This window comes from Paenibacillus sp. NPDC056579 (genome assembly GCF_042793215.1).
GTDB lineage: Bacteria > Bacillota > Bacilli > Paenibacillales > NBRC-103111 > Paenibacillus_S.
The window spans coordinates 519,043-576,713 of record NZ_JBHTVD010000004.1; the positions used below are offsets into that span (position 1 = coordinate 519,043).

A 57,671-nucleotide genomic window follows, 5' to 3' on the forward strand; every position below is an offset into this window, starting at 1 on the left:
GGAAGGTCATCGCCTTTCAGTGCGGCCCGGATCAGCACAACCGGAACATCTGGCTTATCGACGGTGATGGCAGCAGCCTTCGCCCGCTGGAGCTGCCCTATGGTAACGGGCATTGGATGTGGATAGGCGGAACCAAACGGATCATGTCCAATCTGGAGAAAGAGCTGCAGGGCATCGCCGTGATGTCCGAGGGGGACGCCGCTCCCGAGATGTATGTTCATGGCGAGCATTATTGGCACGCCTCCAGCAGCATGGACGGACAATGGATGGTATCCGATACGAACTGGCCCGATCACGGCATCCATCTGCTGAATGTCGCAACGAAGAAGCATAAAGTCTTATGCTATCCCAACAGCTCGTCGTGTCATCCCCAATGGACCCATCCGCACCCTTCTTTTAGCCCGGATGGCAAAATGGTCGTTTACAACTCGGATGTAACCGGAATTCCGCATATTTATCTGGCGGCTATTCCGGACGAAATGCTGGAGGAGCTTGCGCGTTAATTGGCAGCAGACTTGAAGTCTTAGTGCGGGATCTTGTTCCATGAGCTGGAGGTGAACCATGAAGAACGGCCGTTTTACTTACTTTAAACGATTATTTTTGTTCTGTATTTTGATAGGCTTGATTCCCGTCATGGCATTGGGTTATTTTTCCTACGCAAAATCATCCCAGCTCTTACTGGAAAAGGCGTACCGCAGCGACAGGGAGAGCGTTGAGCAAACGCAGCTTCGATTCGAGCAAAAGCTCAAAATGGTCGATAACGCTCAAGGCCAAATTACCAACTCGCCGTTGGTCCTCGACTCTATGGAGCAAGAGCTCGGCCGCGAAGACTATCAGTCGTACGACAAATTAATGCAATCGCTATACCGGCTCCAGCTTTATGAATACGGATTGTCGGATGTTTATTTGGTGAATTTCAACAAAAATTGGATTCTCAGCAGCGCAGGGAAAGAGTCCTTGAAGGAGAGCGGACTGAACTCTACTTTCGCTGATTATGCCAACAGCGGGAGGCTGTTTTTCTGGACCGTTTTTCGTCCGCCCCATGTAGAGAATGCAGCCGCTCCCTTGTGGAGTATGGCTACCGTCAAAACGGTCCCGATCAATTCATTAAATCCGCTTGGGATTCTCGTTGCGGTTCTGCCCAGTCAGGAATTAAATAAAATGATTCCCTCAGACAGCGAGTCCAGTGAAATGTTCGTGCTAAATGAACAATATCAGATTATCGCGGCTAGTAATCAGGATTGGGTTGGCAAAGATCTGTCGGGCGAGCCGTATATGGAGACGTTAAAGCAAGTAAGTACGGAGGCCGGTCAGTTTCAATCCAACCAAGACAACTACGGCATTACTTACCGCAAGTCGAATTACAATGGATGGATCTACGTTTCCAAAACGAACCTGAGCGAGATTACCAAAGAATCCAAAGCGATCGGCTGGGTCACGCTTTCCATCTGCTTGGCTGTGCTGTTATTGGTTCTTGCCGCTTCCTTTGTCGGAACGCGCAGACTCTACAGCCCCGTTCGCAAGCTGTATGATCTCGTAACCGATTCGTCCGATATGCGAGGCAGCACCGTCGAAAGCGACGAATTTTATTGGATCGAAAAAAACATGCACATGCTCATGGGAAAGGAAAGCCGCATGAGACAGCAGGTTCAGGACTTCTGGGTGCATAAATTGCTGCAGGATGCAGTCCGCTCCCAGGAAATAACGGATCGCATCGCAGGCGGCGAGCTGGCGGACTGGAAGCGGCTCCAGGTTCTGTGCGTCCGCATCGATACTCTGGACGGCACCAATTACACGGACCGGGACCGCGATCTGCTCATCTTTGCCGTCAATAACATGGCAGGTGAGATCATTCCTCACAAGCTCCGGTTGAATCCGGTTGTTATAAGCGACTTCCAAGTGACTCTGCTGGGGAGTCATTTGGAGCAATCGGAAGAATGGAAGCAGGATGTTTACGGATGGGCTAAAGAGCTCCAGAGCGCTGTGGCGGTGTATTTACATCTGAAAATCAGTGTTGGCATCAGCCCTCTGATTACGGAATGGCTGGATGCGCCCAAAGCGTTCCGGGAGGCGAAAGAAGCTCTGTCCTGCGGGATGCGGCTGGATCAGCAGTCCATTGTGTTCCTTGAGGACATTCAGTTCGAAGCCGTCGACTCTCCCGTTACTTATCCGCAGCAAATCGTTCATGAGCTCTTCGATCATATCAAGCTGTTGGAGGAAGACCGGTGCCGTCAGCTGCTGGAGGAATTTATGGCCTTCATTACCCGTAAAGCGATCAGCCAGCAGGAGTTTCAGCTGCTCTTGATCAGGCTGGTGGCGGATTTGATGCGCTTCGTTCAGGAACAGGGAGCCCATTTGAACGATATCGTTCCTCAAGACAAAGCCGTAGTGAATGAGATTCTATCTCTCAAATCGAACAAAGAAATTACCGTCTGGCTGCAAACGACGATGCTTCAGCCGCTTATGGACTATATCGAAGCTCGTCGAGAGCTGCTTCAGACGAAAATTTCCGATCAAATGCTGGCGCTCATTCATCAAGAATACGATTCACCGCTGACATTGGAATCCTGCGCGGCCAGGCTGAATTACCACCCTGAATATATCAGCCGCGTGTTCCGCAAGGAAACCGGATTCGTCTTTAGTGATTATTTATCCAGGCACAGACTGCATATGGCCAAGAAGCTGCTGGTCGAAACCAGCATGACCGTTACCGATATATCGGAGAAGCTTATGTATAATATGCCACAAAATTTCATCCGCTATTTCCGGAAAATGGAAGGGATAACTCCCAAACAATACCGGGATTTAAGTCAAACGAAAAGCGAGAGGGAAGCAACCGTTCAAAAGGCGTCAGGCGGGAGCCCTTAAGCTATCGAAAGCAAGTGGATTAGGAGGGATCACACAGCATGGATAACCAAGTGGCTGCGTCCGGCCGGCAGCTGCACATGATCGGAAACGCCCATCTCGATCCTGTGTGGCTGTGGAGATGGCAGGAGGGCTTTGCCGAGATTAAGGCGACGTTCCGTTCGGCGCTGGACCGGATGAAGGAATTTCCGGAATTCATATTCACTTGCGCCGGAGCCGCTTACTATCGGTGGATCGAAGAAAATGCGCCGGAGATGTTCGCCGAAATGCGCCAAAGGGTAGCGGAAGGGCGATGGGTCATCGTTGGGGGCTGGTGGATTCAGCCCGACTGCAACCTGCCTTCGGGAGAATCGTTCGCGCGCCATTCTCTGTACAGCCAAAGGTACTTCCTTCAGAAGTTCGGGGTCATGGCCAAGGTAGGCTACAATGTCGATTCGTTCGGCCATCACGGCATGCTGCCGCAAATCCTGAAGCTAAGCGGCATGGATTACTATGTATTCATGCGGCCGGAGGATCATGAGAAGGCGATGAAGTCGAACCTGTTCTGGTGGGAAAGCCAGGACGGCAGCAGAGTTCTGACTTACCGCATTCCTAACGGCTATACAACCCGCCTGCAAGATGGCATAACGGAGAAAATCGAAGCGCTATGCGAGCTCATGCAAGTGCAACGGATCGAGCAAATGTGCTTTTACGGCGTAGGCAATCACGGAGGCGGGCCAACTATCGCGAACTTGCATGAAATCCGCTCCGCGCGGGAGAAGCTGGGGGCAGAGGCGATTGTGCACAGCTCGCCGAATGCATATTTCGAACGTCTCACTGGTAGCGTTAATGCAGCGGCGGAGCTTCAGCGGCTGCCGCTTGTCCAAGAGGATCTCCAGCATCATGCCAGCGGCTGCTACTCGGCACATTCCGAGACGAAAGCAAGCAACAGAGAAGCGGAGCACCGGCTGATTACGGCGGAAAAGTGGGCAGCTGCGGCACATCAGTTGCTCCAGCTGCCATATGATGCTAAGCGGCTGCAAGAAGCATGGGAATGCGTCATGTTCAACCAGTTCCACGACATCCTGGGCGGATGCAGCATCAAGGAGGCGTATCAGGACTCCAGAGAAAGCTACGGTCACGCGCTCCATATCGCCGCTGAAACCATGAATGCGGCCATGCAAAAAATATCGTGGTCCATCGGCACCATGCGCCCCGGCATTGTCTCGCTGACAAGGGATAAAGACAGGACGCTGTGGGAGCAGAATAATATGGGCGTTCCGTTTGTCGTCTTTAACCCGCACTCCTGGGAGGTGACGGCTCCGGTTCAAATTCCCCAGCAAGTGAAAGGGGTCACGGACGAAGCGGATGTTCCGCAACAGATCCAGCAGGTACGTGCTTCACGGACGAACGGAGGAGATAAACACGATACGTTATTCCTCGCTCAGGTGCCGGCGATGGGCTACCGGGTGTATTGGATCTACAGGGAGCAGCCGAAGCTGCAAAACGACGCCGATCAGGATTACGCAGAATTATCCGCTACACCGACTACTCTCGAGAACGGGTTCATCCGTCTGGAGCTCGAGCCGCATACCGGATACGTGAAGCGGCTGTTCGACAAGCGGCACGGTATCGATGTACTGGCTGGACCGGCAGCCGTCCCAATAGTAATCGACGAGCATGAGTGCGACACCTGGGCGCACGGAACATTCGCTTTTCGCAACGAAATAGGCCGGTTTGCCGATGCAGAGGTCAAGGTCATCGAAGCTGGGCCGATCCGGGCCTGGCTGAGGGTGACGAGCCGGTACGGCAAATCGGTGCTGCGGCAGGATTTCATGCTGCACCAAGACCGCCCGGATGTTCTGGTTAGAGTCAAGCTGGATTGGCAGGAGCGGCACAAAATGCTCAAGCTGTCGTTTCCCGTACGAGTCCATAACCCGGTGGCAGCCTACGAAATCCCGTTCGGCACCATCGAAAGGCCGGTCAATGGCGAAGAGGAGGCGGGCCAGCAATGGCTGGATGTCACGGGAACCACGCCGAACCAGGAACAATCCTACGGATTGGCGCTGCTGAACAACGGCAAATACAGCTTCGATGTCAAAGACAACGACATGCGGATGACGGTTGCGCGCGGCGCGATTTATGCCGACCATTACGGACAGCGCGACGAGCTATGCGAGTATATGGATCAAGGGGTACAGGAATTTGCTTATTCGCTGGTTCCTCACAAAGGCTCTTGGCAGGCTGCCGGAATATTCAGGAAAGCCTTTGAGCTGAACGTCCCGTTGTCTTCCGTAATCGAAACGTATCACGAAGGAGCTTTGCCGCAGCGTTATGAAGGAATTCGAGTGACTTCGAAGCGGGTTATAGTATCTGCGTTCAAAAAAGCCGAAGCCGGTGAAGGATTTATTCTGCGCTGCTATGAAACGAGCGGGCAAGAGGCTACAACTACGATAGAGCTTCCCTTGTTGGGACGCAAATGGACGGCATCGTTCGGCAAATGCGAGATCAAGACGTTCTTCCTCCCACTGGATCCGGAGCAAGAGATTGTAGAGACTAATTTATTGGAATTATGATCGAGGCCATTCATTTTTATATTAGCTTAATGAATAAGATAAATCAGGAGACATTGACTTAATTGGAGGCGTTCGAATGCTGTTAACCTACGAAAAACTCAGTCGAAGACTGCGCGAATTCGAGAAGTACCGCTATAGCCACTCGAGGATCATCCCCAAGTTCCAATTTTGGTTGGACGATCAGGCAGATATTGGAGCCTTACCGCCGGAAGATGCCGAATGGCGCGAGGTATCGATCGGTGAGCGATGGGGAGGATGGGACGTTACCGCATGGCTTAAGGCAGAAGTTACGCTTCCTGCCGAGTGGCAGGGGAAGCCGGTGGTCGGTCTGTTCGATTTCGGCAAAACCGGCTCCGGGCACAATTCCGGCTTTGAGTCTCTGCTTTATTTGAACGGGTCCCCGTTTCAGGGCGTGGGAACCTATCATCAGGAGGTATTTTTCCCCGAAGAGCTGATTGGTCAGAAAGTCGAGCTGCTGTTTAAAGTATGGAGCGGCTTAAGCGGCGGTCAGGGACGGGTGGAGCAATGGCATCAATTGCAAAAGTCCGAGCTGGCATTGCTGGAAACCGAAGCGGACGACCTGTATTACACGGCGACGGCGGCATTGCAAACGGTCAAAGTGCTTCATGAAAACCGCTGGGAGCGCCAGGCCATTCTCAAAGCGCTGGATCGATCTTTCTTGCTCATCCAATACCGGTATCCGGCAAGCGATTCGTTCTATTCCAGCGTAGGTGAGGCCAACAGCAAGCTCAAGGAAGAGCTGGCGAGCATACCGAAGCTCAATGAAGTCACCGTGCGCTGCATCGGTCATACGCATATCGATGTTGCTTGGCTGTGGCGGCTTAGGCATACGAGGGAGAAGGCGGCCCGCTCTTTCTCTACCGTTCTGCGCTTAATGGAGCAGTTTCCCGAATACACGTTTATACAAACCCAACCGCAGCTCTACGATTATATCGAGCACGATTACCCCGAGCTCTTCGCCCGAATTAAAGAAAGAGTGAAGGAAGGCCGGTGGGAAGCCTCCGGGGCGATGTGGCTGGAGTCGGATTGCAACATCCCTTCGGGGGAATCGCTGGTGCGCCAGCTGCTGTACGGCATGCGCTACTATGAGCGAACGTTCGGCGTGCAATGCGAATATTTATGGCTGCCGGACGTGTTCGGCTACAGCTGGGCTTTACCGCAAATTTTGAAGAAAAGCGGATTGCGCTATTTTATGACGACCAAAATCAGCTGGAACGTATACAACCGTTTTCCGCACGATACGTTCTACTGGAGAGGCATCGACGGAAGCGAAATCCTGACACATTACATTACAACGCCGGACCCCGGGATGAAAGAGGATGCCTTTCCCAAATCGTATACTTATAACGGCCAAGTGCTGCCGGAGACGGTAAACGGGATTTGGAACAATTATCGTGACAAAGAAGTGAACGACGAGCTGCTGCTTTCCTTCGGATGGGGAGATGGCGGCGGCGGGCCGACGAGAACGATGCTGGAAATGCGCCGTAGACTGGAGCAAATGCCGGGTCTTCCTAAGGTGACGATGGGACGCGCGGATACCTTCTTCCAGGCTTTAGAGCAGAAGGTGAAAAACACGGACCGCTATGTCCACCGTTGGGACGGCGAGCTGTATCTGGAGCTGCACAGAGGGACCTATACTTCCCAGGCTTATGTCAAAAAAATGAATCGGCATATGGAAAACAAGCTGCGCGATGCGGAAGTTGTCTCGACCTTTTGGGGCTCGGTGAGCGATTTTGCCTCTTACCCGAAACAACAGCTGGATGAAAGCTGGAAAATAGTCTTGCGCAATCAGTTCCACGATATATTGCCCGGCTCCTCGATTCCCGAAGTGTACGAGGATTGCCGCATCGAATACGCAGAGGCGGAGCAGCTAGCCGAACGCTCGCTCCAAGACAGCTTGCTCGGCTTGTCTGCTAGCGTGCAGACGGGAGGACAGCCCGGCTGGCTGGTTGTCAACACGCTGCCCTGGAGCCGTGACGAGCTGATCGAGCTGCCGTGGGACGATAGCTTCACCGGCAAGCGGTGGCGCGACGCGTCCGGAAGACTGCTCTCTGCCGAGCTGGTGCACCGCCCGAATGGAGACACGCTGCAGCTTTACGTCAAGAGCATTCCTGCACTGGGATATACCTCGATTCATATGGAGGACGCCGCACAGGGAGGGCCGGTCACTGGAGAATTTGCAGGAGCGGCTGATGTTGGCACCGGCATTCTGGAAAGTACAGCGAGTCAAATCACCTTGGACATCTCGGGAAAGCGGATGGAGACGCCTTTCTATGAAATTGAATGGAATGCGGCTGGCCAACTGACCAAGCTGTTTGACAAACGCATGATGCGGAACCTGATAGCGGATGGCGAGGTCGCGAACCGCTTCGATGTGCACGAAGACAAACCGACGGCCCATGATAACTGGGAGATCGATATTTTTTATTACGAGAAGACCTATGCCGTGACAGACCTAAGATCCATAGAGCTCATTGACCACAACGCACAGAGGGCCGTGCTCCGATTCGTATGGCATTACGGTGAGACCGTGCTGAAGCAGGACATGATCGTATACGTTGATAATCCAAGGATCGACTTCTCCACCTGGGTCGATTGGAGAGAACGCGAGCAGCTTCTTAAGGTCGCGTTCCCGGTCCGCGTTCGGGCAGCGTCGGCAACGCACGAAATCCAGTTCGGTAACGTGCAGCGCCCGACGCACTGGAACACGAGCTGGGACTTCGCTCGGTTCGAGACGTGCGCGCACCGCTGGATCGACTTGTCCGAACGCGGCTGCGGCATCAGCTTGTTGAACGATTGCAAATACGGACATGACGTACGGGATCATGTCATGAGGCTGACGCTGATCAAATCGTCCAATATGCCGGATCCGACCTGCGATTTGGGCGAGCATACGTTTACTTATGCGATTTTGCCGCATGAAGGGGATTGGTTCGCGGCAGGTACGGTACAGCAGGCGCATCGGCTGAATATTCCCGTAACCGTCGTCTCGCTGCCCGAACCGGGGACTGAGGCTGCAGCAAAGCCGCTTCCGGCTGAGCTGAGCTTTCTCAGCGCCAGCGGCGAACATGTCGTCATCGATACCGTGAAGCGGGCGGAAGATTCGAACGACTGGATCGTACGCTGCTACGAATTTGCAGGGAAGCGCGGGGAGGTTCAGTTTACAACACATTTTGCCATCGAACAGGTTGAAGAGGTGAACCTGCTTGAGCGGGAAGGTGAAGACATCCTGCATGAGCCGCATCAATTCCGTGCATTCTTCTCGCCGTATGAGCTGAAGACGTTCCGCATCCGATTAGTGTGAGCTAAGCGGTATGAGCTTAACGGTATGAGCTTAGGCGGGGAGAGCATTACAAGCTGAGAGCAGGAAAGGAACGGGAACAGGTATGGTACACAACGATGAGAACCGGAACGGACAATGCTCCGTTCCGGTATATGAAGGGCTTAGCCGAGAGCGGGTGGCTGATCTTCTGCAACGAATATCGAAGCTGAGAGTAGGCGTCATCGGCGACGGCTGCCTGGATATGTATTTACATGCGGACATGACGTTAAGCGAGCTGTCGCGCGAAACGCCGCATTTTAATTTGCCCGTCGTAAGAGAGCGCTTCTCACCAGGAGCTGCAGGCAATGTTGCCGTGAATCTTAAAGCTTTGGGATGCTCCGAAGTGCTTTTTTGCTCGGTGATCGGCCGTGACTGGCGAGGCCAGCTGTTAACCAGCTCCCTTCAGTCCAACGGTATCGACACTTCTCTTGTATGGGAGGAGCGCAGCTGGACGACTCCGGCGTATTGCAAGACGATCCGCCATGGGCTGCAAAATTCGCAGCAGGAAGATCCGCGTATCGATTACACCAACTACGCCCCACTCGGCGATATTGCTGTAGAGAGGCTGCTTGAGAACCTGGATCGTATGGCTGCACGGGTTGATGTGATCGGCGTGACCGATCAGCTTAGATTTGGCGTCATCGGTCCAATGATTCGTGCCAGGCTGCAGTATTGGGCCAAGCAAGGAAAGCTTGTCGTTGCGGATAGTCGCGACCATATCGGACTGTATGACGGAATTCTCGTGAAGCCAAACGAGGTGGAGGCGCTGCAGTGGCATTCCCGATCGAGGGAGGAGCGAGTTCCCGAACGGCTGAGGCATCAGCGCTCCGTTGGGAACAAGGCAGAATATGTTATCGATTCGGATGTTCTTGAAGCTGGGAAAGCGCTGGCGCAGAGCATTCAGGCACCTTGCTGCCTAACTATGGGAGAGCAAGGTGCCCTATGGCTGGATACCGGCAGCTGCATGTATGTGCCGACAGAAAAAGTACCGCCGCCTATTGATTTCGTCGGCGCCGGGGACTGCTTCTCGGCTTCGCTGATGTCGGCGCTCGGTGTAGGCGCCATCGGTCCGGAAGCGGCTGCGTTCGCTCATTTGGGAGCAGCGGTTGCGGTTAGCAAAATTGGCGAGACCGGATCCGCTTCTCCTGAAGAAATAAAAGACCGTTATGACAGGAAGAGGGTGTAATCTGAATGAACGAGTCTAATTTGGAGCTATCGAGTGCTTTTGGCGCCGTGTTCGCGCTGCTGCTCACTCCTTTTACGCAGACAGGAGCGATTGATTGGAACGTGTACGACAGGTACGTCGATTGGCAGCTTTCCAAGCGCCCGCACGGATTGTTTGCCTCATGCGGCAGCAGCGAAATGGCGTTTTTGACGGCGGATGAACGCTTGGAATTGACGCGCCGAGCGGTGAGAAGAGCTGCAGGCACGCCTGTCATCGCTACGGCCAATGTAGGCACTAATATAGAAGAGCATGAGCAGGAGCTGCTTCGTATGTCGGAAACCGGGGCAACAGGCCTTGTACTCGTGGCGCCGCCGGGATTGGGAACGGTTCCGAGCCAGCTTGGCGAATACTTGGCCAGGATGGCAGAGGTGTCACCGATTCCGGTGCTTTTATACGAGTTTCCCCTGTTTAAGCCTCACTTCATTGATCCGGCTATTTATGGGCAATTGGTCAGACAGCACCGTGTTGCAGGCATCAAGGACACCACTTGCACGCTGGAAGGAATAGAGGCCAAAATCGCTCAAGGCGGCATCGTGTACCAGGCGAACACCGCGTTCATGCTGGATTCAATCCGTCAGGGAGCAGGCGGGATTATGGCCATCACTTCCACCGCTGCGTCAGACATTGTTCTGGATTTATGGAATAATGCGGTGCTGCAGGGCGATACAGCCGAGAAAGCCGCCGTAAAGGCTCATCAACAGCTTATGTTTTTGGACGGCGTGCTCTGCATGGGGTTCACGGCAACGGCCAAACATCTTGTATGCCGGCATGGTATAACAATGAGCTCCAAAACTCGCAGTGGTGCCGTTCTGAGCGCTCAAGCGGCGAAAGCGATAGATATTTGGTACGAATCCGTTTATTTAACTTAATAATTAAGAAAATGGGTGATGATGCTATGGGGAAGATCCGAGCCGTGTTGTTTGATTTTGACGGAACGATCTCGACTCTTCGCGCCGGCTGGGAATGTATCATGGCGCCGTTCATGAAAGAGGAGATTGCCGGCAGCCACTCTCTTAGTGCAGAGGAGGAAGAACGGCTGGACCGCGACATCGCGGCATATATCGATCAGTCGACCGGGATTCAGACGATTTACCAAATGCAGTGGCTGGCGGATAAGGTTCGTTCCGCCGGATGGAATGAGACGGTCAAAGACGAGTGGGCGTACAAAGCGGTTTATAATTCAAGGCTGCTGGAACAGGTCATGAAGCGAGTTGACCAGTTAGCTTTGGGCCAATCCGCAGCGGACGATTATTTGATAAAAGGGGCGGCGGACTTCATACGGACGCTCCACAGCCGCGGTTTGGAGCTCTATGTTGCCAGCGGAACCGATCATCCGGACGTAGTGCGTGAAGCGGAGGTATTGGGAGTTGCAAAATATTTCCGTGCGATTGCAGGCGCGCCGGTCGGCAAAGCCGATTGCTCCAAGGAAAAGGTGCTGCGGGAGCTTATGCACGACAAGGGACTGGCCGGGCATGAGCTCGCCGTCATCGGGGATGGCAAGGTGGAGATACGGCTTGCCAAAGAAGCAGGGAGCTTGGCTCTCGGACTGGCGAGCGACGAGGAAGCTCGGACCGGCATCCATCCAGTAAAGAAGCATAGGCTTATGGCGGCAGGAGCGGATTGGATTGCCGGTGATTTTGTTAATACGGAGGAATGGCTGAAGCGGCTGGGATTGTAAGCATGCAAACTTTCTAATAGGGTTCTGTCTGGCTTTAGTCCCGCTTTTCAACAAGACGAAGGAGGAATTGGTGCAATGAAACGGCACGAGAGATTAGCCTTCCAAGGAATCAAGACAAACTCCGTGTACAGCCGCACGAATCTGGTTACGATCCGCAACATGGCCAGACCTATGGCTGACGTCGTGGAAGATTGGCCCCTTAAAGATAGAGATGTTGATCGTTTTGACAGGTTGGTCGATCTGATTGTGCGGACCAGAGCAGCAGGCAAGCCTGTAATATGGTCCATGGGCGCGCATGTGATCAAAAACGGCATGTCCCGATACGTCATCGAAATGGTACGCAGCGGGATCCTGACACATGTGTCGGGAAACGGGGCTACGAGCATCCACGACTTCGAGCTGGCCTTTCTGGGCGAGACCTCGGAGGATGTCGCGCGCGCCATCGAAGACGGATCGTTCGGCATGTGGGAAGAAACCGGCAGTTACATGAACGAGGCGATCCGGCAGGGAGCGGCGCTTAACCTAGGATATGGCGAAAGCCTGTATTGGTATCTGGACCGGTACCCGGAGCGGTTCCCGCATTATGACGACTGCGTGTTCGTGCAGTGCCAGCGCTCCGGTGTACCCTATACGTGCCATATCTCCATCGGCACCGACATCATTCATCAGCATCCCTCTGCCGATTTCCAATCGCTTGGGGTGGCGAGCGGGCAAGATTTTGAAACGATGTGCCAATCGGTAGCCAAGATGGCCGAGGGCGGTGTGTTCCTGAATTTCGGCTCGGCCATTTCCGGACCGGAGATTTTTCTAAAAGCTCTCAGTCTTTGCCGAAATCAAGGCCTTCACATGGCACCTATTACCGCGGCCAACTTTGATATCGTCCCTGTCAGTGATGCTGTGAGCCCTTCGGAGCAGGAAGCGGAGTTTTATTATAGGCCAAGACGTAATTTCATGGATCGTCTGGAGCAAATCGGCGGAACGGGATATTTGTTCCACGGTCTTCATCAAGCTACAATCCCGCAGCTGTACAAGCGCGTGCTGGAGCGCAAGCGGGAAACTGGGGCCGTGTTTCCGGAGTATAAGCGCACAGAGCGACTGTCAAAACAGAGTCGCGTTCTATACCCCATTTCCGAACGAAAAAGCAGGCTGCATGCGGATTCGCTGCAAGCGCCAAGGAAGATTGGTGGCGGTGAAATTGACCAATTGAACCACTGGGAGGCGGCAGATACGCCTGGCTTTAAAGCGTTTGTGGAGGCCGTTCGCACTGCAAAAACACAGAACAAGGAGGTCCTGGTCTCGCTTGGCGGTAACGTCATTGGCAGCGGGGTATCTCCGGTGCTTGTAGAGCTGATTCGTGACGGATACATCACGCATTTGGCATTGAATGGAGCCGGCGCTTTTCAGGATATCGAATTGGCCGCCTTCGGCCATACCGAAGAAGACGATAATCAGGCGCTGACTCGCGGGAGCTTCGGCATGTGGCAAGAACCGGGAGCATTGCTGCACGGTGCTCTTAGTGAAGGGTATGCGCTGGGGCTCGGCTACGGGGAAAGTCTTATGCATCATATGACCCGGCATGAACAGCTGTATCCATATCGTGAATGGAGCCTGCTGCAAGCTTGCTCGGATAAGGGGATTCCTTGCACCGTCCATGTTACGATCGGAACCGACGCGGTTCAGCAGCACCCGGAAACCGATTTTGCCGTGCAAGGCGGGGCGAGCGGAAGAGACTTCCAAATATATGCCCGCACGGTATCCCGATTGGACGGAGGCGTATTCGCCAACTTCGGTTCTACGGTGACCGGACCGGAGGTGTTCCTCAAAGCGTTGTCCATTGCTCGCAACTTAGGCTACGACGTAAGCCGAATAACGACAGCTAATTTCGATATTGTAAAACTTGGTGATTACAATAGCAAAGTGGGCTATGAGGATTGGGACTATTATTATCGTCCCCGCAAAAATATCATTCATCGGCCCACAAGCCTCGGTGGGGTGGGCTATCATTTTGAAGGGCTGCATCAGCAAACGATTCCTGCATTATGGCAGGCTCTGATTCATGGTAAAAGAAACAAGTGACGAAAGGAATGATCACCCGCATGAGCATGTACAACCCGGAAGCGACCCGTACCGTGCTGCACCAGCTTATTGTCAAGTACCCGGATGTTGCAGGCTGCCGGCAGCAGATCGAAAAAGCGGTCGAATTGATAGCTGACAGCTTTCGGCAGGGAGGCAAGCTGCTTGTATGCGGCAATGGAGGGAGCGCCTCGGACAGCGAGCATATAGTTGGGGAATTGATGAAGGGTTTTATGTCCAAAAGACCTCTATCCGGAGAGCAGCGGGAGGGCTTCCTTACCGCTTTTCCCGCAGAGGGGAGTTACTTGGCCGACCATTTGCAGGGGGCTTTACCGGCTATCTCGCTAGTCAGTCAATCGGCATTTCTCTCCGCCTATGCCAATGATGTAGCGCCGGATATGGCTTTTGCCCAGCAAGTCTATGGTTATGCTAAACCAGGGGATGTGCTTCTCGGTATAAGCACATCCGGCCACTCCGCCAACGTCCTGCGGGCTGTTCAAGTTGCCCGTGCTCTAGGTGTCAGCACGATCGGCTTGACGGGCCAGACCGGCGGCAAGCTTGCGGAACTGAGCGATGTCACCATCTGCGTGCCGTATCAATCAACCCCGGACATTCAGGAGAGGCATCTTCCCATATATCATGCCATTTGTATTGCATTGGAAGAACAATTTTTCGGAGTATAACTTGAGTGTGAGAGTGAGGGGGGAGAGCCTGCAATGAGACACTTGTACCGCCCGCTGCGTAATTCGGGCTGCCGGATTATAGACGACGTGGATTTTAAAGATTGCCGTTCGCTGCTGCTTGAGAATGAGAAGCTGCTCATTCATTTGCTGCTGGACAAAGGAGGCGAGCCGATCCGCTGGCTTCATAAACCATCGGATACCGACTTCATCTGGCTTTCACAAAAAGGCTTTTTTCCTAATCATCCTTTATATACGGACTATGAAATGAGTTATCTGGGAGGCTGGCAGGAGATGTTTCCGGAAGTCAGCTACAACTCTTCCTACCGCGGTGCCACAGTATTTCGTGGTGAATCGGCTATGACGCCATGGGACTATGACATAGTGAAGGATGAACCGGAGGAAATTCAGGTGCTGCTTACGAACCGGATCCGCTCGCTTCCATTTCTGACTTCCAAACGAATAACCCTAACTTCCGGAAGCGAAACCGTTCGAATCGAGGAGACCATAACCAATTTATCACCATCTGTGACGCTGGAAGCCAATTGGGGGCATCATCTGGCATACGGGGCGCCTTTTCTTGATAGAGAATGCTTCATCAGCCTCGACCCGGGTACCCTAATCTGTAATCCGAAAAGCGGGGAGACCTGGAGCTGGCCTCTGATGGAGCAAAACGGCGATATCGTCGATTTGTCACGCCTGCCTGCTCCCGGTACGGAACGTGAGCTATTATATTTGTTAACGCAAGACAACAAATATCGAATAACGAACCCAAGTCGTTCCGTCGCATTGGAGGTTCGATGGGATGGTACCGTTTGGCCCTACCTATGGTATTGGCAAAATTTCATGGCGGACACGGAAGCACCCTTCTTTGGATGCGACTACAATATCGGGCTGGAGATGTTCAACGTGCCGCCGAAGCTTACCTTGGATGAAGCCGTACAGCGGGGGCTTGCTCTAGCTGTGCCGCCGCTCGGAAGCGTATCCTCTTGGTTAGAGTTTACAGTATGCACGCATGATAGTTGAATAATTGAGTAGACTTATAAACCGCCTTGTGCGGTTTTTTCGTTTTCAAGGTCTCTTTCAATAGCTTGGGTCCGCGCCAGATGCACTATGCAATAGTAATATGTTCTTCGATCCAAGTAATTTGCGACCCAACCCAATCTTTCAAAGGTGTTTATCCTTTTCCGGAGAATTATTGTGTAGTGTTGGTAACAGCCACAGAAAAGGTATAAGGAGGATGAAGAGGTTGGAAGCGAAATTCGACAAGATAAAAGAACTGTCCGGGATAAGTCTATATCACATGAGTGAAGAAAATCGTGAGGTGATAACAGAACAAATAACAAATGATATTCTCAAGGTCCTTTAAGGGGATGGACATTAAGAATAGATTACTGCAAGCAGCTATCGAATTAATAGAATAAAGATAACCCCACCGGGTGGTGGGGCTCAAATGGCTTATTAGAAAGGTTTCGTAGCATCAAATTTGATCGAAGCAGGTAAATTGCTGAGACTTATACCAAAATAGGTTTTTAACGCATGGATAAACTCATCCTCTGTTTGCGGTATGTACGTGGAGACACCTTCGGCAGTGAAAGTGCGAAACTCAATTCCCTTTAGCGTATGACGGCCATCCTCGGTTCGAATAGCTGCTATAGCAGATTCTTTGAATGGAGAATGGGGGGCAGATTCACACCAATACGAGGCTGCGTAATAATCAATTAAAAGCTGCGGTTCTTCAGTGAACGAATAGATCAGACGCCACGAATCATCCTTCTGCTCGTTTAGCATCCATCCATAGTTTTCATCGCGCTTAAGCTGGTAAGCCTCATCGTTTTGCTGCTGTGCGACCTGTTCTATCACTTGAATTGGCCTGAGCGGAACTACTCCACCAACCCCGACATCGCATAAGAAGCGTTTCCCGGAAATATCCACAAGTAAGACGTGGTGTCTACGTTTGGGGGGAAGTACCGTTTCATCCCGCCAAAATCGGGCAAATAGATCCGTTACTTTAAAGCCAAGCTGCCGCAGCAGCCATCCAAACAGTGCATTGAGTTCGAAACAATACCCACCGCGGCGGTTAATGACAATTTTATTATACAAATCCGTTATTTCTAATGATAAAGGCACACCGCACCATATATCCAAGTTCTCATAAGGAACCGACTTTATATGCTGCTCTTGTAATCTAGCAAGTGTTTCTGGGCTTAAGTCTATCGTTCCTGTGTAGTTAATTCGGTTGAGATAAGCCATTACGTTTGAAGAAATCGCTTCACCCATAGCTCATTGCTCCTTTACTGGTTACTTTAAGCTATATTCCCTTTATTACCAAACATATAATATTATACTAACAGGAATCGGCAGGATATGCATGCACTTCCTTGTCTAATCTGCTTTCTATTTAGATATTCATAATGTAGGGAGGAAGCCAATATGAGAAGTATTTTTATCGTCGGTGATAGTATTTCGATCCAATATGGACCCTATTTAAAAAAGATGGTCGAAAGCAAGCTTCATTATGACCGCAAGCGGGGAGAGGAGCAGGCATTGGCCGATTTGGATCAACCTGTAGGAGCTAACGGCGGGGATAGCAGGATGGTTCTGGAATATTTGAATACGGAACGAAGTAAGGGAATGACCTACGATCTGCTTCTGATCAATTGCGGATTGCACGATATGAAGACGGATCCCGTAACGGGGGAGAAGCAAGTACCGTTAAGCGAATACCGGGATAATCTTGAAAAGATCGTCGCTACAGTCCGGGATATCGCCCGATCGTTCCTCTGGATCCGGACGACGGATGCTGTGGAAGCCATACATAACAGCAGGAGTACGTCGTTTCACCGTTTTCACCGGGATGTACTAGCGTACAACTCTGCTGCAGATGAAGTCATGACCAGTCACGGAATTCCTATTTTGGATTTGTACACGTTCACACGTTCCTTCGGAGAAAGCGGATATTGTGATCATGTTCATTTTACGGAGGAGGTTCGACGGTTGCAGGCGGCTTATATTGCAGGATACATGGAAAGCTATTTGCAAAGCTTACGTTGAAACCCGTTCATTTTAGCAAGGAAAAGAAGATACAAGCTGCTCATTAGGAGATAGATCGGAAACGAATAAAATATCGTGTAGCCATTCTTGTAATGGAAAACACCCGCTTGTACGGCAACCCACTCCACAACCACGGACAAAAGGCTCCAACCAAACACAAACAGGGGATCAATGGGTGGTTTTACTTTCAAGGTATCATGAAGGTAGGCAAATAAATAGGTAAATGGCCCGTACATGACATAGGTCAAAAAGTCCATGAATTCATAGCTAGAGTTATCATTCACATCATAGAAATCCACTGGATTTACACTTAGCGTATGGTCCAGGCACAATCCGGTAAACACCCCGTATAGGGTGTATACAGTGGACCAGTTTAATGGAAATCGTTTGGGCAGCGCTACAAGAAGCGTTAACCCGATAAGTAACAACCCGATCACGAACCATTCATTTGTGTTCCATTTATTGTCGTAATATATGATCATTCCCTTACCCCTCCTCCTTTAGATAACGAAAGGCGAAAGCTTTCTCGAACAGCCAGGCAGCACACATGAAAAATAGGAAAATAACCATGCTAAACAAAGGATTCCATCGAATAAAAGTAAGATCTCCAATAAATCTAAACAAAAAATGGACGGAGCATAAGGCTGCGAAGGTTAAGATTGCGGCTCCCCACCGCATGACCGCCAATTTAACTGTAAAAAAAATGTTCGTAAACACAAGCAGCAAGACCGGATAGATGATATATCTTCCGATTTCTCGGCAGAAATAAAAATCAAGCCTGTTACTGTTAACCAAAAGTTGTAAATTCATAGTGAGAGTGGTGAAAGTGGACGTCATCAAGATGGCGCAGCAGAAGTATACACACAAGTTTTCCGTTAGTGGCAATTTCTTAGGAAGGATGGCGAATACCGATATGACTATCCAAGCGATCAGACTATAAACAAATACTGACATTATATCCCTCGTCTTTTATCATGGTCGGGTCTAGTGTGATACAAATTTATGGAAAATATGTATTGAGCCGTGTCCATTGCCTTCCGATAGGGGGCTTTTTGCCGTTTTGCTCTACAGCGGATGACCACTAAATTTAATAAAAAAAATAAGCGCCTTTGCTTGCAAAGAACGATTGGCGCCTGGTCGTCGGCAAAGCGTTCATGGTCGTATCGGAGGAAATCAAGCAATTGGCGAATCAGAGCCGCCGCGCGATCGAGAACGTGTCTCAAATGACGGAGTCCGTCCAAGAGGAGATCGATGCCGCGGTGCAAACGGCGGCTGACGTGTACCCGCTGTTTCAGATGCAATTCGAATCGGTGAAGGAATCAAGCCGCATCTTCGGGACGGTCTAAAGTCATATGGAGCGGTTCGCCGAACGTCTCGAGTCAGTCACCGATTCGATCGGGAAGCTGGACCAGTCACAGTCGCAGCTTTCAGAAACAGTAAGCCTCGTCAGCACGGTATCGGAAGAAACTTTTGCCGCGTCAATGGAGGTTTCCTCCACTGTTATCGGACAACTGGAAGTGAGCGACAGGCTGGTGCTTCTCTCTGGCTAGCTGAAGGAAGTGTCTAAGCAATTGGAGGAGTCCTTGTCCCCGCTTTACGACCTGACTTGTCTGAGACGGCAGAAGCTTTGTTCCTACCGGACTGAAGTAAACCTTAATTCCTATGAGGCGGAATGTGCGAGAAGCGGGGTAATGTTACCCTTTCTAGAGTCCTGCCTGCATAGGGCTTTCATCCACAGATAAATGAAAGCGCTACAAAAGTGCCTTCAATATTCCATATACAAATGGGATTTATCCATATCTTCTTTAGAAACTGTAATAGTAGAATAAAAAAGATGGAGCAAGATCATTTTGTTATTCAGGGGGGGTTGAGGATATGAGATAGAATGGAAGACAAGACCGCAATGATGCTAGAGCCCGACCCTGTCACTTTTTTTGGGCTTGAAGCAGACAGGGAGATTAGTAGAGTTAACCCGCTGGCGGTATCGCCACGAATACTTCATTTGCTTTTACCAGGCATCCAGGTGTAACTCGGATTGATAGGTTTGTTCTCCGCTTAAACTATGTGCTGTACATGCACTAGACCTCTCGAATTGCTGCTATCTTGAAGTCTCTGTAAAGAAATGACAATCTCGACTCTTATTCTCCTTTCCCTTAACTGCCGTATCCGATCGTGAATCCTTACTATGGATTTGTATTTTTTACGGGGTTCATTCAATCTTTTTACAGACTTATAAAGGAGGCTTTTAAAGATGCTTAGGCAGCACGCTCTGAATCGTGTATTAACCTTAATACTGATATTTGCCCTAGTATTCTCTCTATTCAACGTATCTTTTATCTCACCATCGAAGGTGCATGCTGCGGATGATGTCTTAGGCCTGTTGGATGTAAAAGTGAACAAGCCTGTGAATGCTGCCGTCAATCTGAGCGATGGAACCATCGATATCTCATTGCCATATGGTTCCTTATACCAAATGCTGAATGTTACAACGAATCCTGATGCAACTGCAGCGCTTTACACAAGTGATCGTACAACATCTATTACGTTCGCAACCAGCGGAACTAACATAGGTGATGCCAAGCTGGATAAGTTTTCAGCAAGTGGACCAACGACTTATTATTTGGTGGTTACCGATAAAAATAACAGCAGCAACAGCAAAGAATACACCATTAAGGTCTCGGTAGCCGGCAGCATTCCAGACATCGCAGGCCCAATGGGACCCAACGACAAGTATTTGCCACTCAATATTCAAGGAGGGGAAGCTTCTTGGGATGTGTTAGGTGCTTCTAAGATCGGAAATGGCAGCACTACTGGCTCAATCGAAGGTCCTGGCGCCGCTTCTTCTTATAGTGGTAAGAATTGGCAGGATTCCTTCTATGATCGTACGGGTGATTATCCTGCTGCTTCCTCTGTCCCGGACTCTTGGCTGGGTGACAACATGTATTTGCAGACGATTGACAAAGATAATGTGAATGCGCTTACGAAATATGGGATTGAAAATATTCCGGGAACCGAGAAGCTGAACTCCGATATTTTACGGTTTCACGAGTTTTTACCTTTTGTTACTCCAGATGGGAAGAGCCGGGATGACGGAGACCGCGGGGCAGTGGACAGTGACCGTCAGAGACTCGAGATCAAAAGCAACACGGCAGCCTCCAATATCGATGCCAATAGTGTAGGCGGAGACATAATGACCCACCATTGGAGACTTATGCTTCCATCGGAAACCTTAAAGTTCCAGAACGATGTGACCAATTATAAAGCGGGAGATTTTATTATTCCGCGCAGGTTTTGGCACATCTTTCAATTGAAAGCGATTAACGGAGACGAAGCCGGACAGCCGATAACAACCCTTACGCTTGTTTCTAGCGGAGGTAAAGGACAGCTGGAATTCAGAAATAATCCGGACGGCACGCAAGCTGACAGAATTAAGCCATTGTTCACGATCCCCTTCGAGAAGGTTGCCGACCGCTGGCTTGATTTTGAAGTAACTATTTTATCGGCAGATAAAGGCTACGTGTACGGCAAGCTTGTTGATCTGGAATCCAATGAGGTGCTGTTTGCAGGCGGCATGACAGCAGAAACTTTGCGGCGCCCGGAAGAGAGGAATCCGGATACCGGCAGAGTGGAAAGAGGCGATCAGCCTATGGTGGCTGGTCAGCAGAACCGTTCCAAGTGGGGACTGTACCGCGGAATGTACAATGGAACTGGAGATACGGCTTACGCAGATGAATTCCAATCTGCAACCATGTATCTTGCAGACGTGCATTTGGTAAAGAGAGACAACAGCAGTTACGTGTTCCCTGATGGCTGGGATCCCAAGACTCAAGCCAAAGATATTGTAGCGTGGGCAAGACCGGCGGCCATCACCACCACGAACGGAACAGCATTTCCTAACCTGGGACTTCCTTCGCAGCTCGACGTTACTTTGAGCACAGGAAAGATTGAGAAGGTAGACGTAACGTGGAAATCCGATGGCTATGACCCTAACGGTACGGGGACAAGTAAGATTTATGGTACTTTTAACGGTACAGGCATTACGAATTCCAAGAACATTCAGCCGTTTATTGAAGTGAATCTTACGAACGGCTATAAAAACTGGGCGCAAGGTGCAGACATCAAGGTTGTCGCTCAAAGCGGCGGCAGCAAAGGCAACTTTATTAACGATAATACTACCGAGCCATGGCAGGCTCATAGCTCGCTGGGATCTACCGTTGCAGATTTGTTCCAATACTGGGCAGCCATAGATCTGAAGCAGAAAGTTGACGTTGACAAAATTCAAATTGAATGGGGCAGCAACAGCAACTTATTGAAAAATTATCAAGTGTACTATACCAATGATGCTAACGCATATGGAGAGCTCAAGGAAGGCACTTCCCTCTCTGCATCTTCCGGTGCGACGAAAAAACCGCTAGAAACGGAACATGGAGCTTCTTGGTCTCCAGTCCCTGGTGTTGGGCAAACGGATAAGCCTTCTCCGAACAGTAACGGAAAGATTGACAAGACGTTGGATGTACCGGTTGCAGCTCGATATTTACTGCTTGTATCCGACGTTGAATTAAAAGCAGGTGCCGGCGGTATAAAAAGCAATAAGTTCAGAGCTTTCGGCGAACCATCCGTAGAAACGCCTTCTGTTACGTTAACTCTTAACAAGAGCAGCTTAAGCCTTGAACCGGGCAATACGGAGACGCTTCAAGCTGTCATATCGCCTGCGGATACGCCGAACCAGACGATAACATGGACTTCTAACAAATCAGATGTGGCTACGGTTGATTCGAACGGTCTGGTTACCGCTGTCGGTACAGGTACAGCCGTGATAACAGCAAGCTTTGGAGACATAACCCAAACCTGCATCGTGACGGTAGCGGAGCCGGCAGCAACAAGCTCGGTCAACCTCTTGGACAATGCACGGTTTACGCCGCAAGCGGGGGTGAATCTCAAAGTAAGCTCGGAGACTCCGGATCATCCCGGTGCCGATGCTTTGAAATCGGGCGGCAGCGGCTTCTGGCGTAATTCAAGCTCCAACGTCTATAAGAGCGATTATTCGCCATCCTCTTTGGCTTTGACGCTTGACCTGGGTGCTCCCAAAACGGTTGATAAATTGTATCTTGAGATTCCTAACACGATTCCGAACCTCCAAAGCAATGCGACCCGATTCGAGGTGTACTACTCCAATGATCCTGCATCTTGGGCGAGTGCGCCGACGGCTTCGGATACTGCGAACAATTACGATTGGAAGGCCAATGGCTGGACTCTTGCCGGCGGTACGGAGACGGAAGGCTTGTGGTCTTATGTAACGTATAACGGACAGCGCTGGGGCTATGATACGAAGACGTTCCTCTATCCGTTTACAGCCCGGTACGTTATGGTGAATACGATCTTGGCCGGCTCCCGCAGCAAGACTACGGATTCCGATTCCATGATGGGGCTTTCCGCCTTGGCTATTTACGGCAAAGACGCTGTTGCTAATGTAACGTCTCTAGTGCCCGAGAAGGGGACCTACAGTACATGGGATCAGACTGCGCCAGTCTCTACAACAATAAATTTTGCAAATGGACAGACGCTGGATAGTATCACCAAGGGCGGTGCTGCGCTCGTTAAGGATACAGACTATACGCTTTCTGGGAATACAGTGACATTCACAGCTGCCTATCTTGCCAAGCTTCCTCTTGGCACCAATGAATTTAAGCTTCATTTTAACAACGGCACCCCATCCGTATTTGCGTTGGATGTAACGGCGCGCGGTTACGGTGATAATGCCAAAACAATCAAGATGAATGCGATCGAAGGCGTGTCTCCTTACAACGTATTGGGAGGCGCAATGGGAACCGACGAACCGGTAGAAGGCGTGACCAAGAGAATCAGGGACGCTTACCATGCATTCTATGGTGACCAGCCTAGAGCTACTGCGGCAGACGATCATATCAAGAGTGTGTGGGACGAAGCGCTGAAGAAAAATGTGTTCCGCATTTTTGAATACGGTCGCGGCGTAAACAACGAGTTTGCAGATAAGGTCCGTGACGGCGAGTATGCTCACAAAGGCGTATTTGATCCGAGTGTAGGCTATGTTGTTGACGGTGCAGCTATCAACGACAGACAGAGGGTTGAAATCCGTCCAAGCGAAGATTCAACTCATGATTTTACAGCTTATGAGGGTGACCTTGTTTCCTACAGCTGGCTGTGGAACATTCCGGACGGCAATCAATGGAACCAGTCGGGCTTCCGCCATATTTTCCAGCTGAAGGCCACGAATGCGCAAGCGACCAACACATTGCCGAACGGCAACTCAAGCGATGAGAACGGCGCTTATATCCTTGCAATGTCGGTAACCGGAACTAGCAGCAGAGATTTAATAGTGAATCATAACCGGTACGACGGGGATAAAAACCTGATGAGAATTCCGTTAAAAGAAATCGGCAGCCACTGGATCAAGGTGGAGCTTGACGCTCTGATTTCGGACAGCGGATGGCTTAAGATTAAGATTACAGATACGGTAACCGGCAAAGTGTATACTTTTGACAGCCCGGATGTGTACCAAGTGTTTACGAATTCAGGCGCAACCGATGGCGTGAAGGATTTGTGGAGAAGGCCTCAAAGAGGCGGCAGCTTCGAGACGGAGTATCCGGCAACGTTTGACCAGTATTTGCGTCCGAAGTGGGGGATTTACCGCAGCTCCAATGGCGGCAACAACTCTGCCTTCGACGTTCAGCTACAAGTTGCGGATATTACGATTAGCAAAGTTGCGTCAGGAATTTCTTCCGTCAACCTTGCGTTGAACAAAAAAGCTTACAATGTGGGCCCTGTAACCGGCAACCCGTTGCAGACGCAATCTGCTGCGGCTAACGAGTTCGGCAACGCCAATAAACTCACTAACGGTGTCCTGCAGGATCCGACCAAATGGAATGTGACCAATGTAACCAGCCTGGATCAAATTGGGAATTATTCATGGCTCGGTACGGATGGAGAAAGAAAAGGCAGCTTCGTTATCGATCTTGGCCAAGCCATGGATTTCAGCCAGCTCCGGTTGTTCGCCAAATCGACCCGGTTAAAAGGCGCGACGGTTTACGTATCTGATGATACCTCGAACCGCACAACTGCTGCTGAATTTGATGCCATGACCTTCAAGCAAGTAGATCGCAAGACGGCACAAGGGTACACGTTCGCTACTGGCAATAATGGCGGGACGGATACGGATGATAGCTCATATCGAATCGACCTAGGCAAGACGTATCATTCCAGATATATCAAAGTGACAGTGGAGAACGCATCCGGCGGCAATGCAGGAACGGATCTGACAGGGCCTCCGCGCTTGACACAGGTACAAGTGTTTAATGCTCCAACGCCTCCACAGCATCTTATACTGGATAATGCGGGCTCAGCCAAAGTGCTGAAGTGGGATGCGAACCCTGCAAGTGAAGGCTTTACAGTCTATGATGATACAACGATACTTGCTGACCTGCCTGCGGGCGCAACAAGCTATACTTTGTCAGATAGTATTACAGATGTGTCCAAAATCGCTGTAAGATCCAAGGGAACTGACACCTACTCCCGCAAGTTTATGATCTCGGCACCGGCTCTGCTGGTAGATCCGGAAGTCAAGCCGGATAACAAACCGAAATTGACAAGCTTGAAGGTAGATGGTAAGGATATCCCTGGGTTCTCTCCGGATGAGACGAGCTACAAATATTACCTGGATCCGTCTGCTGCAATCTTACCAACAATTACTGCGGATGCAGCTGAAGGCAATACGGTTACCATAACGTATCCGGAAAATGCTAAGACAGATCCGGTTACTATTGTAGTAGTGAGCAATAGCGATGTGAATCTTAAAACAACGTATACGGTATTTTTCGTTTCACCTTCAGGTGAGCCGGTAACCTATTCGTTTCAAGATCTATTCAATTCGGGCGCTTATAAGAATACATCGTCCGTTGCATTAAGCAGTGCCAATGGTGCAGGAACCGGGGCAGACTGGCCTTCCAGCGTTAAAGGCTATGTACAGTTAAACGGTACCACGGCAATTAACGATTACGTGGCCTTTACATTGAAGGATATCCCTGCAGGCACATACAAGGTTTTGTTTGGTTATAAAACAAACAATAACCGTGCAACACTGCAGTTGTCCGTCGACGGGGAGAACCTGGGTAATCCGGTAGACGAGTATGCGCCAACGCAAAGCTATCCGATTCAGGAGCTTGGAACGGTTACAATTAAAGCTGACGACAGCCATGAGTTCAAGTTCACGGTTACGGGTAAAAATGCGGCAAGCAGTGGTCAAACCGCTACGTTCTCCTTTATTCAGCTAGTTCCGGTTGATGCTCCGAGCTCGATCGTAAGCATCACTCCGGTCAACGTGACGACCCAAGCGGGAACAGCTCCCGTGCTTCCAACGGTAGTTACGGCGGTGTACAGCAACAACACAACCCGTCAGTTAGGTGTAGCGTGGGATAGCATCGATCCGTCGAAATATGCGACGGCAGGCAGCTTTACCGTGGAGGGTACAGTGACGAGCAGCACGTATAAAGCGTTGGCGAACGTTACTGTAACCCATGTGATATGGCCAGCTAGCTCTAGTCTTACTGTTTCCAATGTAATGCCAAGAACTGCTACTTTGAAATGGACTGCAGCGGAAGCAAGCAGAGGAATAAGCGGCTACAAGGTATACAGCGTGACAGGGGCTACCTATACGGAAATCGCTTCGCTCGGTAATGTTCAAAGCTATGATTTGACGGGCTTGACGCCATACACTAGATATACTTTTGCAATCCAGGCAGTAGATTCGGATGGAAACCGCAGTGTCTATGGTCCGACGGTTACATTTACGACGGCTATAGAAAGCTCGCGGCCACGTCCTGGCAGCGGCGGTGGCGGCGGATCATCTACAGGCACCGGCACGACTACGACTCCTACGGATTCTGGCAGCAATGCAGGTGTTATCGATCTTGCCAAAGACGCCAAAGTTACCAAAGAAACAACGGCAGACGGCAAATCCGTTACGAAAGTGTCCGTAGATGCGGATAAACTGGAAAAAGCTTTGTCCAATTCGCTTGTTACAATTGATGTAAAGAATAGCGAAGCTGCAGTGAGCGTGGAGCTGCCGGGCAATGCCATTCTGAATGCAATAGGCAAGCAAAGCAATGCGGTGATTCAAATTCAAGTCAACGGTGTGACTTACGAGCTTCCTGTGCGTCTGTTCTCCAATATTCCTAAGGATGCTACCGTCACCGTCACCATTGCTAAGGTTTCTGGTAAAACGGGAGACGAAATCAGTGCCGTGGTGAAAAGCATGAACGCAAAACAAGTGATTGCTAATCCAATCGAGTTTACAATCACCGTAAACGGGAAAGAACTATCTGATTTCGGCGGTGTTTACGTCAATCGTACCTTTAGCTTAGGAGCTGCGGCAGATCCGAATAAAGTAACGGCAGTCTGGTTCGATTCGAACAACCGTATGCATTTCGTACCTGCCGTTCTCACGACGAATAACGGTTCCTCTGACATTACGATTCGTTCGCCGCATAACAGCATCTACACCGTCCTTCAATCGGATAAATCATTTACCGATATGAAAGAGCAATGGGCCAAAGCGGATGTAGAGCTGCTGGCAAATAAACTCATTGTAAACGGCACAACTGATCAGCTGTTTGCTCCGGACGCCGACATTACACGCGCTGAATTCGCAGCCCTGCTGGTTCGCTCGCTTGGGTTGACTGAAGTCAAAACGAATGGATTCCGCGATGTACAATCGAGCGACTGGTTTGCAGCAGATGTAGGCACAGCTTACAAAGCGGGCTTGATTACAGGTTATGAAGACGGTACCTTCAGACCTAACGACAACATTACTCGCGAGCAAATGGTTACGATGCTGGTGAGAGCACTGAAAGTAGGCGGCAAAGAAGTCAAGCTGGATAGAGCCGTACTAGACTCCTTCGCAGACCGCGCAAGCATCGGCGAATGGTCGAAGGATGCGGCAGCACAAGCTCTTAGTGCCGGCTTGATTCAAGGAATGACCGACAAAGAGTTTGCGCCGCAAGACAAAGCTACTCGCGCACAAGCGGCAACTACGCTGAAGCGTATGCTCCAGTATCTGAAATTTATTAATTAAAAAATGTTGAAGAGGCTGTTCCGCGGTTTTAACCTGCGGGACAGCTTTTTTCTTTTTATGTCCACAGCAATTCCTTGTTCCATCTATTTCCATTCCGCCGATATCTTAGCCTAACATGCTTGCGATCTTTGTTACCCTGCCAAAACTCGACAACACTAGCGTCAACTCGATATAAGGTCCAGGAAGGGGACACTATATCCGGGTTGTCTCGAAGGAGATTCATTTGTTCCTTTAAAGCTTCGTCGAACCTGTATCGGTCGTCTAGAACAGCGCTCTGTTTGCCGATCAAAGCGATCGCCCGGGCTATGATGCCCCGGTTCAAAAAATCTTTGGCGCTGAGCTCTTGCCCCATAGGAACCGCTTGGCCACGAATTCTAACCTGCCTTCCGATTAATGACCAATAAAAGGTTAATGCGACCGACGGATTAGTCTCCATTTGCTTGCCCTTATTACTTTCTGAGCTCGATGCGAAATACCAGCCCTTGTCGTCGACGTCTTTCAATATAAGCACACGCGCGTCAGGAGTGCCGTCTGGATCTATTGTGGAGAGAGTCATGGAGTGGGGTTCATGCACGCCATTATCAATAGCCGTTTGAAACCATTCCAGAAAAAGCTCATGCGGATCATCTTGTGCATCGTCGATAAGAAAAGCTGGTAAAGGACCTGCAAGTGATTGGAGTGCTCTAATATTTTCGCGAATTTGCTCCATATAATCATCACCCTCCGTAATGTGATTTAGCTTCCTTCAAGTAAAGCATATACAATATCAATTCATATGAATAATATATATTTATCGCAAAATCATATATTTCGTATATGTATATAAAACATGACAAACGAATCCGGCCCAACATCAGTCTGATTCCGTAACCAGCACTACGACTTTCACGTATACCAATGTAAACATAATCCCTTTCATGGATTCTTGTTAAACAAAAATAGAAGTCGAGGGACCGTCCTATGTATGAGGAGATTACGCTTCAAGCGGATTTGTGTTATCGGCTGGCCGAGCGCAAGGCGGCTCACTATTTTGCTTCGCTTTACGAGCAGGTTAAGGAACAATCGTACGTGTCTGCTTTGACCAAAGACTTTCAATTATGGAAGCAAAGCCATATAGGCAGCCATTCTCTGCTGTCCTTTTTTACAACAACGATTCGAAAACCGGATTCCCGGGACTATCACAACTATATAAGATGGTTGAACCATACTGGCAAACTGGATCGTTTCCTAGATCGGAGCGTCTCTTATATTTACATGCGGGATCTGGGGAAGTCGCTGAATGACCCCGCAGCCCAAACCCGGATTCACCAGGTTGTCGCCGATGTCAAGAAGCACTTGATCCGATCTACGTCGGCAAAAGAGGGGACAGCTCCGGAGTTTATGAGCTTGGCCGGACTGTACCGCTGGGCACAGAAGGAAGGGATAGAAGCTGCGATCATCTGGGTAATCGACAAGCTCCGTACCGTTGCTGCACACATTCCGAAGGAAATGAACGCTGAGCACTCGGTTCGCAAGCTTATCAAAATCATTACGGGGGTTGTTCTGCACGTAATCGAAGAGATGGGCGACCATACTCCCCCTGCGGAGCGTAAACGCAGACTGGATGAAGCAATAAGGCTCGGGTATTCGTACGGCTTGACTTATCCTTTTATTGACGATCTGCTCGATTCCCCAGTTTTATCCGTTCGAGAGAAAGAACAATATGGCCGCATGATCCGGACCGCTCTTCTTACAGGAACTGTACCGGATCACGGGAAAACGACCGGACCCAACAAGGAACTGATCCGTTTTGTTCATGCCGAGCTTCGTGACGCTTACGTATATATCAAGAGGAATCAGCTTCCTGAAACGCAGCGGCTTTTTTTCGAACAATCGTATATATTTTTTCATGCCCAAGATACTGACCGCGCAAAGGTACTCGCAAATCCGAATTACACGAACGAAGAGCTGTATGTGCCGATTATCTTGAAATCCGCTTATTCCCGGCTGATTGTCCGCTCTGTCATTCATGCCCCTGCGGACGACGATATCGATCAGCGAACCTTTTATTACGGTATCTATAATCAGCTTGCCGACGATTTTGCCGATATGTTTGAAGATATGAAGAACGGGGCGGTGACACCCTATACGTATTACTTGACCTACGGCGGACAGCGTCCGGATTTGATCAACCCCTTTGAGCTGTATTGGGCGGTCATCTCGCATCTGATCCATCATGTGTATGACGACGATGCCAAAACCCGGGAAGTGATTCTCGACCGAGCCGTCAACGGTTTAAAACGATGCCGTCAGCGTGTAGGCGCGGAACAATATAACGAAATCATAGCCGCGTTCACCTCCGGGATGCCGGAATTCAATCGAATGGTCCAACAAATGGTCAAAAAAGCGGATGATGTAGATTTCTTCGACAAGCTGCTCCGTGACCGGATGGTTACAGTTTTGAAAAACGACCGTAATGAAAAGCAGCAGTTTCTGGATACGGTCAAATCGGTCCGCCAGCAAATCAACAGTATGCTGCTCATTCCGAAGCAAGACGGGAGTCCGCCGATGAAGGACGCGTTGATCGACTCCGCGAATTACAGCCTCGAGGGGGGCGGCAAGCGACTGCGGCCCATACTGGCCTGGGTTATGGGAGTCGACGAATACGGGCTGCAGCCGGCTGCAATCGCTCCTCTGTTGAGATCGCTGGAATATATGCATACAGCCTCCCTGATTTTCGACGATTTGCCGTCGCAAGACAATGCGCCCGTCCGCAGAGGGCGTCCAACGCTGCACGAGGTGCACGATAGCGCCACCGCGGAGTTAACCGGCCTGTTTCTGATCCAGAAGGCGATCGAAGAGCAGTCTTCCCTCGTTGGGTTTGATGCCGAAGTCGTGATGGCCCTGATGAAATATTCGTCGCAAAGGGCGGGGGACATGTGTGCGGGGCAGGCCATGGATTTGCAATCCAAGGGGACCGTGCTGACACTGGAGCAATTGAACAGCATTAGTTATTACAAAACCGGAATCGCCTTCGAGGCGTCGCTGGTCATGCCGGCCATTCTTGCTAAAGCCGACGCTGCGGAAATAGCCGGTTTAACGAAATTTGCCTATCATGCGGGCATTGCCTTTCAAATCAAGGATGACCTGCTCGATGCAGAAGGGGATCTGCAAGTGCTCGGTAAGCCCGCCGGCAAGGACGTTGAAAACAACACTTCGACTTTCGTGACCGTACTGGGCCGGGAGAGCGCCAAAAAAGAGATGTGGGAGCACTACTGCCTTGCGATGGAGGAGCTGAGGAAGCTGCCGCGAAGTCCTGTCTTCTTGAAGCATTTGCTGACCTACATCATTACTCGGGATAGTTAAATGATTATTTCAGGATAAGAAAATAAAAAAGTGCGATGCCATAAGGCATTGCACTTTTATTTGTATTTGTAAGTATGTTTTTGCCACGGTTTAATACAACAAGGATGTCCTCGCCAACTGGAAAATGGCTGTGTTTGTTTCCCATAGACTGTCCTCATGCCGGTTTTGTGATCAGATCGCAGTTTTTCATGCCGGGCAGATCGTTCAAATAGGCACACATTTGGAATTACTTCAGAATGTCAATGGGAAATATTATGAGTTGTGGAATGCACAGGCTCAATATTATGCGGAACAAGCTGTGCTTTAAGTACGGCTCTCTGTGACTTTATCATAAATCGATCGGATTTGAGGAACTTTTCCCGAAGCTGCGACATTTACTGGACAATGCATTTTTGATACGATACTAAAATAGTAGCAATTTATTGCATGAGTACGGGGGAGAACGATTTGCTGGCACAGGAGAGACATCGATTAATCATATTGGAACTGGAGTCCAAAGGGCAAGTTACCGTAGTGGAATTAAAGTCACTGTTGCAAGTATCGCTCGATACGGTTCGCCGGGATCTTGAACGGCTGGAGCTAGAGGGCAAGCTGCAACGCGTACATGGCGGAGCCGTTTCCAAGAGGGAGGAGCTGGCTACTAATCAAGCTTTCTTTAAGCGCAAAATAACGCAGAATGAGAGAAAACAGGAAGTGGCCATGCATGCGGTTGAACTGGTTAAGGAGTATCAAGCGGTTACTCTTAATGCCGGCACAACGAACATTGAAGTCGCCAAACGGCTCGCCGCTCGCTTCGAGAAGCTGACTGTCATTACGAATTCGCTTCGTGTCGCGGATATTTTGGCCCAAAAGAAGGGGTTTACGGTAATTGTTCCGGGAGGTTATCTGAATCATGAGGAGTTCTCTTTATACGGGAGATCGATTGAGGAAGAGATTATGAATTTCAATATCGATATTGCTTTTATCAGTATCAATGCGATTTCGCTTGAGAAGGGACTGACGGATTTTCGGCAAGGGGAAGCAGAGGTCATCAATGCGATGCTAAAAAGCGCCCGGCGAAAAATCGTTGTAGCGGATTCGAGCAAGTTCGAAACGGTATCTTACTTGAATATTTGCGGATTAGATCAGATTGATACTATTGTTACAGATTCTTATATGGACGATACCCTATTGGACATGTATAAAAAACACAATATTTCCATCATAAACGCAGGCTCTTCGTAGCTTGCGTTTTTTTGTGGATTTATCGCATATAAAACGGCATAAAAAAGCATTAAATATTAATAATACGTAAATTAATGCAATATGTATTGTTGTTTTGCATTTTTGTGCTCTATAATGGGAACTGTCAAAGCCAACATGAAATAGGGGGACTTGAGGAACTAAGAGAAGTGCATCACAGCAGTTTAATTGATGGGCTTGGACCAATGATTGGACTACATACGCTTGAAGAAAAATCAAGAATTCAAGAATGAACATGAACGCATGCCAATGCGTGCCGGTAAAGTCCGAAATCGACTATCCGCTCACGAGGTCACTTATGTAAACGCTATGCGTGAGTCAGTTAGTGGCTGGTTCATGTAGAGTGTCTGACGTTATGCAGTTTTCGGAGCTGCATTCACGCAAGATATTTGGTGACACCAATGAGCTTGAACATAAATTGAAATATGAACTTAACCTAGGAGGTATTCATGTTGCAGTTTAAACGTTTCATGAAGCTCAGTATCGCCGCAATGTTGGTTTTTTCCTTTATGTTCTCCGCAATAGGGCCCGTATCCGCTGCCGAGCGTGCAAGTCTGGAGTTCCAACCAAGCAACTATGGAATCATGGACAAGCCGGTAGAGAGCATTCCTACGACAGTGGAAGTATGGGTCAAGCTGCAGCCCAACGTCAATACGCGTCAGATTATCATCGGAAATTATAAAGACGGTAAGCAGAACAGCTGGTCGTTAGAGCTAACCGCTGACAATCGGCTTCGCTATTGGGAAGAATATTATGATGCGCACGGCGTAAGAAAAGGGATTAGCAATCTTTACGTTACGGGTGTTGATGTAACAACGAACGAGTGGATGCTGCTATCCGTTGTTCGCGATGTCGCGAATCAGAGGATCACTTTTTACAAGAATGGAGCACAAGTGTTTGAAAAGACCGGATACGCCGCCATTGCTCCGGAAAACACGGCGTCACCTTTGCCAATGTATGTAGGTACGGATTACAGAAAAAGCATGTGGTTGAACGGGAAAGTGTCCGAAATCCGTTTGTGGAACGATCTGCGTACACCAGAAGAGATCACCCAATATGTAACGACTGAATTGACTGGCAGTGAAGCTGGATTAGCTCATGCTTGGAGACTAAGCGATGCTTCTGGCGTTTCACCAACTACGGTATTCAGCGATCTAGTCAGTACGAATCCTATCAAGATAACAACGGAGGGATTTCAAACAACAACCGGTGGAAGTGGCGTTGACTATTCACACTCATTCACTGCATCTGGTGTCAAAATTGCAAACAGCGACGTACAGTATGCGCTGAAGAACAAGCTGTCCGATATCCCGAGATCCTTCGAAGCGCTGATTAAGCTTCCCAAAGATTTACAAGGTAATCGAGGCGGCATTATAGCAGGCAATTACATGGATGCAGGCTACTATGATTATGATTTGCCTTATGTCAACTTTGAAGTATCCGCAAAAGGTGAACCTAGGCTTTATTGGAAGAAGCAGGGTCAGGTTCAAGATACGGTTATTACCGGCGTGGATTTGCGTCAGGACAAATGGATCCATGTCGCCATGACGTTCGATGAGACTAAGGATGAGATTAAAAGCTACATCAACGGCAAGCTGGTAGCGACTCAAACTAATGCAGCCTTCGTACCAGACAAACCGGCGATGCCGCTTAAGATCGGCGGCGATTATCGCAACGGAAACAGCCAATATTTCAAAGGCGAAATAGCTAATCTCCGTATATGGTCAAATGTCCGCACCGAAGCAGAAATTATGTCCCATATGGAGACCGAACCTGTGAATGCAGCAGGCTTGCTGGGAAGCTGGAAGCTCGACAAGGCAGTTGACGGTGTCTACTCCGACAACTCTCTGAATCATAATGATGCTTCCGCCTTCGCAGATTGGATTGCCCCTGTACTTGCCAAAGGCGATTACAGTATGGTTGTTCTGCCGGATACGCAATTCCTTACCGAATCGTACTCAGAGAAATATTATAAGATGATGAATTGGATTAAGGATAACAAGTCCGCTTACAATATTCAGGCGGTTATGAGTATGGGAGATATCGTGAATGTACCAAGCAGCGAGACACAATGGCAGGTGGCGCAAAGAGGCTTTAACATCCTGGATGGCGTCGTTCCGTACACAACTCTGCTGGGGAATCATGATATGTCCATGTCCGTTGATCGTGCAGCCGTGAACTACAACAAGTATTTCCCTTACGCTAAGTTTTCTCAGCTGCCTTATTTCGGCGGCGCCTATAAGGAAGGTTATATGGATAATGCCTACTATTTCGTCACGGTGGGCGACAAGCAGTATATGATTTTTAGTGTCGCATTTGCACCTAACGCAAATATTTTGAAATGGGTCAACGAGCAAATCGATGCACATCCGGAGAAAAATGTTATTATTACGACGCACGCTTACATGTACTGGAACGGGGAGCAGCTCTCCAACAAGTATTCCGATTACCCCTCCAAGTATATTAGCGATGCCAAAAATGGCGACGAAGTCTGGAAGGAAGTGGCAAGCCAACATGAGAATGTCATCCTTGTAATGTCCGGGCATATCGGCTATCCAGACCTCGTGAATCGGGTAGACACGGGAATTCATGGCAACCGGGTGAATCAGATGCTGGCGGATGCGCAAGGAATGGATTCGCAAAATGGCGGATACGGCATGTTGATGCTGCTGACCTTCCATCAGGACAGCAACAAGGTGGATGTGAACTGGTTTTCCACCGACAAGAACCAATTGTTTCGTGACAGAAATCAATTCACGATGGAGATGGATTACGTGTCTCCGGCCGACACCGTCGCACCCCAAACTAAAGCCGAGATTACACCTGCTCAGCCGGACGGTTCCAATGGATGGCATGTACGCCCAGTGACAGTAACTTTGAGCACTTACGATAATTTGTCCGGCGTATCCGGTACCGAGTATAGCTATGACGGCGGCATGACTTGGTCGGCATATTCTGCGCCTCTTAAGATTAGCCAGGATGGCCAATACGGACTGACCTACCATTCGAAGGATATGGCTGGGAACGTCGAAGCGGCAAAGACCATCAGCTTTAAGCTGGACGCTGCTTCGCCAGAAGTCACCTTGACCGGAATTGCTGACGGAAGCTACAGCGATGCTGGCGTTATCACACCTGTTGTAACTGTCAAGGATAATCTGTCTGGAGTAGATATCAGCAAGACTCAAGTAACCTTGGACGGAGTTCCTTATCAATCGGGGGAGAGCATCACACTCTATACGCTGCCGCTCGGTACGCATAAGCTGGTTGTCAATGGAAGTGATCTGGCAGGGAATACAACAAGCAAGACCGTGACGTTCCAGACCTTCGCAAGTATAGAGGGACTGATGCAATTGGTGAAGCGCTTTGCAGATAACGATTGGATCGATAATAAGGGAATAGCCAATAGTCTGCAAAAGAAGCTGGAGCGTGACAGTGTGCAATCCTTCTATAATGAAGTCAGCGCGCAAAGCGGCAAGCATATTGATTCCAAGGCAGCAAGCTATTTGCTGCGCGACGCAAAAGCGTTATTGTCCAAACCGTGATGAGATAGGATAGCGCAAGCTTAATAAAAATTATAGCCTGCCGAATACATCGGCAGATTCAAGCTGTCGAGATGTTCTCGACAGCTTTTGTTATTGGCTTATCATGTGAACAAACCAGCTTGCGCACAATGGTTTTGGGAATCGGATCTGAAGCGGATGGAGCTACGACTTCACTCCCTTTTTAGTGAAGATAGTGGGAAAATAATATATTGTAATCAGAGTCTAGGTCCTGTTATAATTTCCCATAATCTATGAGTTATAGGAGGGAAGATAATGACAGTAAAGAGAACAATACAGTTCATAGATCAAGAGCTTTCCCAAATCTTGACGGATTACTATCCATGGTTTGATTCAAAACCAGAATTACTGCATTTTAAACCTGAAGTTGGTTGGAGCGTTGAACAAATAGTAGAACATGTAACATTAACTAACCATTTTTTGTTAATTTTGATTCGCAAAGGTATGAAGAAGGCCAAAGAACTTGCATTAACAAAAAATCTAGATCAAGCGATTTTCACCTATGAATACAATTTAGGGGAACTTAACCAGATTGATAAACATAAATCATTTGTCTGGATTCGACCTGAACATATGGAGCCGGTAGGTGACAAAACGATATCAGAAATCAAAAGAATAATGGAAGAGCAGATAAATGAATGCAAAGACATTCTTAGAGAAATACCAAATGGCGAAGGCATTTTATACAAAACAACCATGACTGTAAATAGCCTTGGGAAGATTGATGTGTACCAATATATTTATTTTTTATGTCAGCATGCCAAGCGTCATATTACCCAAATGGAAAGTGTAAGAGAAGAGTTTAGTAAAGTGAAAGATGAGTAGAATAACGTCATGTGCTATCTGTTCCGATTGACAAACAGAATAGCATGCAGCATAATTAGAATGAACGTTCGATCTAAAGCGGTGCGGATTGTTTAATTTATTAAATGGAGGTTATATTATGAATAAAACTGTCTTTATTACGGGAACTAGCTCTGGTTTGGGTAAATTAACAGCGATCCGGTTTGCTGAAATGGGCTGGAATGTAGCGGCTACCATGCGCAGACCTGAGGAAGAAACGGAGCTTACGGCTTATGACAATATTCAAATTTTCAAGCTTGACGTCACAAAAATAGAGCAAGTTCAAACCGCAGTCGATCAAGCCATAGCCGCATTCGGGAAAATTGACGTCGTTGTTAATAATGCCGGCATGGGTACTTACGGTCCGTTGGAATTAGCGGAAGAGGATGCGATCGATTGGCAGTTCGCCGTTAACGCTCGGGGGCCGATCAATGTCATTCGTAAATTTTTGCCCCATTTCAGAGCCAATGGCGGAGGTATGTTTATTAACATCAGCTCCTTCATGGGAGTAACAACTGCGGTGCCGCTCGGATCGCTGTACAACATGTCCAAATTCGCATTGGAAGGGCTGACGGAAGGTCTTTATTATGAACTGAAGCCATTGAATATCGAGCTTAGATTGATCGAGCAGGGCGGTTCTACAGGCAACAATTTTAAAAATAATATCACCTGGAACCGCGATGAAAATATAACAGATTATGATGATCTGATGACGAAAGTACAAAATTTAATGAACACTTCAGATACCAGCGGCCAATTGGATGATCCTCAGGTTATTGTGGATGCGATTGTCGCACAAGCTACGGGAGAGAGCGATAAATTCCGTACCGTCATCGGCGCGGCAGGCAACGAGCTAATGGCTCTTAGAAACTCCGTACCGATTGAAGAGTATTTAAAGACCATAGCTAGAAATTATATGTAACCCGAATCTAAAAATTATATCCTGTAATTTACGATGGATATCTTAGACGTTAGAGGAGAATCGGCTGCATTGACTTAACAAGGCACTTGGTGTATTCTAATTAGAATGAACGTTCGATTTAACGTGAGGAAGGAGGAGTCGAATGTTTGAAAGATACAACAAGGTGCAGCGATCCGTCCTCGAAACGACACTGAACATCATCATTAGGAAGGAACTGCAGGCTACCTCCATGTCGCTAATCGCCAAGGAATCTGGAGTATCGACAGGAAGTATCTATCACTACTTTCAAAGCAAAGAAGATATTGTTAACGAGCTGTACAAAGCCGTTGTCACGTTTAATGGAGAATATGTGCGTGAAGGTTTATTGCAGGGTACGACGATTCGTGAAAAGTTCGAACTGGGTTGGAGCCGAGTTGTCGACTTGGGTAAACAATACCCGCAGGGCTTTCAATTTATTGAGCAATATTCCTTCTCACCTTACATTTATGACGAAGTGAAGCAAGAAGTCTACACAGGCGGCTGGTGCGGGCCTATGAACCAATTGTACGAGGAAGCGATTCAGCAGAAGCTCTTTATCTCATTGAATCCGAAAATGATGGTTCAGATGCATTATGGGCAATTTGTTTACTTGCTGAAAGCCGAGCTACACGGTATCTACGAATTAACCCGCGAGAGCGTTGCTGAAGCAATCCGTTCCTGTTGGAATGCTGTGCGCCAAATGGATGATACAGTGATGAAATAAACGAAGCCAGTGTAATGTCGCTCTGTTTCAATTAACATTTACTCCAATAGCGAAACGGAACACTAGTTCTAGAACGAAAAATGAAAAAAGGCAGTGGCATATTCCGTTGCCTTTTTCAATCTAGTGACAATACAAAGTCTTAGAACGCTACAGCAGCCTCACGTGCGCGTTGGAGAGCCCTCTCTACAATTACGGATGCTTGGTCATCAGCCGCGGCCATACCTTCTACAAAGATGCCTTCGAAGCTAGGAACCCCAAGAAAATCCATTATGTTAGCCAAATGGCGATGTCCCATCTCCAATTCAGCATCAGCTGATCCAGGAGATAAGATGCTTCCGCTTGCTTGAATGTGAACCGCCTTTTTAGTATTCAACAAGCCGACCCGTCCTTGACCGGGAATATATCGAAATGTCTTTCCGGCAACGCAGATGGCATCAATATATGTTTTCATAACGGGCGGATAGGAATAGTTCCATACCGGACTTACAAATACATATTTATCCGCGGCAACAAATTGGTCTACCAGCTCATTGAGACGACTTACTTTTGATCTCTCGGCAGCAGTCAATGTATCGAAAGTATTGCCTGCCCCCAGCTTGGACCAACCGCTAAAAACGTCAGCGTCAAGCTGCGGAATATCCATTTGATACAGATCAAGATGGATCACTTCATCATTAGGATTTGAAGAACGGTAAGACTGTACGAACTCTCTGCCTACGGCCATGCTTTGAGAAATGTTATGATCATGCGGATGTGCCGTGATGAATAATACGGTTGTCATATTGAAATTACCACCTTCGATTTATTGGCTTTCACTTCAATGACGAATCGAAGCTTATGGTATGTGACAAGTTAGCAACTATAGCAGTGATTTTCAATGAAATTTTTGTGGTCTGTCACATCATGTAGTTTTCATCCGTCAATATTATAGGACCCCTAATATAAAGGTGAAGGAATAGGAATAATGAGCGAACTTGAATGGATGGCGGAGCAATTCGAAACACACCGGAGTCACTTGTTGGCGGTTGCTTATAGAATGCTAGGATCGTTGGGTGAAGCGGAGGACACCGTACAGGAGACTTGGCTGCGGTATAGCCGGGCGGATACTAGCGATGTCCAGAATTTGGGTGGATGGCTCACCACCGTAATCTCACGGTTATGCCTGGATATGCTGCGCTCACGTAAATCAAGACGTGAGGAATCGCTTGAATCCCACATGCCCGATATGTATGAGAGCTATAAGGATAAGTGCGACCCTGAGCATGAAGCACTGTTGGCCGATTCAGTGGGTTATGCGCTGCTTGTAGTGCTCGACAAATTGAACCCGTCGGAACGTGTAGCCTTTGTTCTCCATGATATATTTGCCCTGACGTTTACAGAAATCGCCCCCGTCGTTGGAAAGTCCGAGGCCGCAACCAGACAACTAGCGAGCCGGGCACGCCGCAGGGTACAGGGGACTGAGACGGCGCCTGAAGGTGATTTGGTGCGTCAGCGGAAGCTTATTGAGGCTTTTCTGGCTGCCGCGCGCGCAGGCGATTTCGAGAAGCTGATTGCTGTGCTCGATCCGGATGTGGAGCTTCGTGATGATCGCCGTGCAGGAGCGTTGGCTGTAACTCGAGGCGCAAGAGCTCTTGCCGAGCAAGTGTCGGGACGTATACAAGCGGCTGCACAGATCGCACTGGTGAACGGATCCATTGGTGTCATAGCAGCTCCTCGCGGAAGGCTGCTTTATGTACTCAAATATACGATAAGGCAAGGGAAAATCGCCGAAGTCGACTTGATATCCGACCCAGCAGCTATCAGACGACTCGATCTGAAGGTGTTGGGCAGTGTTTGGAGGTACTGAACATGAACCGCTCTTATCCGTTTGACAGTTCAACTCCAAACAAAATTGGAACAGGGGCTATTCGGTCCGTATTTAGTGATAACCAATTGCTCGACGAAACCTACACGCCAACGATGCTTTCGGGAAACGCGAATCATGTATTTCATGTTGACCATAATCTAGACTCCGACTATAATATTCCACAAATCACCAACAAGTCGAACCTTTGCTTTCTCGAGGGTAAGAGAAGGAGTGAGTCTTTTGGAACCTGAATATTCAGCTGACCTTGAAAGGATACTGAAAAGACTTGAGAAGTCTGATTTGATAACACTCTTAACAGAACAATTATCAGGCAGCGATCTCAATACGCTTCTTTTGAAATTATTTAATGAAAAGGCTAAACAGTCCTCTCCAAATGACCTGCTTAAGAGATACACAGAAAATCGGTTTGTTCAACCGGCCAAGATAGAGCCAATTCAGCTAAAGCAGCTGGAAATGGATATTTTAAAAATAGCCGTGAATCAGGGTGTTTCCCCGCTCCAACTGTCACCTGTTGCCCCTTTGGGCTGTGCCTCTGCAGTAGGGACAGTTGATCAAAATAAGGTCATTTCCGCATTAAGGGGGACGGAAGTTGTTTCAGATGCGACGAATCTAATTGCTCTGCATATCGCAGATTTGATAAAATCCAACAAATGCTCAAGAGAGGATTTCTTGCGATTTTGCACTACTCATAGGCATGTGCGGGCACAGTATTTTGGTGATTCTCCAGGGTTACTCACTCACTTTCATTTATACTGTATGGTGTCATCCGGGGTTGACCAGGGTTCATACAGCTTTGAGAAACAATCATTGTGGGAGCATATAGAAGTATACCGAACGATCTTCAAGTCACTTTTCAATTCTAGTATCGAGGTTATTGTTAGTGAGTGGGACGGGTATAAAGACAGTGCTGGTTTGGTATCCAGAGTCGTGGAATACGGACATGGATTACAATTAGATGATGTGGTCATCAGCATAGGGAATCCCAAAAAAGAAAATCAATACTATAAGGGTCTGCAATTTACTATAAAGACCGTTATCGAGGATAGGGAGTATAACATCGGTGATGGAGGCTTTGTAGACTGGACACAAAAAATGCTCGGAACTAAGAAGGAGCGATTGTTAATCAGTGCGATTGGATTAGATAGATTACTAGTATAAACAATAATGGAGATCCCTGTTTAGGCCTTTACGGTACTTGGCAGGGGTCTTTTTTGCACTCTGTTCGCCCAGCGAGAATTCGGTTAATGGGACGCTTTTTAATTATTTGGCATATATTTGAAACGCGCGTCATTGGCTTTTATAATGGATGAAAGATCATTATTCATTATCAGGAGGTATTCCCATGTCCGAATGTAAACTATCTGTCGATTATGATCAATACGAGAATGGAGTCAAAATAGTAGAGTTAATAGAGGAGCTTGCAGCCAAGGAGGAGTGCTTGCAGGTAGAAAGTCTCATCATCGGAGACTGGGGCGGCGCTTACGAGAATGATTCCAGTGAAATTGTCGATGCGCTTGTTCGCTTGAAAGACCGCTTCCCGCAGCTGCGCAGCTTGTTTATCGGCGATATGTCCTATGAAGAATGCGAGGTCTCCTGGATTAATCAATCCAACCTGGGGCCGATACTGACAGCGTATCCCGAGCTTACATCCCTTACTATTAAAGGAAGCACGGGCCTCAGCCTTGATCCTGCTCACCATGATAAGCTGGAGGAGTTAACCATCATTTGCGGCGGCCTTGGAACAGACGTCATTACCAGCATTAGCGAAGGCAGCTTCAGGAGCCTGAAGAAGCTTGAGCTTTATCTTGGGGTTGAAGAGTATGGATTCGACGGAAGCCTTGAAGATGTACTCCCGCTGATCGAGCCCGGAAAATTCCCGCAGCTTACCTATCTTGGGCTCAAAGACAGTGAAATTCAAGATGAAATTGCTATTGCATTAGCCGATGCGCCTATTCTTGATCAACTACATACGCTGGACCTTTCCATGGGTACGTTGTCGGATAAGGGGGCCGAAGCACTTATCCAGAGCGAGAGGGTAAAGAAACTGGAGCTGCTTGATTTAAGCTATCATTACATGTCGGATGAAATGATGAATCGTTGGGAGCAATCAGGCCTCAACGTAAATATCAGCGATCAGCAGGATTCTGATGACGACGAGGATTATCGCTATCCTTCCTTGACGGAATAACGATGAAGTCGATGATTGTAATCGGCAATGCCGGTAATAGAAGAACTACCGGACTGCAAGCGGCAAGAGCGCGGCTGGGGTTGCCCCCGGCCCTTGTTTTGAATTATATCGATCTGCTGCAGGGAAAAGCATCCTTGAGCTCGATAGCACAGAGCCTGGACCGAACGATGGATGAACCGCCCTTGCTGCGGCTCGACGCACCAGGGGAGCATTTTGAAGTGGAGCGTGAGCTTATTGCACTTGGCGCTCCTGATACGGCAAGCCCTTCTATTGACGAGCGTTGGCATAGGTATAGCAAAAGCGTTGTTCAGCCTATTTCGGCAAGAACGGCACAAGGGTTGAAGGAAATCAAGGGCAAGCTGTATCATCCCTCCCAGTGGTTTCGAGGATATTGCAGACTGTTATCCCGATTGGACAGGGAGGCAGGAGAACTGTGGGATACGCCGCGATGGATGAATGCTCCTGAGGATATAGCCGCCATGTTCGATAAGAGGTTTACGCACCGGCTCCTATTATCATCCGGATTGCCGGTGCCAAGAAGATTAGCGCCGCCGGAAGCCATTCCGGATTACGATACGCTGCGAGATACGATGGCAAATGAACGAACATACCGTATATTTATTAAGCTAGCAGCCGGATCCGGCGCTTGCGGAGTCATTGCGTACCAAGTAAACCCCGCTACAGGCGCGGAATCAGCCGTGACTACAATAGGTGTGGAGAATTATCAATCCAGACCTCCGTTATTTTATAACGTAAAGAGGCTGGTGAACTATAAAGAACGGCAAGTCATACGCCAGATCATCAACTGGTTACTGGGGCATGGCGCTCATGTAGAGCAATGGATTCCGAAAGCGTCTTATCAGAATCGCACGTTCGATATCCGGCAGCTCGTCGTAGCAGGCAAGTCATGTCACAGTATTGCCAGGGTTAGCAGTACCCCTATAACGAATCTGCATCTGGACAGCGAGCGAATGAGCTTGGAGGAAATAGGTTTGACTCGCGAGCATCAAGATGTCGTGCGACAATGTGCCGAGCAAACGTTATCGGTATTTCCGCATTCTGCTGTTGCAGGCATAGATGTATTACTGAGCAGCGGATCCTATCGGCCATATATATTGGATGTCAATCCGTTCGGAGATTTGCTATATCATAGTCATTATGAAGGACATGACCCTTATGAGTGGGAAATGAGAATGGCTTCAGTCCCTTCGACTATCTAAAATGGAAAGGGATCACCACGATGTTTAACATGAATGAAATTGTAGGAAGTCATGATATTCTCATGATTACGCTGGATACGCTGCGCTATGACGCCGCCGTAATGGAGGAAGACAACTGCCCGAATTTGTGCGGCGGCAAACCTTGGGAATTGCGGCATACGCCGGGCAGCTTCACCTATGCGGCTCATCATGCTTTCTTTGGCGGATTTCTGCCAACTCCGGCGACGACAGAGAAGTCGGAGCATGTTCGATTGTTTCATTCGAAGAATACGGGATTAAAGACGCATCCGTATACATGGCAATTTGATTCAACGGATATCGTATCCGGCTTGCAGGCAGAGGGCTACCGTACGATCTGTATCGGCGGAGTCATCTTTTTCACAAAAAAAGTTCCGCTGGCCAAAGTGCTTCCCGGATATTTTCAGGAAAGCTATTGGCGGATGACCTTTGGGGTCACTAATCAACGCTCCACTGAGCATCAGGTGAATCATGCCATTAAGCTGCTGCACCAATCGGAGCAGACAGAGCGTATGTTTCTGTTTATGAATATTTCGGCGATTCATGGCCCGAATCATTATTTTGTGCCAGGAGCAAAGAAAGACTCGGTAGAGTCGCAGCGCGCGGCACTCCGTTATGTTGACGGTGAACTCGGTCGATTGTTTCAAGCATTCAGAGAACGGGAGCGTCCTGTCTTTTGTATGGCGTTCTCGGATCATGGCACCGCCTACGGTGAAGATGGCTACAACGGTCACAGGCTTGCGCATGAGGTCGTGTGGAACGTGCCGTATCGCGAATTTATTTTGTAAGGTGGGAGGAGAAGATCACCATGAGCCGTACGGTCTACCCTAATTACTCGGACATCATCCGGAATCCGAAGGCTCTGCGCAGCTGGAAGGACAGCTTAACAACAGAGCCTTACCGGTCTTATCTGTACTCTTATCCGCACAAAACCTCTTATCGAGAATTGGAGACGAAGCTGGCGCTTTCTGAGCTATGGGGCAAGGAGTTGGCAGAGACGTTCTTTTTATATATGCATATTCCGTTTTGCGGGGTTCGCTGCGGCTTTTGCAATTTGTTCACCCTGCCTGATAAGAGAGCCGATGTACATGCCGAGTACGTTGATGCTTTGGAAAGACAAGCTAAACAATGGGCTCCGTTCATTCGAAATAAGCCGGTTGCACGGTTTGCTATCGGCGGGGGAACGCCGACTTTGCTTGAACCAGTTCAGCTTGAACGTTTGTTTCATATTGCTGAACATGTGATTGGCATGGATCCTTCCAGCGTTTCCATCTCAGTAGAGACATCTCCCGAAACCGTTACCTCCGAGCGCCTCAGTATATTAAAAAACAGGCTGGTGGATCGGGTCAGCATGGGTATTCAAAGCTTTATTGAGACTGAAGCGGAAGCGATCTATCGCCCGCAAAAGCCGCAGGAAGTCGAAAGAGCTCTGGAGCAGCTCAAGCGGTACCAATTTCCGATCCTGAACTTGGATCTGATATACGGACTTCCCGGTCAAACCCTTGATTCATGGATGTATTCTTTGGATAAGGCGCTGTCTTATGAGCCGGAGGAGATATTTATTTATCCTCTGTACACGCGTGAGCATACGATTGTAAAGCCGGAGCAGATAAGGCGGAGCGGCGAGGACCAGAGAGTAAGATTCTATATTGCAGCGCGGGAACGTTTGCTTAAGCAAGGGTATACCCAGTACTCTATGCGCAGATTCGCCAAAGCGGAAGCGGGTTCGGAGAAACGGCTGCTTCCTTACGGCTGTCAGGAGGAAGGCATGATTGGGCTTGGCTGTGGTGCCAGATCTTACACACGAACGGTCCATTACTCCTCGCGGTACAGCGTAGGGCGTTCCGCTACTGCGAGCATCATTGCCGACTATGTAGCTGCGGCCGACTACACGCAGGCAGATTACGGCATTGTGTTGAGCAAGGATGACCAGCAGCGCCGCTTTATACTGAAAGCGTTGCTTCATACGGAAGGCTTGGCATTGAGCAGCTATTCGGATCGGTTCACAACGTCAGCACTTATCGATTATCCCGAATTGAATCTGCTTGTACATACGGATCTTGCTGTTATAGAGAATGAGGTACTGCGATTGACGGAAGAGGGGCTTATGTACTCCGACGCCATCGGAGATTGGTTCATCTCCCCGGATATACGTGCCCGCATGGAAAGCTGTGTGGTCTCATGAAGGTGACGATTTATTTCCGCGGAAGCATAAGCTCATGCAATTACGACTGCCCGTACTGTCCATTCAGCAAGAACACGGACAGTCAAGAGACATTAGCTAAGGATCGGCTGCAGGTGCAGACCTTTGTCGACTGGGTAAGGAAGCAAGCGGACCGCGGACATCAGCTGTCCGTGTTTTTTAACCCTTATGGTGAAGGACTTACACATCGTTGGTATAGGGAAGCTTTGGTTGAGCTGTCCCACATGCAGCATGTCGATAAAGTCGCGATTCAAACGAACTTATCCGCCAAGCTCGATTGGGCATGCGATTTGAATCCGGCGACTGCTGCATTCTGGGTAACCTACCATCCCGGACAGACGGAGGAAGAGCGGTTTTTACAGCAATGCCGCAAGCTCTACGTTCAGAAAATCCCTTTCAGTGTAGGCTGTGTCGGCGTCAAAAGCGCGTTCCACTCCATTTCTTCCATAAGGAAGGCATTGCCTAAAGATGTCTACATGTGGGTCAACGCATACAAAGATAGACCGGATTACTATTCTGCCGAGGATGAAGCGTTTTTGACCCAAATAGACCCGTATTTTGTTCTTAATGCGCTGGATTACGACAGTATGGGCAAGCCATGCCGAGCTGGGCAAACGGTATTTTATGTCCAGGGGGACGGGCGTGTAAAACGCTGCTATAAGGATCGTCAAGTGATTGGAAATCTGTATAAAGATGGCCTGGAACGATTATCGCAAGAACGTCCGTGCCGAATGAAGCAATGTGATTGCTATATAGGCTACATTCATATGGAGGGGCAACCGTTCGATCCTATTTACGGGGACCGCGTACTCGAACGGATCGCTATTTTATAGTAAAGGGAGAACAGAGTAATGAATGGGACGGCGGTTTGGTTAACAGGTCTTCCAAGCTCTGGAAAAACGACTACAGCATTAGCTTTGACCGCTGCGCTTCAGGAAAGAGGGTTTAGGGTCGAATGCTTGGACGGCGATGAGCTTAGACGAAAGGTAGGACAAGAGCTTGGGTTCAGCAAAGAAGATCGGATGGAGAATATTCGTCGCGCGGTCTATATTAGCAAGCTATTGAACCGCAATGGGATTACGACGGTCATCTCAATGATCGCACCCTACTTGGAAATGCGGGATTATGCGCGGGCTGAGCTGGAGTCCTACGTCGAAGTGTATGTGCATTGTCCATTGGACGAATGTGTACGCAGAGATGTGAAAGGCTTATACGCCAAAGCGAGAAAAGGTGAAATCACAGCATTTACCGGGATTTACGATATCTATGAACCTCCGGTAAGTCCGGAAATCACGATCCATACGCACACGAGCAGTGTGGACGCGAATGTGCGCCAGATTGTGGACTATGTAGTAAATGAACATCGCCATCTGTAAAGGCGATGTTTTTTCTCCATGGACCGGGAATGATATAAAGTGCTTGTCTAATCAACCAAGCTAGGATGGAGGCAATATGAATTTTAAAATGGAGCAGCCCAAAATTACCGTTGAGTTACTCGAATCAAGGTCTATTGACTCATTAGAATCCAGAGAAGAGCTTAGTAATGGGATTATTGAAAATATTACAATCGAACATCAGGAAGCAAATAGGGTTTCCTTGGAGAAAATGATCTTTAGAAATGTGACCATTACGGAGTCATCGTTGGAACAAGTCGAAATGACAGATGTTGTTTTCGAGAAATGTGATTTTTCTAATGTACAGTTTCCTTCTTCCTTCATTCACCGCACTGAATTTAGAAATTGTAAGCTTATTGGCACCAACTTTTCTCAAAGCAGGCTACAAAATGTCCGGTTTCTGAATTGTATGGGTGATTTTTCGAATTTTCGCATAGCCAACTTTAAGCAGGTGAGCTTTGAGGATTGTTCATTAATCAGCACAGACTTTTTTACTGCTAACTTTCAAAAAATAGCATTTGCCCGTTGCAATATGGATCAAGCTTATATGATTGGAACCAAGCTTAAGGGAGTCGATCTAAGCGATTGTAACTTCGAGGTATTAATTGTGGAGGCTAAGGATCTGGAGGGTTGTATTATTGCCGGTCATCAGGCTTCAACCTTCGTAGGGCTTTTGGGGGTAATAATTCGATAGGCTCTCAAGAATTTTATTGACACAGAAGATGCGGTTGTTTTAAGATGAGAAAAATTAAAGTACACGGAAAGGAGCGTGAGCGGGATGAAAAAGGCACTTTACCTATTAGGATATGAGAGCATTCAAAAGTGGAGCCTAACCGAGGGCAACCATTCAGTTTTCAATGCGCTAAAACCTTTTTCTTCGCCACGCGGCCTATTATCGATATCCGATCACCTCTGACAAAAATGGGGATCTGCAAGCAAATCACGTTTATTGCAAACGTATTTGGTTGGATACGGGAAGACCGCTCTGGAGAAGCGGTCTTTTTTGTTTTATCTACAAATGGAGGAAAAAAGAAAATATGTTAAAAAAGGGTTGACATTAAAAATTCCCCATGATAATATCATAATCAGTAAAGCGGTAAAACACTAAAGCGGTAATGCGAGAAAGTCTTTTGGTACTAAACCTACAAGGAAAGGAAGGGATAGGCAATGAGAAGCCAGTTATTCAACAATCCGTCTAAGCAGGACTATGAACAGCCAAATAAGTATCACGAGAACACAATTGATCATAAGCAAGTTTGGTGCGAGAGCAGCATTAAGGGGCAATTTAGCGATGTTCTTGAGGCCTATTTCCAACCAATCATCAGTAGCTTTTACGTACCATGTTTGAGCCTTTCCATCCTTAGAAGAGGAGGAATGGCGCTAACGTGACCATGAATCACGGACCGTTCCGAGTCTGAATCCGTGCATACATTGATATTGTGCGTAAAAGGCTACTTGCGACCTGGCAAGTGGTCCATTGGTGCTTGTCCTTTATGCTTGGGGCAGCGGCTTGAATGGAACCACGACGGGCTAAGCAGCCTTTTTTATACCCATGGATAGAACGTATGTTCTGTAGGAGGGGTAAGGCGTCCTGTTGGATGGAGAAGCTGGCTGACAGAGCAATCGTAAACTCATTATTCACAGGTTCTAATTCTGTTCAGCCCTTCCAATCATATTATGGCGCATTAGGCAAGTGGTCTAAGCCACAGGACTTTCAATCCTGCATTCGCTCGGTTCGAATCCGGCATGCGTCACCAAATGCGGAATTAGTTTAATGGTAGAACGGATGCATTCCAAGCATTCAGTATGGGTTCAATTCCTGTATTCCGCACACTAAAAGTACATATAAAAAGCGGTTCGCAGAGTGTGAGTCAGCCATGAGTTTGGGTTCTGATGGGTGGTTGAACGAAACACAAGCTGTAAAAAATCGGTGGGAGCTTAACCCGCTCCTAGCAAGGATTTACCGCGTCCACATGCTGGCGTAGCTCAATCGGTAGAGCAACTGACTTTTAATCAGTAGGTTGAAGGTTCGATCCCTTTCGCCGGCACCAAATATCTTCTACCACCATCAATATATGACGTAGTGGTGAAGCGGCATAACACACCTGTCTTTCGAACAGGGATACGCGGGTTCGAATCCCGTCTACGTCTTCACGGTTCCATAGTTCAGTTGGTTAGAACGCTGCGTTGTCAGCGCAGAGGTCAGGGGTTCAAATCCCCTTGGGACCGCCAATATGCTGTCGTAGCTCAGGAGGTTAGAGCGCTCGGCTGATAACCGGGAGGTCGGTGGTTCAAGTCCATTCGACAGCAGATTTTAAAGCTGATCAGTAAAAAGCGCGCTGGTTCCTATCCAGCCGGACTCATATCTTGTGCATGTGGGGAATAGATTTTTAAAAGCTGCATACCACACCATAGCCTGTGGCTTCAAGCTCCACCATGTTAGACACAATGCGTTGAATCAATTCCATCAAGGCCCGCCAAACAAACCAAAACGAAAGGAAGAAGCCAACCTTGCATTACAGGTGAATCCCATGAAAACAAAAAGACGACAATTCCCATTGATTCATGAAACGACATTCCGCAATACAACTGAACAGAACCTTGAGTTTGGAGACGTAATGGATCGGATTACGCGATTCATCGAAGGCGATTCAAGGGCAGTATATGATCTCGTGGTTACGACAGACGCTCAGACACATCCCGGCCATACGAAATTCGTAAGCTACATTGTGGTGTATCGAGTAGGACGAGGCGCTTGGTTATGCAGCCGGCAAGTGATAATTCCGAGAGAAATCTACTCTGTTCAAGAAAAATTGTCATTGGAAACGACCTTCAGCCAAGAAATTGCCGCTCAATTCGGTTATGCCGAACGTGAACGTCTCGAGAACATTATCTTACCGTATATCGATCAAGGGGCAGATATCCGCTTCATGGTAGATATTGACGGAGGAACCGGCGCTAAGAATAAGACGGCAGCTTATCTTTCGGAGATGGTTAGTCGAATTGAAGCAATGGGTTTAATCGCTAGGGTTAAACCAGAATCGGTAATGGTAAGTGTTGCTGACCGCGAAACGAAAAAGCCTTTTCGGTTACGAGCTGCTTCTTCTTAACAGGATATCTCCATTAAATTGACGAAGAAAGCCCGGGAAATCCCCAGGCTTTCTTCTATTTTTGCTCATGAGTCTTTGGTGAATCGATATTCCGTTGGAACTTATTTGCAATTTCTGCGTCTATAATAAAAACTGAAGATCAATGAATCATGTCTTAGAAAGGATTCTCTCATGGATACCCTCACTGGTTTCTTAATTTTAGGTGCTTTGTTTGGTATTTTTGTTGCTATTCAAAAACTTAATTCAAATGTTATTACACAAATTGATCAAAATGAGAAGATTACTGAGTTACTTAGTGAATTGAAGGAAAAGTAAACGGGATGTCGAAGCAAGATCCAGAACTTATTACAGCTGCGAAAAGCTGGATGAAGGTATTCATATGGAGGCACTGAATTTGGATAATCGGGATAAGCAATGGATTAAGCAGAAACTGGATATTGCGAGAGCGGAGCTAGGGGAGCTAGCTTTTCAGGAAGTTGAGTACATTACCAAAGGCTGCGAGAAAGACGTTCTGATTCTGGATAAAAAGACAGTTATTGCTTTCTTTCGTGATGGATTGCAGCTAGATCAATATCATATCCGACAGGAGCTAATTCGCAGATTAGCAGGGCAGACGGAGGCTATTTTGCCAGAATGCCTGTATCTTTCTCCGACCCAACATTTCGTGGTAGAAAAATACGTGCCGGGATATCGAATTACTCCTCAATATGTGGAACAACATTCGCAATATGCACAACAAATTGGGCGATCCGTTGGAAGTTTTTTGAAACAGCTTCATATGAAATCAGAGCGCAGACAGGCCTTGCCAAGCCGTTTTGAACAAGATGTTCGGAATGATATGAATGACGGGGTTAGGCTGCTGCAGGCCAAACTGTCACCATCAGAGATGGAACAAGTGAAGCATTTCCTGTGTGAATATTATGAAATTTCAGCTTCGGTTCCAACTTGCATTGTGCATGGAGATTTCCACTATGATAATATTCTATGGGACGAGAGAGCCGGTAGGCTCGGGATTATAGATTTTAGTGAAGCAGGAATGGAAGATCCGGCATTGGATTTTATGTATATGTTTTATTATCCTAGAGAATTCAGACACGCGGTATTTACGGAGTACGGTTCAGAAGATGCAACGCTCTATGAGAGAAGCCAAATGTATGACAGGATCTACGGATTATATGATATGATCGAAAACCTCCAGGGGAATCCGCGAAAACCACACTTTGAAAAAGGGTACACCAGATTTTTTTACAGATCGCAAGATTATAAACTGTTCAAACTTGTTTAGACTAACATAGTTGGAGAAAATATTGCGGGTGGAAATAAACAAACGAATACCGTGGTCTTGATTTCTTGTGAGTAAGGGGATAATTCAAGGGGGAAATGGCGGTAGCTTGGAAAAATCAGGTTCTACAACTCGGGCACAGTCTATTACAGTTATTGAACGTATTATGTCCATACAATCCGGTAGATCGCTAGAAATAGACCAGGAAGCCGTCAAAAACGCAGAGAAAGAGCTTGCAAAAATATCAATATTGTTTAAGAGGGCAAGACTAATATATATCGGATGACAAGGACATTATCTCAAAGAGCCGCGCAAACCGCAGCTTTTTTTATTTTTTTGGATCAGACTCTTGACAAGCCCAAATTTCTGATATGAAAGCACTATCAGGTACTGCAAACGGATACCGGAGAGAGCGTGTAAGCCATCTCTATACTCCAATTCGATAACGAAAATTATCCAAAAGGATCATACACCCGGCTGCGGAAACATGATATGATGTTGGCGAATTAAATGATAATTGTTATCAATTGAACCTCAGAAAGGGCAGTGAAGGTATCTTTGGAAGCAGTAAACCAGGTTAGGTGGAGCAAAGCGAATTTCGGCATATTATGGGGCGGCTATTTTTTGTCCGTGTTCAGCTCCATGGTCATTGCTCCGATGCTGCCGTTTTATATGGAGCAGATGGGAGCCGAGGACGACGCCTCCGTGCTGCTGTGGAGCGGTCTCGCCTTGGCAGCTTCGCCGATCTCGGCGGCGCTAACGGCGCCGCTTTGGGGACGGCTCGGGGATCTGACCAGCCGCAAAATGATGATCGTGCGGGCGCTTTTCGGATCCGCACTTGTACTGGCGCTGATGGGCTTTGCCGCAACGCCGTTTCAGCTGTTCGTGCTGCGCTTGCTGCAAGGCGCACTTGGAGGCGTCGTTGACGCCGTGTCCGCCTATGCCGCTTCAGAAGCGAAGCCGGGGGAGCAGGGCAAAGTACGGGGCAAGCTGGAAGGGGCGCTAGCCGCGGGATCCATGCTCGGTCCTCTGCTTGGAGGCTTGCTGCTCAGTCTTGTCGGCTTTCAGCCGATGTTTATGCTGCTCGGCTCAGTACTGGGCATGTGGACGTTATTTAGTTTTTTGGTCTTGAAAGAAAACAAGCTGCAACGGAGAAAGGCGTCCGTCGTATCGTCCCGGATGAGCAAGCAGTGGATTCATCTATTAAGCGAGCCTAAGGTACGTCATTTTTTGCTGGCGGGCATTCTAGCGAATTTCGGCGTTTTCGGCTTATTGACGGTTACGCCCGTGTACGTGAAGCAGCTGGTGGCTGATCCAGCAGATACAGCTGTATGGGTGGGGGTCCTGCAGGCGGTCAACTGGGCGTCGGTATGGCTTGCGTCGTCTTGGTGGGGCAAACGAAATGATGGCCACCCGGTGCGTCTTAATTATGTTGTGGCAGCCGTCTTGTGCGGCGTGGCTATTATGCTGCAAACGGCAGTTCCGAGCGTCAGCTGGCTAATTCCGCTGCGCATCTTGCAGGGCTTTGCCTCCAGCGCGCTGATCCAATCGGTGTTTTTGACGATAACGCGCTCATCTGCTTCGGACCAGTTAGGATTTCGAATGGGGCTGTCCCGCAGCTTATTATTTACCGGGCAAATCGCAGGCCCGATGGCCAGCGGTACGCTAGGCAGCCTCGTTAGTGCGTCCGCCATCTTTGCTTTGCACGGGTTGGTCATTGCCGCCGGCGGCCTGCTGGTCTGGCTGCTTGGGCAGAGTAAGGAAGCTGCACAGCCGTCGCAAGAAACGGCCGGCCGATGATAGCCATTCCACAGACGAATGGGACTATCGATGCGCAAGAATGAAACTGTGAAGCTTGACCAAGCTTGAACGCAGTCCTTCAAACGGATAGTACGGTGCAAAAAAATGGATATTTCAGACCATGGATGTTCCATAAAGCGTACGCTAAACTTTTAAATGATAACAAGAATCATTATCACCAAATCTGTCGCTCAGTATGCTAAACAATGATGAAAGGATGCCACAACGCGTGTCATGCTAGTCAATGACGCCGTGGAAGTCGTGCTGGCACACACGCGGAGTCAAGCCTGTCGCATAAAATGCCGTGGCATCGAGCCGCACGAGCATTAAAAGGCGCAACGATCATCTCCGACGTGAATCATCGGTAAAGCAGTTGACCCCTATCGCGTAGACCATCTTCTCTCTGCGCAACCACGCAGACAAAAGGCTGCTAGATCCGAGATGAGATGTTGCGTGGCACGCACGTGAGCATCTCACAAGGAAGGCTACAAAGTTCGGTCGATATACGGTTCGTGACGGCCACCAGCTGCAACTGACCAAGAATCTAAGGAACCGTCCCCTAATCGGCCGTTAAATAAATCCGAAGAGGCGAGGTATCTAGCATGACTCAAGCCAAAAAGCAAATGCACTTGAATTTGTTTGTTCTGAATACGGGACACCATGAAGCGTCGTGGCGTCATCCGGAGACGAAGCCGGAGTGTATTACGAATATTCATTATTATACTAAGCTGGCGCAAATCGCAGAGCGCGCGAAGCTGGATTCCTTGTTCATCGCCGACGCCCTTGTGCTTACTCCGGCGGTGCAGCATAAAATTCTCGGCGGTCTGGAGCCGCTGACGATGCTGTCGGCGCTGGCGATGGGGACTGAGCGAATTGGGTTGATCGGCACTGTCTCCACAACGTACAGTGAGCCATTTAACGTCGCCCGCATGTTCGCTTCACTTGATCATATCAGCGGAGGACGCACGGGATGGAACAGCGTGACGTCGGTTGGGGACGCGACCGCCCTGAACTTCGGTCTAGACGCCCATCCTGAGCACGGCGACCGGTATGAACGGGCAAAGGAATATTTAGACGTAATGAAAGGACTGTGGGACGGCTGGGATGACGACGCTATCGTCGCGGACAAGCAGAGTGGCATTTACACCGATTATGAAACGAAAATTCGCGCTTTGAATCATAAGGGCAAGCATTATTCCGTAAGCGGGCCGCTGAATATCGGCAGATCGCCTCAAGGCTATCCGGTGCTTGTGCAAGCAGGCTCCTCCGATGCGGGGAAAGAGCTAGCGGCCGAAACGGCGGAGGTAGTCTTCACCGCCCAAGATACTCTGGAGCACGGGAAGCAATTTTATACAGACTTGAAGCAGCGCATGGCGAAGTATGGCAGACGCCCCGATGAGCTGAAAATATTGCCGGGCTTTAGCCCTATTATCGGTGCGACCGAAGCAGAGGCGCGGGAAAAGGAAGCGCAGCTGAATGAGCTGACGTCACCAGCCTTTGGCCTCATTCGGCTATCGAACGCCATGGAAATCGATCTGGCAGCCTTTCCGCTGGACGATCCGTTTCCGCTGGAGCATTTGCCCTCTATCGAGCAGGTGAAAGGGCAGAAGGCGCGGTTTCAGATGTATGTGGACATGGTGCGCAAGGAACATTTGACGATCCGTCAGCTTATGCTTCGGACAGCCAGCGCCCGCGGGCATTATACAATGGTTGGAACTCCGCTGCAGATCGCCGATGAGATGGAGGCGTGGATAGGACAGGAAGCGGCGGACGGCTTCAATGTCATGCCCCCGTATTTTCCGGGAGGGCTTGAAGACTTCACGAGTCTTGTCGTTCCGGAGCTGCAAAGGCGCGGTCTGTTCCGCACCGAGTATACCGGACGGACGCTTCGTGAGCACTATGGCTTGCAGCGGCCTGCCGTCAAAATTCCACAGCCTATTTGACAAAAGCGGGCTTACTCATTGTCCTCTAGTGCGGCATGAAGCGTTCTTCTTCGTGACAAAATGAAAACACTAAGGGCAGAGGCCGCGCCCGTTATCCTGATGTAGCGGCCTAAAATTAATCAAGTTTACAGAGGAGTATTTATATGTGCGCATCAGAACGCTGCCTTTGGGCGGCAGTTTACCGCTTTTCGTTTTCGGAATCGATGGAAGGTATCCGTTTCAAGCTAAGCGAATTGGAGAATGACGAGAGGCTGCTCTCGTTTCTCGGCGCGTTCGGTGAGTCGATTCAATCGCCGGCGCTGCAAGTCACCGGCTCCTTGCTTGTCAAACAATACGGGCTGCTTGTATCCGGGGCCATGCACGGTTATATGAGATGCCGTGAGGCGGTCGATCTGTCGCCTGATCGTGTACAGTTCGTTTTGAGCGCGAAAGGCCTTCAATTTGCGGTGCAGTCGGCAGAGGAGCCGGATTTTTTGCGCGGGCGGGCGGATAATGCGGAGGCGCGCACCCTTTATTTTGATCATGTCTTTGCTGATCAGGCGTGCCGGGTGGTGTGGCGCGTTGCACAGGTGACGCGGATTGACGCGGGCACGCTATGGGGCAATTTGTCGTATGGCTTGGCCTATTGGAAAAACGAATGGCTACAGGAAACCGCACTATCCGAAGCGGAGCGCGGACGAATCGAAGACGATTTTCACGAGCTCTACGGCTCGTTTCGTCCTCAGCGGTTTCCGCAATTACAAGCGAATCCTCTGACGACCGCTTTTCGGAGTGTGAGCAATCCTTATGCGCCGGAAAAGCCTATTATGGTACGCACCAAATGCTGCTTGAATTATTGCTTACCGGGCGGCGACCGATATTGCTATACCTGTCCGCGAATTACGGATGATAAGCGGATCGAAAAAGCCCACGAAGCCCACAGGCACAAGTCTGTCAAATCTGTTCAGGCAAAGGAGGAGACGAACACCACGAAATAAGGGGTAGGGTTCACCACGAACGTATGCTGTTACATACCAACGAATTTTAAGGGAGGATAGATGATGTCCGTTACTAAATTGAAGCTTATTGTCGATTCTCATGTTCATAGCGAAGGGGAAAGACAGAAGCTGGCCATGCTGCACAGCCTGATTGTAAGAGAAGTGTCCGCGATGGACATTGCCGAGCTCGTGAAGGTGACGCTAGAATTCGATAGCTCCGGATCCCGTTCGGGCGGGGAGGGGGCAGGAGAAAGCGCAGCCGGAGCCCGTCTTTCACTTGTGCCGCCAGTGCAGGAGACTACAGGCAGCGCGCTTACGAAGCTGAGCGAACGGCAGCGAGAAATCGCTTTCATGCTGTGCGATCATTATTCGATCAAGCGCATCGCGGGCGTCATTTACGTTTCTGAAAATACGGTGAAAAAGCATGTACAAAATATCAAAAAGGCGCTGGATATCAAATGCTCCGGCGCTGATTTTATTTTTACCCTCCGGCAGATGATTGCTGTCAAGCGGCTCGAAGAAACGTTACCTCAGTAAGGCCGGTTCCGGCATCGCGCATCATGATTTGAGTACTACTATTGTATTACCGGGATTATCCGTTTGGAGCATTTACGTTGTCTTCCGTCTTGTGTTACGATTTTTTCGCAGGTTAATGATAATCATTCTCATTTCCTGGAGAATAATTCAAGTACAGGGAGGAACGATCATGTCCCATCTTTTGCTGGCGGACGCGTCTGTCGCGTCCGTGAAGCGCTCGATTGCCGAATGCGTCGGGCAAACTCCTCTTGTTCACCTCAGCAGGCTGTTTCCGCAGAAGCACGTACAGGTCATTGCCAAGCTGGAATATATGAATCCAGGCGGAAGCATGAAGGATCGTCCGGCACGATTCATCATTGAGCAAGGTCTTCGCACCGGTGCGCTTGATTCGCGCTCGCACATCATCGAGAGCACTTCCGGCAACTTGGGAGTCGCACTGGCGATGATGTCACGGATCTATGGTTTGACCGTTACGTGCGTCGTCGATCCGAAAATCGCTAAGACGAACCTGGATATTTTGCGACAGATGGGTGCGCGCATCGAGATGGTTGAAGAGCGCGACGATCAGGGAGGGTATTTGAAAACCCGCATCCGCAAAGTGCAGGAGCTGCTGGAGAAGGAGCCGCACGGCTTTTGGATCAACCAATACGCCAACGCTAACAACTGGCGGGCCCATTATGAAGGCACCGGCACGGAGATCGTTGAAGCGCTCGACCATGTAGACCTGTTGATTGCCGGCGTCAGCACGTCGGGCAGCATTATGGGAACGAGCCGCAAAATGCGCGAGAAGTTCCCGGCGCTGCGAGTGGTAGCGGTTGATGCAGTCGGATCGATCCTGTTCGGCGGAGCGCCCGGCAAGCGTGAGCTGCCCGGCATTGGAGCGAGCCGCGTTCCAGAAAT

General features: G+C 48.9%; 39 protein-coding genes and 6 tRNA genes (2 of these 45 only partly in view). 41 read left to right on the forward strand and 4 right to left on the reverse strand.

Annotation, left to right across the window (positions count from 1 at the left end):
* The 10 genes from ACFQ88_RS19175 to ACFQ88_RS19220 all read left to right on the forward strand — a co-directional run.
* Positions 1 to 503, forward strand: the final stretch of a protein-coding gene (locus ACFQ88_RS19175) for an oligogalacturonate lyase family protein (RefSeq protein WP_379455469.1). It extends 544 nt beyond the left edge of the window; 503 of the gene's 1,047 nt are visible here — the last part of the coding sequence; the start codon falls outside the window, past its left edge; the stop codon is at positions 501 to 503.
* Positions 504 to 561: 58 nt separating this feature from the next.
* The gene (locus ACFQ88_RS19180) at positions 562 to 2,868 is read left to right on the forward strand and encodes a helix-turn-helix domain-containing protein (protein WP_379455471.1); all 2,307 of its coding nucleotides are present in this window, start codon (positions 562 to 564) and stop codon (positions 2,866 to 2,868) included.
* Between the two features lie 38 nt (positions 2,869 to 2,906).
* On the forward strand, positions 2,907 to 5,420 hold the full coding sequence (locus tag ACFQ88_RS19185; protein ID WP_379455473.1) for an alpha-mannosidase: 2,514 nt from the start codon (positions 2,907 to 2,909) through the stop codon (positions 5,418 to 5,420).
* A gap of 76 nt (positions 5,421 to 5,496) precedes the next feature.
* Positions 5,497 to 8,745 (forward strand): alpha-mannosidase, encoded by a 3,249-nt coding sequence (locus ACFQ88_RS19190; RefSeq protein WP_379455475.1) that lies wholly within the window; start codon positions 5,497 to 5,499, stop codon positions 8,743 to 8,745.
* Positions 8,746 to 8,827: 82 nt separating this feature from the next.
* Entirely contained in the window at positions 8,828 to 9,949 is a 1,122-nt protein-coding gene (locus ACFQ88_RS19195) for a bifunctional heptose 7-phosphate kinase/heptose 1-phosphate adenyltransferase (RefSeq protein ID WP_379455480.1), read from the forward strand.
* A 5-nt stretch (positions 9,950 to 9,954) separates the two neighbouring features.
* Complete coding sequence (locus ACFQ88_RS19200) at positions 9,955 to 10,857, forward strand: dihydrodipicolinate synthase family protein (RefSeq protein WP_379455482.1); 903 nt, start codon at positions 9,955 to 9,957, stop codon at positions 10,855 to 10,857.
* Positions 10,858 to 10,883: 26 nt separating this feature from the next.
* Positions 10,884 to 11,666, forward strand: a complete 783-nt coding sequence (locus ACFQ88_RS19205) for an HAD family hydrolase (protein WP_379455484.1) — start codon at positions 10,884 to 10,886, stop codon at positions 11,664 to 11,666.
* Between the two features lie 75 nt (positions 11,667 to 11,741).
* On the forward strand, positions 11,742 to 13,742 hold the full coding sequence (locus ACFQ88_RS19210) for a GSU2086 family protein (protein ID WP_379455487.1): 2,001 nt from the start codon (positions 11,742 to 11,744) through the stop codon (positions 13,740 to 13,742).
* A 20-nt stretch (positions 13,743 to 13,762) separates the two neighbouring features.
* Positions 13,763 to 14,422, forward strand: coding sequence for a D-sedoheptulose-7-phosphate isomerase (locus ACFQ88_RS19215; RefSeq protein ID WP_379455489.1), 660 nt, complete (start codon positions 13,763 to 13,765; stop codon positions 14,420 to 14,422).
* 33 nt (positions 14,423 to 14,455) lie between these two features.
* Positions 14,456 to 15,445, forward strand: a complete 990-nt coding sequence (locus tag ACFQ88_RS19220; protein WP_379455491.1) for an aldose epimerase family protein — start codon at positions 14,456 to 14,458, stop codon at positions 15,443 to 15,445.
* A 435-nt stretch (positions 15,446 to 15,880) separates the two neighbouring features.
* Here ACFQ88_RS19220 and ACFQ88_RS19225 read toward each other — a convergent pair whose 3' ends face one another.
* A complete protein-coding gene (locus tag ACFQ88_RS19225; RefSeq protein ID WP_379455493.1) occupies positions 15,881 to 16,699 on the reverse strand; it encodes an arylamine N-acetyltransferase family protein in 819 nt (272 codons plus the stop codon).
* 153 nt (positions 16,700 to 16,852) lie between these two features.
* Between ACFQ88_RS19225 and ACFQ88_RS19230 the strand changes: the two genes are divergently transcribed.
* Positions 16,853 to 17,473 carry a GDSL-type esterase/lipase family protein gene (locus ACFQ88_RS19230; RefSeq protein ID WP_379455495.1) on the forward strand — a complete coding sequence of 207 codons (621 nt, stop codon included), beginning with the start codon at positions 16,853 to 16,855 and terminating at the stop codon, positions 17,471 to 17,473.
* Here the strand turns inward: ACFQ88_RS19230 and ACFQ88_RS19235 are convergent.
* The gene (locus ACFQ88_RS19235; RefSeq protein WP_379455497.1) at positions 17,452 to 17,955 is read right to left on the reverse strand and encodes a hypothetical protein; all 504 of its coding nucleotides are present in this window, start codon (positions 17,953 to 17,955) and stop codon (positions 17,452 to 17,454) included. The two genes, ACFQ88_RS19230 and ACFQ88_RS19235, sit on opposite strands and share 22 nt — an antisense overlap.
* Before the next feature lie 627 nt (positions 17,956 to 18,582).
* Here ACFQ88_RS19235 and ACFQ88_RS19240 point away from each other — a divergent pair.
* Both ACFQ88_RS19240 and ACFQ88_RS19245 read left to right on the forward strand, forming a co-directional pair.
* Positions 18,583 to 18,819, forward strand: coding sequence for a hypothetical protein (locus tag ACFQ88_RS19240; RefSeq protein ID WP_379455499.1), 237 nt, complete (start codon positions 18,583 to 18,585; stop codon positions 18,817 to 18,819).
* Positions 18,820 to 19,724: 905 nt separating this feature from the next.
* Positions 19,725 to 27,578, forward strand: coding sequence for an S-layer homology domain-containing protein (locus ACFQ88_RS19245; protein ID WP_379455501.1), 7,854 nt, complete (start codon positions 19,725 to 19,727; stop codon positions 27,576 to 27,578).
* A 55-nt stretch (positions 27,579 to 27,633) separates the two neighbouring features.
* Here ACFQ88_RS19245 and ACFQ88_RS19250 read toward each other — a convergent pair whose 3' ends face one another.
* On the reverse strand, positions 27,634 to 28,287 hold the full coding sequence (locus tag ACFQ88_RS19250) for a pyridoxine/pyridoxamine 5'-phosphate oxidase (protein ID WP_379455503.1): 654 nt from the start codon (positions 28,285 to 28,287) through the stop codon (positions 27,634 to 27,636).
* Between the two features lie 251 nt (positions 28,288 to 28,538).
* Between ACFQ88_RS19250 and ACFQ88_RS19255 the strand changes: the two genes are divergently transcribed.
* From ACFQ88_RS19255 to ACFQ88_RS19280, 6 genes are all read left to right on the forward strand, one after another.
* A complete protein-coding gene (locus ACFQ88_RS19255) occupies positions 28,539 to 30,923 on the forward strand; it encodes a polyprenyl synthetase family protein (RefSeq protein WP_379455506.1) in 2,385 nt (794 codons plus the stop codon).
* 426 nt (positions 30,924 to 31,349) lie between these two features.
* Positions 31,350 to 32,147 carry a DeoR/GlpR family DNA-binding transcription regulator gene (locus tag ACFQ88_RS19260; RefSeq protein ID WP_379455508.1) on the forward strand — a complete coding sequence of 266 codons (798 nt, stop codon included), beginning with the start codon at positions 31,350 to 31,352 and terminating at the stop codon, positions 32,145 to 32,147.
* Positions 32,148 to 32,614: 467 nt separating this feature from the next.
* The gene (locus ACFQ88_RS19265) at positions 32,615 to 35,707 is read left to right on the forward strand and encodes a LamG-like jellyroll fold domain-containing protein (RefSeq protein WP_379455510.1); all 3,093 of its coding nucleotides are present in this window, start codon (positions 32,615 to 32,617) and stop codon (positions 35,705 to 35,707) included.
* 273 nt (positions 35,708 to 35,980) lie between these two features.
* Complete coding sequence (locus tag ACFQ88_RS19270; RefSeq protein ID WP_379455512.1) at positions 35,981 to 36,550, forward strand: DinB family protein; 570 nt, start codon at positions 35,981 to 35,983, stop codon at positions 36,548 to 36,550.
* Between the two features lie 118 nt (positions 36,551 to 36,668).
* Complete coding sequence (locus ACFQ88_RS19275) at positions 36,669 to 37,490, forward strand: SDR family oxidoreductase (RefSeq protein WP_379455514.1); 822 nt, start codon at positions 36,669 to 36,671, stop codon at positions 37,488 to 37,490.
* A gap of 142 nt (positions 37,491 to 37,632) precedes the next feature.
* The gene (locus ACFQ88_RS19280; RefSeq protein WP_379455516.1) at positions 37,633 to 38,232 is read left to right on the forward strand and encodes a TetR/AcrR family transcriptional regulator; all 600 of its coding nucleotides are present in this window, start codon (positions 37,633 to 37,635) and stop codon (positions 38,230 to 38,232) included.
* Positions 38,233 to 38,371: 139 nt separating this feature from the next.
* Here the strand turns inward: ACFQ88_RS19280 and ACFQ88_RS19285 are convergent, their stop codons facing one another.
* Entirely contained in the window at positions 38,372 to 39,013 is a 642-nt protein-coding gene (locus ACFQ88_RS19285; protein WP_379455518.1) for an NAD(P)H-dependent oxidoreductase, read from the reverse strand.
* Positions 39,014 to 39,196: 183 nt separating this feature from the next.
* On the opposite strand from ACFQ88_RS19285, the gene ACFQ88_RS19290 reads away from it, so the two are divergent.
* The 22 genes from ACFQ88_RS19290 to sbnA form a co-directional block, all read left to right on the forward strand.
* A complete protein-coding gene (locus ACFQ88_RS19290; protein ID WP_379455520.1) occupies positions 39,197 to 40,078 on the forward strand; it encodes a sigma-70 family RNA polymerase sigma factor in 882 nt (293 codons plus the stop codon).
* 240 nt (positions 40,079 to 40,318) lie between these two features.
* Positions 40,319 to 41,257, forward strand: coding sequence for a hypothetical protein (locus ACFQ88_RS19295; RefSeq protein ID WP_379455522.1), 939 nt, complete (start codon positions 40,319 to 40,321; stop codon positions 41,255 to 41,257).
* Between the two features lie 184 nt (positions 41,258 to 41,441).
* Positions 41,442 to 42,287 (forward strand): STM4015 family protein, encoded by an 846-nt coding sequence (locus ACFQ88_RS19300; RefSeq protein ID WP_379455524.1) that lies wholly within the window; start codon positions 41,442 to 41,444, stop codon positions 42,285 to 42,287.
* A 2-nt stretch (positions 42,288 to 42,289) separates the two neighbouring features.
* Positions 42,290 to 43,507 (forward strand): STM4014 family protein, encoded by a 1,218-nt coding sequence (locus ACFQ88_RS19305; protein WP_379455526.1) that lies wholly within the window; start codon positions 42,290 to 42,292, stop codon positions 43,505 to 43,507.
* Positions 43,508 to 43,527: 20 nt separating this feature from the next.
* Positions 43,528 to 44,313 carry an STM4013/SEN3800 family hydrolase gene (locus tag ACFQ88_RS19310; RefSeq protein WP_379455528.1) on the forward strand — a complete coding sequence of 262 codons (786 nt, stop codon included), beginning with the start codon at positions 43,528 to 43,530 and terminating at the stop codon, positions 44,311 to 44,313.
* Between the two features lie 20 nt (positions 44,314 to 44,333).
* Positions 44,334 to 45,710, forward strand: a complete 1,377-nt coding sequence (locus ACFQ88_RS19315) for an STM4012 family radical SAM protein (protein ID WP_379455530.1) — start codon at positions 44,334 to 44,336, stop codon at positions 45,708 to 45,710.
* Positions 45,707 to 46,561, forward strand: coding sequence for an STM4011 family radical SAM protein (locus ACFQ88_RS19320; RefSeq protein WP_379455532.1), 855 nt, complete (start codon positions 45,707 to 45,709; stop codon positions 46,559 to 46,561). The genes ACFQ88_RS19315 and ACFQ88_RS19320 overlap by 4 nt, the downstream gene beginning before the upstream one ends.
* Before the next feature lie 18 nt (positions 46,562 to 46,579).
* Complete coding sequence (cysC, locus tag ACFQ88_RS19325) at positions 46,580 to 47,104, forward strand: adenylyl-sulfate kinase (protein ID WP_379455534.1); 525 nt, start codon at positions 46,580 to 46,582, stop codon at positions 47,102 to 47,104.
* A 76-nt stretch (positions 47,105 to 47,180) separates the two neighbouring features.
* Positions 47,181 to 47,816, forward strand: a complete 636-nt coding sequence (locus ACFQ88_RS19330; RefSeq protein WP_379455536.1) for a pentapeptide repeat-containing protein — start codon at positions 47,181 to 47,183, stop codon at positions 47,814 to 47,816.
* Between the two features lie 985 nt (positions 47,817 to 48,801).
* A tRNA-Glu gene (locus ACFQ88_RS19335) sits at positions 48,802 to 48,879 on the forward strand.
* Between the two features lie 3 nt (positions 48,880 to 48,882).
* Positions 48,883 to 48,953 (forward strand) — tRNA-Gly (locus ACFQ88_RS19340).
* 144 nt (positions 48,954 to 49,097) lie between these two features.
* Positions 49,098 to 49,173 (forward strand) — tRNA-Lys (locus tag ACFQ88_RS19345).
* A gap of 26 nt (positions 49,174 to 49,199) precedes the next feature.
* Positions 49,200 to 49,273 (forward strand) — tRNA-Glu (locus ACFQ88_RS19350).
* A 4-nt stretch (positions 49,274 to 49,277) separates the two neighbouring features.
* Positions 49,278 to 49,354: transfer RNA gene (locus ACFQ88_RS19355), tRNA-Asp, on the forward strand.
* Between the two features lie 4 nt (positions 49,355 to 49,358).
* Positions 49,359 to 49,432, forward strand: a tRNA-Ile gene (locus ACFQ88_RS19360).
* A 221-nt stretch (positions 49,433 to 49,653) separates the two neighbouring features.
* Complete coding sequence (locus ACFQ88_RS19365) at positions 49,654 to 50,232, forward strand: ribonuclease H-like YkuK family protein (protein WP_379455538.1); 579 nt, start codon at positions 49,654 to 49,656, stop codon at positions 50,230 to 50,232.
* Between the two features lie 394 nt (positions 50,233 to 50,626).
* On the forward strand, positions 50,627 to 51,517 hold the full coding sequence (locus ACFQ88_RS19370) for a phosphotransferase family protein (protein WP_379455540.1): 891 nt from the start codon (positions 50,627 to 50,629) through the stop codon (positions 51,515 to 51,517).
* Positions 51,518 to 52,072: 555 nt separating this feature from the next.
* A complete protein-coding gene (locus tag ACFQ88_RS19375) occupies positions 52,073 to 53,314 on the forward strand; it encodes an MFS transporter (RefSeq protein WP_379455542.1) in 1,242 nt (413 codons plus the stop codon).
* A 602-nt stretch (positions 53,315 to 53,916) separates the two neighbouring features.
* Positions 53,917 to 55,257 (forward strand): LLM class flavin-dependent oxidoreductase, encoded by a 1,341-nt coding sequence (locus ACFQ88_RS19380; RefSeq protein WP_379455544.1) that lies wholly within the window; start codon positions 53,917 to 53,919, stop codon positions 55,255 to 55,257.
* A 143-nt stretch (positions 55,258 to 55,400) separates the two neighbouring features.
* On the forward strand, positions 55,401 to 56,234 hold the full coding sequence (locus ACFQ88_RS19385) for a hypothetical protein (protein ID WP_379455546.1): 834 nt from the start codon (positions 55,401 to 55,403) through the stop codon (positions 56,232 to 56,234).
* Positions 56,235 to 56,297: 63 nt separating this feature from the next.
* Entirely contained in the window at positions 56,298 to 56,771 is a 474-nt protein-coding gene (locus ACFQ88_RS19390; protein ID WP_379455548.1) for a response regulator transcription factor, read from the forward strand.
* A gap of 169 nt (positions 56,772 to 56,940) precedes the next feature.
* Positions 56,941 to 57,671, forward strand: partial view of a 2,3-diaminopropionate biosynthesis protein SbnA gene (gene sbnA / locus ACFQ88_RS19395; RefSeq protein ID WP_379455550.1) — the 5' portion only. It continues 259 nt past the right edge of the window; only the first 731 of its 990 coding nucleotides appear in the window; it begins with the start codon at positions 56,941 to 56,943; its stop codon lies beyond the right edge, outside the window.

Bases quoted from the DNA above. Each gene is read 5' to 3' on its own strand.
- ACFQ88_RS19305 (WP_379455526.1), top strand. From the start codon at position 42,290: ATGAAGTCGATGATTGTAATCGGCAATGCCGGTAATAGAAGAACTACC.
- ACFQ88_RS19285 (WP_379455518.1), bottom strand. From the start codon at position 39,013: ATGACAACCGTATTATTCATCACGGCACATCCGCATGATCATAACATT.
- ACFQ88_RS19380 (WP_379455544.1), top strand. From the start codon at position 53,917: ATGACTCAAGCCAAAAAGCAAATGCACTTGAATTTGTTTGTTCTGAAT.
- ACFQ88_RS19315 (WP_379455530.1), top strand. From the start codon at position 44,334: ATGAGCCGTACGGTCTACCCTAATTACTCGGACATCATCCGGAATCCG.
- ACFQ88_RS19260 (WP_379455508.1), top strand. From the start codon at position 31,350: ATGAGTACGGGGGAGAACGATTTGCTGGCACAGGAGAGACATCGATTA.
- ACFQ88_RS19330 (WP_379455536.1), top strand. From the start codon at position 47,181: ATGAATTTTAAAATGGAGCAGCCCAAAATTACCGTTGAGTTACTCGAA.
- ACFQ88_RS19215 (WP_379455489.1), top strand. From the start codon at position 13,763: ATGAGCATGTACAACCCGGAAGCGACCCGTACCGTGCTGCACCAGCTT.
- ACFQ88_RS19385 (WP_379455546.1), top strand. From the start codon at position 55,401: ATGTGCGCATCAGAACGCTGCCTTTGGGCGGCAGTTTACCGCTTTTCG.
- ACFQ88_RS19200 (WP_379455482.1), top strand. From the start codon at position 9,955: ATGAACGAGTCTAATTTGGAGCTATCGAGTGCTTTTGGCGCCGTGTTC.
- cysC (WP_379455534.1), top strand. From the start codon at position 46,580: ATGAATGGGACGGCGGTTTGGTTAACAGGTCTTCCAAGCTCTGGAAAA.
- ACFQ88_RS19185 (WP_379455473.1), top strand. From the start codon at position 2,907: ATGGATAACCAAGTGGCTGCGTCCGGCCGGCAGCTGCACATGATCGGA.
- ACFQ88_RS19250 (WP_379455503.1), bottom strand. From the start codon at position 28,287: ATGGAGCAAATTCGCGAAAATATTAGAGCACTCCAATCACTTGCAGGT.
- ACFQ88_RS19310 (WP_379455528.1), top strand. From the start codon at position 43,528: ATGTTTAACATGAATGAAATTGTAGGAAGTCATGATATTCTCATGATT.
- ACFQ88_RS19220 (WP_379455491.1), top strand. From the start codon at position 14,456: ATGAGACACTTGTACCGCCCGCTGCGTAATTCGGGCTGCCGGATTATA.
- ACFQ88_RS19275 (WP_379455514.1), top strand. From the start codon at position 36,669: ATGAATAAAACTGTCTTTATTACGGGAACTAGCTCTGGTTTGGGTAAA.
- ACFQ88_RS19225 (WP_379455493.1), bottom strand. From the start codon at position 16,699: ATGGGTGAAGCGATTTCTTCAAACGTAATGGCTTATCTCAACCGAATT.
- ACFQ88_RS19180 (WP_379455471.1), top strand. From the start codon at position 562: ATGAAGAACGGCCGTTTTACTTACTTTAAACGATTATTTTTGTTCTGT.
- ACFQ88_RS19230 (WP_379455495.1), top strand. From the start codon at position 16,853: ATGAGAAGTATTTTTATCGTCGGTGATAGTATTTCGATCCAATATGGA.
- ACFQ88_RS19205 (WP_379455484.1), top strand. From the start codon at position 10,884: ATGGGGAAGATCCGAGCCGTGTTGTTTGATTTTGACGGAACGATCTCG.
- ACFQ88_RS19255 (WP_379455506.1), top strand. From the start codon at position 28,539: ATGTATGAGGAGATTACGCTTCAAGCGGATTTGTGTTATCGGCTGGCC.
- ACFQ88_RS19290 (WP_379455520.1), top strand. From the start codon at position 39,197: ATGAGCGAACTTGAATGGATGGCGGAGCAATTCGAAACACACCGGAGT.
- ACFQ88_RS19280 (WP_379455516.1), top strand. From the start codon at position 37,633: ATGTTTGAAAGATACAACAAGGTGCAGCGATCCGTCCTCGAAACGACA.
- ACFQ88_RS19270 (WP_379455512.1), top strand. From the start codon at position 35,981: ATGACAGTAAAGAGAACAATACAGTTCATAGATCAAGAGCTTTCCCAA.
- ACFQ88_RS19245 (WP_379455501.1), top strand. From the start codon at position 19,725: ATGCTTAGGCAGCACGCTCTGAATCGTGTATTAACCTTAATACTGATA.
- ACFQ88_RS19195 (WP_379455480.1), top strand. From the start codon at position 8,828: ATGGTACACAACGATGAGAACCGGAACGGACAATGCTCCGTTCCGGTA.
- ACFQ88_RS19265 (WP_379455510.1), top strand. From the start codon at position 32,615: ATGTTGCAGTTTAAACGTTTCATGAAGCTCAGTATCGCCGCAATGTTG.
- ACFQ88_RS19390 (WP_379455548.1), top strand. From the start codon at position 56,298: ATGTCCGTTACTAAATTGAAGCTTATTGTCGATTCTCATGTTCATAGC.
- ACFQ88_RS19320 (WP_379455532.1), top strand. From the start codon at position 45,707: ATGAAGGTGACGATTTATTTCCGCGGAAGCATAAGCTCATGCAATTAC.
- ACFQ88_RS19235 (WP_379455497.1), bottom strand. From the start codon at position 17,955: ATGATCATATATTACGACAATAAATGGAACACAAATGAATGGTTCGTG.
- ACFQ88_RS19300 (WP_379455524.1), top strand. From the start codon at position 41,442: ATGTCCGAATGTAAACTATCTGTCGATTATGATCAATACGAGAATGGA.
- ACFQ88_RS19365 (WP_379455538.1), top strand. From the start codon at position 49,654: ATGAAAACAAAAAGACGACAATTCCCATTGATTCATGAAACGACATTC.
- ACFQ88_RS19190 (WP_379455475.1), top strand. From the start codon at position 5,497: ATGCTGTTAACCTACGAAAAACTCAGTCGAAGACTGCGCGAATTCGAG.
- ACFQ88_RS19210 (WP_379455487.1), top strand. From the start codon at position 11,742: ATGAAACGGCACGAGAGATTAGCCTTCCAAGGAATCAAGACAAACTCC.